The sequence below is a fragment of the Streptomyces sp. NPDC018031 genome (assembly GCF_044327625.1).
GTDB lineage: Bacteria > Actinomycetota > Actinomycetes > Streptomycetales > Streptomycetaceae > Streptomyces.
In genome coordinates, this window is record NZ_JBIRFT010000001.1 from 1,334,919 (window position 1) to 1,390,743 (window position 55,825).

Genomic DNA, 55,825 nt, shown 5'->3' on the forward strand with positions numbered 1-55,825 from the left:
CCACGTTCCTGCGCGGCCTGTTCAAGCCCAGCCCGGCCAAGCGGGCCCATGTCGGCGGGGTGCCCGAGATCTACGCCGCGACCGCCAACGGCGGGCCCGCCATCGTGGCGGTCGTGGACGGCCGGGTCGTCGGCATCACGTGCCTGGACGTCACCACGGAGGGCATCGTCGCGATCCGCAGCCAGGTCAACCCCGACAAGCTCGTCCGCGCCACCGGGCGGTGGGCCGCCGAGGACCACGGGGACGCCCTCCACACCCTCTGAGCGACCCCCTGAGCACCCCCTGAGCGCATGTGACGCGCATCACAATCGAATCCTGTCAGGAAACGTCGGGCTGCCCGGTTCAAGAGGCGAAACCGCGCACCACAGCGGCGGAACCCGCGCAGACAGGAGCAGGGCCATGCAGCACCGCATCGTCGTCCTCGGAGCCGGCTACACCGGAGCCGTCGCCGCCGGCCGCCTCGCCAAGCGGCTGCACCGCGAGGACGTCACCATCACCCTCGTCAACCCCGAGCCCGACTTCGTCGAGCGGGTCCGGCTGCACCAGCTCGCGGCCGGCCAGGACCTCAGGCCCCGGCCGTTCGCGGAGATGTTCGCGGGCACCGGCGTGGCACTGAAGCTCGCGAAGGTCACCGCCGTGGACGTGGAGCGCAAGACGGTGACGGTCACCGCCGCGAACAGCCCCGAGCGGGAGGAACTGGGGTACGACACCCTGGTCTACGCCCTCGGCAGCGGCTGGAACGACGGGGGCGTCCCCGGCACCGCCGAACACGCCCAGGAGATCTCCAGCCGCCCCGGCGCCCTCCGCCTCCGCGACCGCCTGGCCGCCCTGGAGGCCGGCCGGCCCGTGGTGGTGGTCGGCGGCGGCCTGACCGGCCTGGAGGCCGCGACCGAGATCGCCGAGTCCCGCCCGGACCTCGACGTCGCACTGGCCGCGCACGGCGCCCTCGGCGACTGGCTCTCCGAGAAGGGCCGCGCCCACCTGCGGAAGGTGGTGGACGGCCTCGGCATCACGGTCCACGAGCACACCGCGGTCAGCGCCGTGGCGGCGGACGGCGTGACGACCGCCGACGGCCGGACCCTTCCCGCCGGGGTCACGGTCTGGACCACCGGCTTCGCCGTCCACCCGATCGCCCGGGCCACCGCCCTGGAACTCACCGACGGCGGGCAGATCGTGGTCGACACCACGATGCGCTCGGTCTCCCACCCGGACGTCTACGCCGTGGGCGACGCGGCGATGGCGGTCGGCCCGGGCGGCAAGCCCCTCCGCATGTCCTGCGCCTCGGGCGTCCCCATGGCCTGGCAGGCCGCCGACGCCATCGCCGCACGCCTCGCCGGCACCAAGGTCCCCAGCGTCTCCATCCGCTACTTCCAGCAGTGCATCTCCCTCGGCCGCAAGGAGGGCCTGATCCAGTTCGTCACCGCCGACGACCGGGCGGTCGGCAAGGCGCTGACGGGCCGGACGGCCGCCCTCTACAAGGAACTGATCTGCAAGGGCGCGGCCTGGGGCGTCGCCAATCCGACAGCGGGCATGCCGTCCCGGCGCCGGCGTGTCGTACGGCGGGAGACCGCAGGCCACGTGCCGGCGGAGGCTGCGGCCTGACCCCGCGGCCCACCGTGCGCGACATCGCGGGCCTGCCGCGTTCGTGCGCGTACCCGGCGGCGGTGACCGGCCGACCGGAGCCCCGGCCCTTGGCGGGCCCCCGGTCTTGGCGGGCCCCGGTCTTGGCGGACGGGGCCGGACCCCTGCCGCCTGCCGGCCCCGGCGGACCCGGCCCCCGGCCGCCCGGTGCGCGCGCCGGCCGCAGTCGCCGCCTGACCTCGCCCCGACGGGGGTGCGGCGAGGTCAGGACGGCAACCCCCGGGCCGCCGGTCCGCCTCCCGCCGCGGGCCGCCGCACCAGCAGGCTGCCCAGCGGGGTGCGGCGGTGCGCCACCGCCCGCCCGGCGCGCACCGTGGTGATCAGGCCCGCGCCGCGGAGGGCGGCGGCGTGCGCGGAGGCGGTGGCGTTGCTGACTCCCAGCCGCCGGGCGAGCCCGCTGGTGGTGTGCTCCTCCGCGAGCAGGAGCAGCACCTCCAGGCGGGTCCGCCCGAGCACCCCGGCCAGCGCCTCCTCCGTGCCGTCGGCCGTCCCGGGGGCCGGCGGCAGCCCGGGACCGGCCGGGTAGGTCAGGAACAGCGGCCCGCCGGGCGGATCGGCGACCAGCGGCGGGCCCGTCCAGTGGAAGGTGGGCAGCAGCACCAGCCCCCGGCCGCGCAGCTCGATGTCCCGCGCCCCGGCCGCACCGGGCGCGCCGGCCGCCGCACCGAGATCCCACACGCCGCCCCGCAGCCGGGCCCCGGGGAGGAGCCCGTCGAGCGCGGCACCGGTGCCGTGTTCGGCGGCGAGCAGCGCGTGGCGGGTGAACTCCGCCTGGTGCAGGTCCTGGACCTGGTGCCACACCGGAGCCAGCACCGTCTCGAAGGCCGCGTGCTGGGCACGGCGGAGCAGCCGCCAGGCGCCCGCGTCACCCGCGTGCAGGCCGCGCAGCCACCGCGGGGCCGACGCCGGATGGTGCGCGTACACCCGCTCGATCTCGGAGCGCACCAGGTCCGGCGGGGTGGCCCGGACGGTGTCCAGACCCTCCGCCAGATCCTCGCTGAACACGTCGAGGAAGGCGGGGGCGCGCGCCCCGGGGGCCAGGTCCCCGAAGGGCTGCGCGGTGTCCGGCAGGGAGCGCAGCAGCCGGCGCCGCCAGCGCCCGAACAGCAGGGCCTCGCCCGGGTGGCACATCATGGTGAGCGCCGCGTTCAGCTCCTGCAGCGGCGCCGGGCGCGGCGCGAACCTGATCCGCGTGAAGTCCGCGGCGGTGAAGTGGATCCGCATCCTCTGGCTCCCCCCGTGGCGGTCCGGTCCGGTCGGTGGCGGCGCGCCGGCCGCACGGCCCGGGCCCGGACCCCAGCCCGCGCTTCCCCTCGCCGCCGGCGTGCCCGCGGGCCCCGCGGCGCCGGCCCGGGGTGCGCCGGCAGGCACCCGAGGGCGGCGGCCCGGCCGCGGCGACGAGCGGAGGAGGGCCCGCCCCCGGTCCCCCGGCCGGTCAGCCCGCCGCCACCCGCACCCCCAGCTGGGCCGCGAACACCGGAGCCAGCTCCAGCAGTTGACCCGGGCTGATCACCGCACCGGCCAGGCCCGTGGCGCCCCGGGCGATCTCCAGCGGCCCGGCCGACCGCAGGTCCACGTCCGTCATCCTCGCACCGCTGAAGTCCGCCCCGCGCAGCGCGCCGCCGAGGAACGCCACCCGCTCCAGCCGCGCCCCGCCGAAGTCGGGCTCGGCCAGCACGCAGTCCTCGAAGACCACGTCCCGCAGCTCCGCGCCGCGCAGATTGAGGTAGTCGATCTTGCCACCGCGGACCGTGACCCGTTCCAGCACCGCCCCGTGCAGCTGGACCCCGCCCAGCCGCGCGTCGTGGACCTCCACGTCGCGCAGCGTCGCGCCGGCCAGTTCGGTACCCACCCCGCGCACCTCGGCCAGCAGGCTGTCGATGAACCGCGCCCCGCCCAGCGCCGACTCGTCGAACACGCAGCGGCGCAGCGCGCAGTCGAGGAAGCGGGCCCCCGGCGCCCGCTGCCCGCCGAAGTCCGCGTCGGTGAACTCCACCCCGTCGTAGTCGCCCTCCGGCTCCAGCGACCCCCCGCCGAACCCCCGGAGGGCCGGCAGGGTGACCGCCGACCGCCGGGGCGCCCGCACCACCTCGCCGCGCTCGCCGCGCTCGCCGTCCGCCCCGCTCCGCCGCGCCATCACGCCCCCGGTCCGTCGTCCGCCGCCCTCGCCGTCACCTCCCCATGGTGAGCCACACCACTGACAACGGCCCGGTGTCACATCCGCGGCCGCCCGTTACGTCGTACCCGTGCCGGCGCCCGGACGGGAGCGCGCCGCCATTCCGCGCCACCGGTCGGCGCCCGGCATCGCCCACCCAGCACCACCAGCACGGATCAGCACCACCAGCACACACCCATGGAGAGGAAAGGGAACGGCAGATGCGGCACATCACCGTGATCGGCGGCGGGTTCGCCGGGCTCACCGCGGCCATCAGCTGCGCCGAGGCGGGCGCGGAGGTGACCCTGTACGAGGCCCACCACACGCTCGGCGGACGGGCGCGCACCGCCGACGGCGCGTACGCCACCAACGAGGGACCGCACGCCCTCTACAACGGCGGGCCGCACTGGCCCTGGCTGGCGGCCCGGGACCTGATCGGCCCACTGGCGCGGATCCCGCTGCGCGAAGGCGCCCGGTTCCGCTTCTACCAGGACGGCGCGCTGCGCCGCACGCCGCCGGCGGCCCTGCTCAGGCTGGCGCGCCACCGGGACGCACCGGTCGACGCGCCGTTCGCCGACTGGGCGGCCGCCCGGGTGGGTGAGGCGGGGATGCGAACGGCGGCGACCTATCTCGCGGTCGTCCTCTTCCACCACGACCCGGGGCAGCTCTCGGCGGCGTTCGTACAGGAGCGGCTGCGGCGCAATGTGAAGCTGCGGCCGGAGGCCCGTTACGTGCGGGGCGGCTGGGGCGCGTTCATCGGCCGGATGACCCGCTACGCCCGCACCCTGGGCGTCCGCGTCGAGACCGCGACCCGGGTGGACTCGCTCGACGCACTGCCGGCCGGCCACGGCCCGGTCATCGTGGCGACCTCGCTGGCCGCCGCCCGGAAGCTGCTCGGCGACGACTCGCTGGTCTGGGACAGCGGGCGGACGGTGCTGCTGGACCTGGCCCTGCGGTCCCGGCGGGGCGACCCGTTCATCGTCTCCGGCCTCGACGTACCGGCCTGGGTGGAACGGTTCACCGCGCAGGACCGCGGTCTCGCCCCGGCCGGCGAGGAACTCGTGCAGGCCCAGCTGCCGGTCGCCCCCGACGAGGGCAAGGCCGACGGCCTCGAGCGGGCCGAGCGGCTGCTGGACGTGGCGTTCCCGGACTGGCGGGACCGTACGCTGTTCCGCCGGGCGGCGCTGGCCGGCGGCCGCACCGGGGCGCTGGACCGGCCCGGCACGACCTGGCGGGACCGGCCGGCGGTCCGCCGCGGGGACGGGCTGTATCTCGCCGGGGACCAGGTGGCGGCACCCGGGGTGCTGTGCGAGGTGTCGTTCACCAGTGCGCTGGAGGCGAGCGCCCTGGCCCTGGGTGACGGCCGTCACGTCGGCTCGGAACGATCACCCCTTGACCTCAACCATAGTTGAAGTCCGAGAGTGGGGGGCATGACGACGACGGCAGTACGGCAGCAGCCCGCCCCCGGCGCCACCGGCCGGCGGCGCCCCGGCCCGCCGGCGATCGGTGTCTTCCTCCCCACCCCGGGCCCGGAACCCGGCGGGCGGGCCGCCGAGATCAAGGCGGCCGCCCGCCGCGCCGAACAGCTGGGGTTCGAATCGGTGTGGACCGGGGACCACCTGATCGGCCGGACCCAGGTGGTCGACGGCGGGCTGGCGCTGGCCACCGCCGCCGCCGTCACCGACACCATCCGGATCGGCTTCGGCGTGCTGCACCTGCCGCTGCTGCCGGTCGCCCAGGCCGCCCGTGGGGGTCACCCGAGCAGTTGCTGACCCTGGCGGACGCCGGAGCGGACCGGATCGTGCTCAGCACCGGTGCCGACGACTGGCGGCGCCAGTACGAACTCCTCGCCGCCGCCCGGGCGCTGCTCTGAGCCGCGCCCCCGGCCCCGGTCTCCCCCATCCCCGACCTCGCCCTTCCCCCACTTCCCCCTCCCCGCCTCGGCCTTCCCTGACCACTCCGTTCCGCCGTCCCGAACACCAGGAGCAGCCATGCACGCCATCCGACTCCACGCCTTCGGCCCCGCCGAGAACCTCGGCTACGAGCAGGTCGACACCCCCGAGCCGGCCCCCGGCCAGGTACGGATCGCGGTCGCCGCCGCCGGGGTCCACCTGCTCGACACGGTGCTGCGCCTCGGCGACACCAACGGCCCCTACCCGCCCCCGGAGTTGCCGACCATCCCCGGGCGGGAGGTGGCCGGCACCGTCGACGCGCTCGGCGCGGGGGTCGACGCCCGGTGGCTCGGCCGCCGCGTCGTCGCCCACCTGGGCATGGCCCCCGGCGGCTACGCGGAACACGCCGTCGTCGCCGCCGAGAGACTCCACGAACTCCCCGACGGCGTGCGCGAGGACCACGCGGTGGCGATGATCGGGACCGGGCGCACCACCATGGCCATGCTCCGCTTCTCCGGCCTGTCCGCGGACGACGTGGTCGTGGTGACCGCCGCCGCCGGGGGCATCGGCTCACTGCTGGTGCAGCACGCCAAGAACGTCGGCGCGACCGTGCTCGCCCTGGCCGGCGGCCCGGCCAAGACCGCCCGCACCCGGGAGCTGGGCGCCGACCACGCCGTCGACTACAACGCCGACGGATGGGTCGACCAGGCGCGGGCCGCGCTGGGCGGCGCCCGGGCCACCGTCGTGCTGGACTCGGTGGGCGGTGAACTCGCCCGCGGGGCCGTCGACCTGCTCGCCCCGGGCGGCCGCCACCTCGTGCTCAGCTGGTCCTCCGGCACCCCCCTGGAACTCACCGAGGACGAGCAGGCGGCCCGGGGCATCGTCTCCAGGCCCGTGCTGGGCGGCGCCGAGTGGCGGGCGGTGGTCGGCGACCCGGAGCAGCTCCGGGCGCTGGAGGACGAGGCGCTGGCGGCGGTGGCCACCGGCCGCCTGGTACCGGCGGTCCAGTCCTTCCCGCTGGCGGACGCGGCGGCGGCGCACCGGGCGCTGGAGAGCCGCGGCACCATGGGGAAGGTCGTGCTCGTCCCGTGACGGCGGCACCGCGGGGGGCCGGGCCGACCCGGCCCCCCGCGGTGCCCAGCCCGGCGGCCGGATCGGCGGCGGCCGGTCAGACCTCGCCGGCGTCGTGCACCAGCAGCGCGATCTGCACCCGGTTGTTGAGGTCGAGCTTGGTCAGGATGCGGGAGACATACGTCTTGACCGTCGGCAGCCCCATGTACAGGGCCGCCGCGATCTCCGCGTTCGACTTCCCCTGGCCCACCGCGACGGCCACCTCGCGCTCCCGGCCGGCGAGCGCCGCGAGCTGCCCGCGCGCCCGGGCCGCCCGCCGGTGCTCGCCGCCGCCGGACACCTGGTCGATGAGCTGCCGGGTGACGGTCGGGGAGAGCACCGGCTCGCCCGCGGCCACCCGCCGCACCGCCTCGACGATCTGCTGCGGCGGGGTGTGCTTCAGCACGAAGCCGGCGGCGCCCGCGCGCAGCGCGCGCAGCACGTGCTCATCGGTGTTGAAGGTGGTCAGCACGACGACCTCGGGCGCCGACGGACGGCCGCGCAGCGCCTCGGTGGCCGCGAGGCCGTCCACCGTGGGCATCCGGATGTCCATCAGCACCACGTCCGGCGAGCAGGCCGCGACCATCGGCTCCACCTCCGCCCCGTCCGCCGCCTCGCCGACCACCTCCAGGTCGGGCGCGCCGCCGAGCATCAGCCGCAGTCCGGCGCGTACCAGCGGATCGTCGTCGACGAGGAGTACGCGGATGGCCGCGGGCTCGTTCACCAGGGGCGCCAAGGGTTCCTCGCAGGTAGGGCCGGGTCAGTCGGCCGGCCGGTCCGCCCGGAGGGCCCGGCCCGGCTCCGCGCCCCCTTCCGGGGCCGGGCCGGCACCCGGGGCCCGGGGCGGAACGCGGCCGGACATCACCACGGCATCGGGCTGTTCGGGTCGCGGGGTCCACGGTAGCCAGGCGGACAACCGGAAGTCACCGCCGCCGGTCCTGCCGTGCTCCAGCCGGCCCCCGGCGAGCTTCACCCGCTCGGCCAGCCCGGCCAGCCCCTGACCGGCGCCCGGTATGCCGCCGCCCGGCCGCCCGGCAGGCTCCGACGGGCCCCGTGGCGCCGCGTTGCGCACCTCCACCGCCAGGCCCTCCCCGGCGGCGCCGCTGACAGTGACGGTGACCCGTTCGTCCGGGGCGTGCTTGCGCGCGTTGGTCAGGCCCTCCTGCACGATGCGGTAGGCCGTGCGGCCGACCGCGCCCGGGGCGCCGGCGGTCCCGCCGACCCGCACGTCCAGCCCCACCCGCATCCCCGCGCCGCGCGACTCCGCGACCAGTCGCGGCAGTTCGTCCAGGGTGGGCTGCGGACGCTCCGGTGCGCCGACGCCACCGGCCGGCCGCAGCACCCCGATGACCTCCCGCAGGTCCTCCAGCGCCTGGTGCGCGCTCAGCCGGATCACCTCCGCGGCCCGCTGGATCTCGGCGGGCGGCGCCCCGGGGTGGTACTCCAGCGCGCCCGCGTGCACGCTCAGCAGCGACAGCCGGTGCGCGAGCACGTCGTGCATCTCCCGGGCGATCTCCTCCCGCACCTGCCGCTGCGCCTCCGCCTCCGCCCGCTCGGCCCGGTCCCGCAGCTCGGCGATGAGCCCGCGCCGGGAACGCAGGTACAGGCCCCAGCCGAACGACCCGGTGATCAGGGCGGCGTAGACGATCGCCGACACGGTGGCGGGCAGCCCGGGGTCGGGCCGCCGGATCAGGAACAGCGGGAGCGGGGAGACCGCCACCACCGCCACCCACCGGGTGGTGGCGGGCGGCCGGTGCGCCGCGACGGTGAACACCGCCACCATGGCCGCCCCGGTGACGAAGTGCGAGAAGCTGCCCGCCGGCAGCAGCACCACCGCCAGCGGTACCGGCCACCGCCGCCGGACGAAGAGCGCGGTACAGGCCGCGACCCCGATCAGCTGGTCGACGAAGAAGGCGTTCTCCGACATCTCCCGGCCCGCCAGCGCCTCCTCCGCGGTGAGCACCGAGAAGGTGACCGCGAAGAGGAAGAAGCCGACGTCCGCGAACCGGGCACGAACGGTGTGGCGCGTCATGATGCGCAAGGTACGCGGCGCCGGGCCGGTCCGGGCGGCCCGGCGCACGGGCCGATACCTCGGTACGACGGCGGGCCGGGCGGACGGCTACTTTGGTCGACAACCCACGTTCCTACGGCCGGTGCCCGCCCCGGCCGGCGCTGCCTAGCGTGGCGGCATGAAGAGTCTGCACGGTTTCCTCTGCTTCATGCTGGTCGCCGGAGGCGCCAGCGGTCTGCTGCACGAACGGTTCGGCTGGATCCGCCTCTTCGGGTTCCTCCGCTACCTCAGCCCGGACGGCTACGAGGTCTACACCTACCTCGTGCTCATCGTGCTCGGCGTCGCCGTGGCGGGCGCCGGCCGCGCGATCAGGCGCTGAGCCGTCCCGGCCGGCCGCCCCGGGCACCCCCGCCGTCCGCCGCCAGGGCCTGGTGCGCGGCCCAGGCGTCCAGCAGCGGCGGAGCCACCGAGTTCCGCCGGCGGGCGGCGGCGCGGGTGACCGCGTACCGCACCTCGGCCGCGCCGGCCGCCGGGAACAGCGACCACAGCAGCGCGATCGCGCCGGTGACGAACGGTGCCGCGGCGCTGGTGCCGCTGAGCGTCACGGCGGCCCCGTCGGCGCCCAGGCTGGTGATGCCGTCCCCCGGCGCGCCCATCCCGTTCCGCCCGATCGCCGCGCCCAGATTCGTCAGCCCCAGCGGCCGGCCGTCCCGGCCGCACGCGGCCACCGGGATCGTCCACGGGTGCCGGGTGAGGGTCGAGGTGCCGAGGGTGCCCTGGTTGCCGGCGGCCACCACGATGATCACCCCCCGGGCCGCGGCGTGGTCCAGGGCCTGCGCCAGTCCGCGGTGGGCGGAACTGGTCGGCTGGGCACGGGCCAGGCTCAGGTTGAGCACCCGGGCCCCGGCGTCCACCACCTCGACGACGGCGGCGGCCAGTTCCTCGGGTTCGGCGGCCGGGGGACCCGGCGCGGTGCCGCCGGGTCCGTCCCGGGCGGTGCCGCGGCAGGCCGAGAACAGCGGACGGGCCAGCAGCGTGCAGTGCGGGCAGATGCCCGGCGCCGCCGAGCCGCGCCGGGCGCTGAGGATGCCCGCGACGAACGTCCCGTGCCGGCAGGCCGGGTCGTCCGGGCCGCAGCCGGACCCCCGGTCCCCCGGGCGCAGGTGCCGCACCGGGTGGCCGGCGAGGTCCGGATGGTCCACCGCCACGCCGCCGTCGATCAGCCCGACCACGATCTCGGCGCGGCCCGGCGTGCGCCGCATCAGCGGCGCGAGCCGCACCAGGTCCAGTGGGTCCATCGGGTCAGCCGCGGCTCTGCAGCATCATGTCGCCCGCGCAGAACTCCCGGATGCACGTGCTGAAACAGGCCCGGGGGTTCCAGGAGCGCCGGCACTTGTTCCGGCACACCGGACCGAGCTCTTCCTCACAGGTGAACTGCTGCGGGACGACCCGGCCCGCGGCCGGATCCGTTCCCGCACGTGGCGACGGGCCGGCGCTCGCGGTCCCGCCCCGGTCGGTTGCTGTCGTCACCGTCACATCGGCGGTGAATCCGGGAATCCGCATCCCCGCTCACCTCTTCGTCTCTTCGGCTGTTCGGCTGTTCGGCTGTTCGGCTGTTCGGCTCGCCGCGGTCTCCGGCGCGTGCCGTGCCGCACCGGGGCCGCGGTCAGCAGTACGGGTAGGGCGCATCGCACAGCGCCAGGCACTTCGTCATGCAGCTCTCGCGGCACCCTGCCGGGTCGCTCGACGTACTGCAGGCGAAACCGCATTCCGCGCGGCACTCCATCTGGCAGTACGACTTCAACTGCTGGAGCACCAGCGGTGCGCCGTTCACCGCGGCCGCGCGCCGGCCGCCCCCGTCATACGCTCCGGTACGGTGCACGGTGCACGCCGCGGTAAATCCGGGAAGTGCCATGTCGGATCACCTCCGTTCTCCCTCTCGGTTTCCTTGCCTCCGTCTCCGTCCATGGCTCCGTCCATGGCTCCGTCTCCGTCCATGACTCCGGCTCCGGCTTCCTGTCCCGGGCCGGCCGGCACCGGTCACCGGTCGTAATAGGGCGACCAGCGGGTCACCATGAACGGGAACTCCTCCGTGACGTCGACCCGGACGAACGACTTCTCGGTCACGTCCGAACTGCGGCCGGTGTACGAGAAGACGACGTCCAGGACCTTGCGGGTGCCGCTCAACCGGGAGACGCCCACGTCCACGGCGGTGAGTGCGTTCCCCTCGGCATAGGCGCTGACCGTGTTCCGGTAGATGTCCGGGTTGCGCACCGCCAGGTAGTTGAGGGCGCGATGCTCGTCGGCGGTGCCGGCGTTGTCGCCCACCTGCATGATCCGCTCCAGCAGTTTCGCGGACGCCTTCTCGAACCCCTTGGCGGGTATCTTCTCCGGCCGCTTCACGGCCTTGACGAGTTCCGATCCGGAGAAGGAGTAGATGGTGTCGAACGCGACCACCGGAACGGCGAGTCCGTTGCACACCTCGGGGGGCGCGACGGGCCCGCGCAACCCGATGACCACGTCGATGTCGAGCGGGCTGCTCACCGGGCGGATCGCGTCGACGAGCAGGCCGAAGTCCACCGGATCACGCGGGCGCAGCAGATAGGTGTCGAGCCCCTGGACGGTCAGCACGTAGCACATCTGCCGTGCCAGATAGCGGTTCTGCGGGGCCGACAGCACCCGGTGGAGGGTCTCGTCGTCGGTCAGCTCCGTCACCTCGTCCCGGGCCACGACCTGTGTGAACTCCTTCTCCACCGCGAGGCTCGGGAACCGGGCCTCGATACGGCCCAGCGCGTACACATAGGACGGGGCCGCCGGTTCCGCCTGGCCCGCGTCGCCCGGCGGGCCCCCCGCGCCCTGCTCGGCCAGGCAGTCGCATCCGGCGGACTGGGGGAAGGAGGCGTCGGCCGTGGCCACTTCCGGCGGGCGGTCCGTCCCGGTCCGCGGCTCGGCCGCGGGCTCGTCCGGCGGCGCGCCCGCCGGACGCACCTGAGGTACCTCTGTCTGCTCCGGCTCCATGGGAATCTCCTCACCCGGACTCGGACCCGGGCCCCGGACCGGGCGGCGGTTCCGCTCGCCGGCCCGGTTCAGCCGCGGCCACCGCGGCGCGAGAACGCCACCCAGCGGTTGAGGGCCGCGGCGCGCCGCTCGCAGCCGCCGCACGGCCGCCGGAGTCCCGCCGCGTACGTCACACGCTTGACGGCGTCGCCGAGTCCGATGTCCGAATCTCCGTCATCGCCGCCGATGAACCCCGGAATGCGCACCCGGGCGGAACGCTCCGGGCGGGTGCTCCGGCGGTCCTCGGCCGGCTCGCTCCTGGCGTCGCGGTCCTCGCCGCTCGCCCCGGCCTGTCCCATCGCCATCACTTCTCCGGCTCATCGGGAAAGGTGCCACTTCCATCGTCCACGACGATGACCGGGCCCGCATCCCGGTGCCCCGGTGGCCGCGCGGCCACCGGGGCACCGTCCGGCGGACGCGGCGGTCAGGCGACGATGCGCAGGCCCCGGTCGGAGTTGTTCAGCCGGCGACCACCGGTCTCGGTGCAGGTCACGATGTCCTCGATGCGGACCCCGAAACGCCCCGGCAGGTAGATGCCGGGTTCGACGGAGAAGCACATCCCGGGCACCAGCGGCAGGTGCTCGCCCTCGACCAGGTACGGCGGCTCGTGCGTGGTGACGCCGATGCCGTGACCGGTGCGGTGGATGAAGTACTCGCCGTACCCGGCCTCGGTGATCACCGCGCGGGCGACCCGGTCGATGTCCTGGCAGGCGGCCCCGGGCCGGACCGCGTCGAACGCGGCCTGCTGGGCGTCGCGCACCACCGAGTGCACCTTGCGCTCCTCCGGCGTGGGGTCCCCGACGTGCACGGTACGGGTGGTGTCGGAGCCGTAGCCGTCCATGAGCCCGCCGAAGTCGAGGACGACCATGTCGCCGTCCTCGATGATCCGGTCCGCCGCCTCGTGGTGCGGGTTGGCCCCGTTGGGGCCCGAGCCGACGATGGTGAAGTCCACCTGGCTGTGCCCGTTCTCCAGGAGCAGGGCGTGCAGGTCGGCCGCGATCTCCCGCTCCCGGCGGCCCGCGAAGCGCACCTCGGTGATCTTCTCGAAGCAGGCGTCGGCGGCGGCTCCGGCGGCGGCCAGCCGCTCCACCTCGAAGGCGTCCTTGACGGCGCGCAGCATGGGCAGGGCCTCGCTCAGCGCGCTGTAGGTGGTGTCCGGAAGGGTGCGCTGGAGACCCAGCAGATGCATCGCCCAGGCGTTGTCGGAGACCCCGAACCGGCCGCCCGGCGGCAGCAGCTCGGCGAGCGTCAGATACGGGTCGCTGCCGTCCGGCCAGCCGCTGACCTCGGTCGCCGCGGTGCCCAGCGCGGCCTGGGCGTCGGGCCGTTCCAGGATGGGCACCAGCAGCCTGGGCGTGCTGCCGGGGACCAGGACCAAAGCGGTCAGCCGCTCGGTCGTCGCGGGCTGGTAGCCGCAGAGATGGACCAGGTCGGGACCGGGGGTGACGACGAGTCCGGCCAGTCCGGCGTCCACCGCGGCCCTGCTCGCCCTGGCCATGCGCTCGGCGTAGTCCACGTGGGTCATGCGGCAAGCATCGCTCAGCGCCGCCCCGGCCGCGACAGGAACGGCGCATTCCGGCGCCCCTCGGCGGGTTGCCGCCGCACCCGCCCGGGGCAGTCGCCGGTCAGCGCTGGATGCCGCCGCTGAGCCGTACCGCCGCGTCGATCACCACGCTGCCGTACAGCCGCCCCGGGGTGCTCGTCAGACTCGTCACCGGGCCGGATATGGACAGGGCCGCCATCACCCGGCCGCCCGGCCCGCGCACCGGCGCCGCCACCGCGGCGATGCCGTGCTCCCGCCCGCCGATGCTCTGCGCCCAGCCCTGCCGGCGCACCCCGGAGAGGGTGGCGGCGGTGAACTGCGCCCCGCGCAGGCCGTCGTGCAGGTCCTCCGGGCGTTCCCAGGCGAGCAGCACCTGGGAGACCGGTCCGGCGTTCAGCGGTAAGGCGGCACCGACCGGGACCCGGTCCCGCAGCCCCGGGTTGCCGGTGACGGCGGCCTCGGCCACGCAGACCCGCATGTTGCCGCGCCGCCGGTACAGCCGGGCGCTGGCGCCGGTGAGTTCGCGCAGGTCGCTGAGGACCGGATCGGCGGAGAGCACCAGATGGTCCCGGCACGCCTCCATGGCCATCATGCCCAGCCGTGGCCCCAGGATGAACCGGCCCTGCGCGTCGCGCGCGAGCAGCCGCAGCCGCTCCAGGGCGAGGACCAGCCGGTGCACGGTCGGGCGCTTCAGACCGGTGTCCGAAACCAGCCGCGACAGCGTGGCCGGGCCCCCTTCCAGAACACCCAGCAGGAGAGACGCCTTGTCGAGAACACCGACCCCGCTCAGCGCTGACTGTTCGGGAGTGGAGGTAGTCATGGATGTGTCTCCTCGTCGGACGGGCGGAGGCCCGGAGCGGCCGGCAAGGTCCGCCGAACCTCCGCTTCCGGCGGCTCACTCGGGGGGATGAGCACAGCCGGAGGAATTGGTCATCCATTCCTGGAGTGGATTCGAATTCCTACGCTCATGTCTATCCGCGCCGCCGACACAGCCGCAACGACGGCTACAGGAAGCTGCCAGCCACACACCACGGGCCGACGCCTTCCGGCCTTCCCGGAATCTCGATGGAATCGGCATGTAAGTCACCGTCGCGGTTGCGGCGGCTCCTGTGGCGGCGTGATGGGCAGCAGACCCAACTCGGCCGCCCGGACGCCGGCCTGGAATCGGGAGTTGGCGCCGAGCAGCGCCATGATCTCCGCCACGTACCGGCGATAGGTGCGGACCGACACCGACAGTTCACGGGCGGCGACCTCGTCGGTCACCCCCAGGCGCAGCCACTCCAGGATGGGCCGCACCATGTCGGTGCGGGCCCCGTCGCCGAACTCGATGCGCTCGGTCACCTGGAGGGCGTTCCGCCAGATCCCCTCGAAGAGGGTCTGCAGGGTTTCGATGACACCCGGGTCGCGGATGGCCGAGGCCCGCCGGCCGACCGCCGAGTCGGCGCAGACCAGCGCGGTCCGGCCGTCCACGATGAGTGCCGCCAGCAGCGGGATACGGGCGGCCCGCACCTCCAGCGGCCGGCCGTCCCCGGAATGGCGCTGCACGAATTGCCAGTCCAGGGAGTTCTGGGCACACAGCATCCGGGTTTTGACGTCGACGCCGTCCGTGCCCAGCCATTCGTCCAGTGCCGAATAGATCACCCGGGCATGGGCGGCCTCCGCGGCGAGCACCACGTCGACGCTTTCCGTGGCCTCGTCCACGAATTCTCGTGCGGCGGCGAGTATTTCCGCGTCATCCGACGCGATCGCGGCGACCCAGGAATTTCGGGACTGACGGTCCCGGTGTTTGACCACGGTGGATTCGATGAGCGCGCGGACCGCCAGGAGTTCCTGCGCGATGTCATCCTCTACGTGGGCATGATCCGTTTCGGTTTCGGTTTCGTCTTCGTGATGCGCCCGTTCGGCACCCGCCCCGGACAGCGCGGGATCGCTCAACCTTCTCACCCCGTGACTTGTATGCGCCGGTCAACTGGACTCCGCGACGATCGAACCCCCGTCGTCGCCGAACTCAGTCACACGGCGACAGGAGCCCCAGTTCGACGGCGCGCACGCCGGCCTGGAAACGGGAGTTCGCCCCGACGTCGCGCATGATCGCCGCCACGTGGCGGCGGTAGGTGCGCAGACTGACCTGGATCTCCTTGGCGGCGACGTCGTCGGTGTGACCGGCCCGCAGCCGCTCCAGGATGAGCCGGACCGAGTCGGTCCGGAGCCGCTCGACCAGCCGGGCGTGCTCGGCGAGCGGGATCGCGCTCCCCCAGGCACCGGCGAACATCAGGTCCAGCGCCCGCACCGAGGCCGGGTCCTCGATGACGGAGAGGTAGTGCCCGTTGCGGTCGGGCCCGGTGCGGCCGAACGCCTGCCGCCCGTCCACGATGATCATGCCGTGCAGGTCGACCTCGCTGACCCTGATGTCGTAGCTCTGCGCCCCCCTGCGCGTGGTGTTGAGCAGCCCGAGCGGCGTCACGACCTCCGGCGAGCACAGGGCCCGCACCGTGATGCCCGCCGCGCGCAGCGCCGCCAGCTTGCCCAGCAGCGGGGCGAACGGCTTCGACCGCTCGTAGGTGCCGGGCATGATCACGCTGACGCTGTGCCGCGCCCCCTTCATCAGCTGGGTGAGCTCCCGACGTACCGCCGGCCCGTCGGAGGCCAGGACCATCGGGGCCCGTCGGCCCGGTGTGCTCCGGTGCATGGACACGGCGGACTCGATCAGCTCACACACCTGCATGAGCGCGTGCTCCATCCCGTCCGAACCCTCAGTTGCCTTCGACAGCTCTGCCATGACTCCCCCATGCAGTGCGCGTCGTCATGATCGCGCACCTGTCGATATACCGCCGAACAGTCAAGATGGACCGGATCCGCCACCGGATGCGGCAGAGCAAATCCATTAATTGAACCTGCAATGACACGAGCGTCCGCCTCGACACTCATGTCCACCTGCGCTCCACCGGCGCTTAACGCGCGAGTAAGAACTCGGTGGGGCCGGTCGTGCATTGCGATCGAAACTCTCGCAAGCACCTGACGCGCGAGATTAGTTCGCTGGCTGCAACCCAGTCAACGTACAACCTCAGGTAAAGATCAAGTAAAACACCCCTTGCGTGCAACGTGTCCTATTAACAGGCCCCACGGCGTCCGCGGGATTGTCAGCAAGTTGCACTCCCCGGCCGAAACTCGCGGCACGTGACCACCCTCCGCATGCACAACGCCCCCCGGAAGCGACACTCGGCTATCGAACCGGTCCCGGGTGGCCGCTTGTTGACAGCTGCGTGTCCGCTCTCCGGCTACTTAACCGATGGTGCCGTCCAGGTCTCGTCAGCGTGTCCGAACCGTGTCACCAAACAGCCACCGGGAACGCGCGGCCCACCCGGCCTACCTGAGCACCCGTCACCCGGTCAAGCCGCCCCGGACCGGCGCCGTCCGGCCCCCGCACGCGCCGTCCGCGGCCCACCCGTCCACATACTGAACGCTTCCTGCGGCCTCCGGGAGGGCCTTCGGCGGGGGGTCGCGGAGCACCCGGCAGGCCCGCCCCGCCCCACCCCACCTGCCGCTGGCCCGTCCGTCAGGAAGCGCCCGGCACGGCCGCGCACCCGGCCCCGGAACACCACCACCGCCCCCGCCGGGCCGCGCCCCCCCACCACCCCCGCGCCCGGCCCTCGAACCCCGGTCCCCTCCCCGCCACGGCCCGGCGGACGCCGCGGCTCCTGCCACACCACGGCCCGGCGGACGCCGCGGCCCCCGCCGCCGCCACGACGGCGGGCAGGCGGGCACGGCGTGCTCTACGGGCAGCGCGGGCACGCGGGCACGCGGACGCCATGGGCGTCGCCCCGGTCCGGCCGGCGCCCCTGGCCCCCACCGGGCCGAGCCCGGCGCCGGTATGAGCGCGGAGCCCGGCCGCTTCCGGCGTCCGGTCGGGACCGGCCGGCGCGGAGTCCCGGGTGCGGGGTGGGGCCCGGGCAGCGCGACGCCGAGAACGGGCCCGGCGCCGGTACGGCCCACGGGAGCCGGCGCGGGTCCAGGACCAGGACGGGAGTGCCGGGGTGGGGCGGGGTTCCGGGGCCGGGCGCGGCGCCGGTACGAGGCCCGGGGCCGGGTGGAAGCCGGGGCCGAGCGGAAGGCCGAGCGGGCGTGGAGCCGGGGGCTGGGCGGAAGACCGAGCCGGCACGAGGCCCGGGGCCGGGGCGGAGCCGATGCGGGGAGGGGTTCGAGGGCCGGGCACGGCACCGGCGCGAGGGCGGGCGCCAGGCCGGGGCGGGACCGGACCCGGGGGCCGGAGCGGGAAGCCGGGGTCGGGGCCCCGGGCTCGGCCCCGGTACCCGGAGGCACACGGTACGGGCCCGGACCGGGCCGCCTTGGGCATAAGAAAACCGCAGGTCACCAAGGGTGTCCTGCGGTTCCCGCGGAGCCGACTGTCGGGTTCGAACCGACGACCTTCGCTTTACAAGAGCGGTGCTCTACCAGCTGAGCTAAGTCGGCGAGTCACCAGCAGTGTACCCACCGGCCGGGCATGCCCTGGTCGAAAACTTCACCGGTGTCCGGCTGCTGACATCCGTGCCCGGCCCAGGTAGCGTCACGGCAGGTCCACGCGGTGGGCCGACCTCACTCCTTTACTCGGATCGTCCGGCACGTTCCTGCCGGTGAAGGGATTCATCACCATGGCCACGGTCACGTACGACAAGGCTTCCCGGGTCTACCCGGGCAGCACCAAGCCCGCCGTCGACCAGCTCGACATCGCGATCGAGGACGGCGAGTTCCTCGTCCTCGTCGGCCCCTCCGGCTGCGGCAAGTCCACCTCGCTGCGGATGCTCGCCGGCCTGGAGGACGTCGACGGCGGCGCGATCCGCATCGGCGACCGGGACGTCACGCACCTGCCGCCCAAGGACCGGGACATCGCCATGGTGTTCCAGAACTACGCGCTGTACCCGCACATGACCGTCGCGCAGAACATGGGGTTCGCGCTCAAGATCGCGGGCGTGAACAAGACCGAGATCCGGCAGAAGGTCGAGGAGGCCGCCCGGATCCTCGACCTCACCGAGTACCTGGACCGCAAGCCCAAGGCGCTCTCCGGCGGTCAGCGCCAGCGGGTCGCGATGGGCCGGGCCATCGTGCGTGAGCCCCAGGTCTTCCTGATGGACGAGCCGCTGTCGAACCTCGACGCCAAGCTCCGGGTGCAGACCCGTACCCAGATCGCCGGACTGCAGCGCCGGCTGGGGATCACCACCGTCTACGTCACCCACGACCAGGTCGAGGCCATGACCATGGGCGACCGGGTGGCGGTCCTCAAGGACGGCCTGTTGCAGCAGGTCGACTCGCCGCGCAACATGTACGACCGTCCGGCGAACCTCTTCGTCGCGGGCTTCATCGGCTCCCCGGCCATGAACCTGGTCGAGGTGCCGATCACCGACGGCGGCGTGAAGTTCGGCAACAGCGTGGTGCCGGTGTCCCGCGAGGCGCTGGGCGCCGCCGCCGACAACGGCGACACCACGGTCACCGTCGGCATCCGCCCCGAGCACTTCGACGTGGTGGAGCAGAACGGCGAGGTGGCGCAGACCCTCTCCAAGCAGAGCAAGGACGCCCCGGCCGGCCTCGCCGTCACCGTCAACGTGGTCGAGGAACTGGGCGCGGACGGCTACGTGTACGGCCACGCCGAGGTCGGCGGGACGACCAAGGACCTGGTGGTCCGGGTCAACGGCCGCCAGGTGCCCGCCAAGGGCGCGGTGCTGCACGTGGTCCCGCGCCCCGGCGAGACCCACGTCTTCTCCACCTCCTCCGGTGAGCGGCTCAGCGACTGATCCGGTACCGGACGGCGTCCGGCGGCGCCGCCCACCGCTTCGAGCGGGGGCGGCGCCGTCGCCTTGCCGGGTGCCAGGGCACCGCCGCGACCCTCGCACGCTGTCGACAAATGGCCGGACATAAAGGGCTTTTCGATTCTCGACGTCAACTCGGGCGTCGGTAAATCACCAATTCGATCCCTCATCAGGGTGACTAAATGTCGCCAAATCATCACTCCTCGCTACGATCGCGGGCGTAATCGCAGTCCCTCCCCGAACTTCCGCGAGGAACCCCGTGAACACCGCTACGCGCCGCATCGGCCGAACTCTCGCGCTCGTCCTCCCCGTCGTCCTGGTGCTCTCCGGGACGCTCGCCGTGACCCGCGTGCCGTGGGCCGACCCCCGCTCGGAGTCGCAGGTCCTCACCGCGTCCTCGGACCGGGTCTCCACCCAGGCCGCCCGGAAGGCCCCCCACCAGGTGCTGCGCGACCGGCTGATCGCCGAGCTCCAGGAGAAGGACCCCGGCGTCGCGCTCACCCACCTCCAGGTGGCGACCGACCGCCGTCCGTCGCTGGCCGAGCACTGCGCCTCCATCGCCCGGGCGCTCGGCCGGGCCGCGGTCGCCAAGTACGGCGCCCAGCACGCCCAGCGGTACTCCCGGCCGGTCTGCGACACCTCGTTCGCGTCCGGGGTGACGCACGCCCGCGGCTGAGCCGCCCCGGGCCCGCCCCGCGCACCAGCCGGCCGCCCACCGGCCCCGGGCGCCCCGCCCACCGGACCCGGCGCACGGACCCGGCGCCCCGCCCGCCGGCCCGTGGCCCGGTAGCCGCGGGCGGTCGGCAGGCGGGCCCGGACCGCGGCCGTGCCGGGTCGGCCGGGACCGCGGCGCCGGGGCCGCCGGCCGCACCGCATAGGGTGCCGCCCATGACAGGTGACGCCCGTACCGCCACTCAGCCGCCAGCGCAGCCCGCACGGCCCGGACAGCCCGGCCGGCCCACCCAGGCCGTCGTCCTCGCCGGAGGCCAGGGCTCGCGGCTGCGCCCGTACACCGACGACCGGCCCAAGCCGATGGTCGAGATCCCCGGCACCGGAACGCCGATCATCGGGCACCAACTGGCCTGGCTGGCCGCCGAGGGCGTCACCGACGTCGTCATCTCCTGCGGTCACCTCGCCGACGTCCTGCGGGACTGGCTCGACTCGGCGGACCTCCCGCTGCGGGTCAGCACGGTGGTCGAGACCGAGCCGCTGGGCCGTGGCGGCGGCCTGAAGTACGCGGCCGCCTCGCTCCCCCACCCCGATCAGCCCTGGTACGCCACGAACGGCGACATCTGGACCCGCTTCTCGCTCCGCGACATGGCGGACTTCCACCATGAGCGCGACGCCGCGGCCACCCTCGCCCTGGCCCGGCCGCGGATCCCCTGGGGCGCGGTGGAGACCGACGAGTTCGGTCATGTGCTGGACTTCATCGAGTCCCCGCCGTCGCCGTATCTGATCAACGCGGGTGTCTACGTCTTCTCCGCGGACTTCACGGCCCTGCTGCCGGACCGGGGCGACCACGAGCGCACCACCTTCCCCCGGCTGGCCCGGGAGCGCCGGCTGGCCGGCTTCCCGCTGCCGCACGGCGCGTACTGGCGGGCCATCGACACCGCCAAGGACCTCACCGAGGCCGCCAAGGAGCTCGCCGGCCACCGGGCGGCCCACAGCTGAACCACGCGCCCGGACAGCGGCGGCCGCGGGCGCGTCCCGACGGACGTGGCGAGCGCCGACGCGTCCCGGCGGACGGTGGCGGAGCCGCCGAACGGCGGCGACCCGGCACGTCCCGACGGGCAGTGGCGGGGCCCGGCGGACGCCCGGCGCGCGCCGACGGACGGTAGCGGGCGCCGGCGCGTCCCAGCGGACGGTGGCGGAGCCGCCGAACGGCGGCGGGCCACGACGAACAGTGGCGGAGCCGCCCAACCGTGGCGGAGCCGCCGAACCGTGGCGGGGGGCCGGTCAGGCCGGGGCGCCGACCGCCCGCTCCAGCAGCCCGGCCGTCTCGTCGAGCGCCGCGGCCAGCGCCTCGGGCCCGGGTCGCAGGGCACCGAGGATCCGGTCCACGTCCCGCAGCCCGGCCCGGGTCAGCAGCGTCTTCTCGTTGGTCACCCACTCGCCGCGGGCCGCCAGCACCGCGTGGGCCGTCTGGCAGGCGGCCGTGGCGATGGCTCCGGCGCAGTCGGTCAGCCCGCCGCGCCCGGCGTGCGCGGCGCGGGCGTAGCCGAGGGTCAGCCGGGCGTCCCCCCACCACTGCTCGGCGGCGCTGCGGCGCAGCGCCTCGGGGTAGGCCGGGCGCGGCAGTTCACCCCGCAGCACCCGGTTGACGGCCAGCTCGGCGACGACCAGGTAGGTCGGCACGCCCGCCAGGTGGAACAGCAGCCGCTCGACCCGGTACCGGCCCGCGCGCGCCTCGGCGAGGTGGTGCTCCACCTCGTCCAGGTCGCGGTAGTGCACATCGACGCGCCGGCCCTCGACCTGGAGCCACGCGCCGCCGTTGAACACCCCGCCGCCCCAGGCGCCGATCCCGGAGATCTCACCGGGCCAGCCCAGGCCGCGCAGGCTCTCCGGGGAGAACGCGCCGCGGTAGTAGACGGCGAAGTCCCAGTCGCTGTCCGGCCGGTGCGTCCCGGCGGCCCGGGACCCGCCCAGTGCCACCGCCCGTACCCCCGGCAGCGAGCCGAGCCCGTCCGCCACCCGCTCCGGGAATTCCTCGTCGGCGCTGTCGGTCCGCATGGCACGAGCCTAGAGGCCGGGCGGCGGGGCACGGCACGCCCCGGCCATCCGCTCCCGGCGGGTGACGGTGCGGGCTCAGCCGAGCAGGCCGCCGAGCGCGCCGCCGCTCCCGCTGCCGGTCGAGGCGCCCCCGGAGGAGGCGGTTCCGGCTCCCTCGCCGGTGACACCGGCGGTGCCGCCGGTGGCCGCGCCGGCGCCGCCGGACGCGGAGGGGCCCGCGGTGGCCTCCGGCAGGGCGGGCCGGGGCGGCGGCTGCCGCCGGGTGCCCTGGGTGGCGCCCTGCGTCCGGCTGGGCAGGGTGCCGGGGTCCGCGGTGCTGCCCGCGGTGGCCGATTCCCGCACCGCGCCGGGTGAGGCGGGCGTGGTCGGTGCCGTCGGGCGGGCCGAGCGGGCGCCCGGCGCGGCCGGCCCGCCCGGGCGCCCGCTCCCCGTGGTGGGACGCTCGGTGCCGCCGCCGGAGGTGCGGGGCAGCGGGGAGCCGGGCAGGTGGTTGGAGGGCAGCTCCTCGTGGCCGGGTGAGTTGACGGTCTGCGAGGACCGCACCGCGCCGCCCAGCATCGAGCCGAACAGCAGCGTGACCCCGGCCACCACGGCCGCCAAGGTGGCGCCCCGGCGCAGCACCCTGCGCCGCAGGTCCCACAGTCCGACCCGGGGGCCCAGCCGCCGCCACGCCTCGCCCGCCAGCCGGGCGTCCATCGAGTACACCGGCGCGCCCGCGATGATCAGCGGGCTCCAGGCGGCGAGGTAGATGATGTCGGGCGCGTCGTAGGCCGGCACGGTGCGCCAGCTGACGGTCACGATCAGCGCGGCCGACAGCAGCGCGCCGATCGCCGCGGCGACCCGCTGCCACAGCCCCATGACGGTCAGCACGCCGACCACGACCTGGAGGAACGCCACGGTCAGCCCGGCGCCCACCGGGTGCCCGAGGGCGAAGTCGCGCAGCGGTTCGGCGACCGGCCAGGGGTCGAGCGACTGGAGCCAGGTGACCATCGAGCCGCGCTCGCCGCCGTCGAAGTAGACCGGGTCGGAGAGTTTCCCCATCCCGGCGTAGACGGAGATCAGGCCGAGGAAGATGCGCATCGGCAGCAGCACGATGCCCAGGTTCATCCGGCGGCCGGGGTAGTAGGCGTGGCGCACCCCGGCCGGGGCCGGGGCGCCGCGCCGCGGCCGGCGGCCGGTCCCCTGCTCGGCGTCGGCGCGGTCGTGGGCCGCGGCCACGCCCGGCCGCTCGGCGGAACGGTCACCGCCGCGGGGCGCGTCCGGCCGGCCGCCGGGGCCGGGTCCGCCGTCCCACGCCCCGCCCGGCCCGTACCCGCCGTACGGCTGCCCGGCCCGGCCGGATCCGCCGCGCGCCGCCGGCAGCCGGCCGGGCGGGGGGTGCCCGGCCGCCCGGTCCGGTCCCGGGCGGGGGGCGATGACGGTGGTCGGCGGGTCGTCGAGGGTCACCCGGGGCAGCACCTGGGTGGTCCCGGTCTCGTCGTCCGGCCCGGGGCCGGCGCCCCAGGTACGGCCCGACTGCCGCACCGCCTGCAGGAGTTGGGCGGCGGGGTCGCCGCCCGGGACGGTGCGCCCACTCCACACCACGGGGGCCCGGCGGCGCCGGGCCCCCGGTACGGCGTCCAGCCGCACCGCGTCCGCCACCACGCGGCTCGGGACCGGGCGGGCGAGCTGCACACGGAAGCTCGCGTGACTGACGACGACCTGCGCCGGATCACACGGCACCTTGGCCATGGTCAGCAGCGGCTCGTCGTCGAATCCCGGTGAGCGTCCCCCGGTAGGCGTGCGGGGTGTTTGGGTGTCCACACTCCTCTAACCGAGTGACGCGCGCATAGGACACTGCCTGGACGGCCTTTGGCTGTCGGAGGCCCGTCAAGTCAAGATCATCGGTGGTGCGGCGGAGCGCCCGGCGCCGTCCGGGACCGGGCCGGGTCCGCCCGGCCGGACGGGGACCGCGGCCGGGGCGCCGCCGGGGCCTCCGGCGGACCGCACCCGCGCTCCGGGCGCCCGGTGGCGCCGGCCGCCGGACCGGCTCAGGCCCGGCGGCGGGCCGCCTCGTACAGCACCACGCCCGCCGCGACACCCGCGTTCAGCGACTCCGCGCCGCCCGGCATCGGGATCCGCACCCGCACGTCGCAGGTCTCGCCGACGAGCCGGGACAGGCCCTTGCCCTCGCTGCCCACGACGATGACCACCGGCCCGTCCAGCGCGTCCAGTTCGTGCAGCTCCGTCTCGCCGTCGGCGGCCAGCCCCACCACCGTCAGCCCGGCCTTCTGGTACGTCTCCAGGGCCCGGGTGAGGTTGGTGGCCCGGGCCACCGGGGTGCGGGCCGCGGTGCCCGCCGAGGTCTTCCACGCACCGGCCGTCATACCGGCCGCGCGCCGCTCCGGCACGACCACGCCGTGGCCGCCGAACGCGGACACCGAACGGACCACGGCGCCCAGGTTGCGCGGGTCGGTGACCCCGTCCAGCGCGACGATCAGCGGGTCCTGCCCCTCGTCGGCGGCGCCGTCCAGCAGGTCCTCGGGGTGCGCGTAGTCGTACGGCGGGACCTGGAGCACCAGGCCCTGGTGGTTGAGCCCGTTGGTCATCCGGTCCAGCTCCGGGCGCGGCGCCTCCATGAGGTTGATGCCGCCGCGCTCGGCGCACAGCTGCAGCGCCTCGCGCACCCGCTCGTCGTTGTCGATGAACTGCTGGACGTACAGGGTGTTGGCCGGGACCCCCTCGCGCAGCGCCTCCACCACCGGGTTACGGCCGACCACCAGCTCGTTGGTGCCCTTGGGGCCGCCGCGGCGGGGTGCCGGGCGGCGCGCCGAGGCCCGGGCCTTGGCGTTCGCGGCGCGCTGCTTGACGTGCCCCTTGCGCATCTCGGCGGGCGGCGTCGGGCCCTTGCCCTCCAGCGCGCGGCGGCGCTTGCCGCCGCTGCCGACGGTGGCGCCCTTCTTGTTGCTGGTACGACGGTTCCTGCGCTGGCTGTTGCCGGCCATGAATGTCACCCGATTTCTTCACTGCTCAGCACTGCTCAGCAAAACGAACGTATGTCATCAGTGTGCCGCCCGGTGGGGCCGGGCGGCACAGGGGTCGTGCGCGGCGGGGTCAGCGGGAACCGAGTTCCCAGCGCGGACCGGACGGGGTGTCCTCGATGACCAGCCCGGACTGCTGGAGCTGGTCGCGGATGGCGTCCGCGGTGCCGTAGTCCTTGCGGGCGCGGGCCGCCTGCCGCTGCTCCAGCACCAGCTGGACCAGCGAGTCGACCACGCCGTGCAGGTCCTCGCCGCGGTCGCCGCCGGCCGACCACTGCTCGTCGAGCGGGTCCAGGCCCAGCACCCCGAGCATGGCGCGCACCTCGGCGAGCCGGGCCACCGCCGACTCCTTGTCGTCGGCGGTGAGGGCGGAGTTGCCCTGCCGCACGGTGGTGTGCACGATCGCCAGCGCCTGCGGGACGCCGAGGTCGTCGTCCATCGCCTCGGCGAACGCCGGCGGCACCTCGGAGGCCGGCTCGACGGTCTTCCCCGCCTTCTCGGTGACCCGCTGCACGAAGCCCTCGATGCGCGCGAACGCCGACTCCGCCTCCCGCAGGGCCTCCTCGCTGTACTCGATGGTCGACCGGTAGTGCGGGGTGCCCAGGTAGTAGCGGAGCACGATGGGCCGCCACTTCTTGACCATCTCGGAGACCAGCACCGAGTTGCCGAGCGACTTCGACATCTTCTCGCCGCTCATGGTGACCCAGTGGTTGTGCACCCAGAACGCCGCGAAGTCGTCGCCGAACGCCTTGGCCTGGGCGATCTCGTTCTCGTGGTGCGGGAAGATCAGGTCGATGCCGCCGCCGTGGATGTCGAAGGCGCGCCCGAGGTACTTGTGCGCCATCGCCGAGCACTCCAGGTGCCAGCCGGGGCGCCCGCGGCCCCACGGGGTCTCCCAGCTGGGCTCGCCGGGCTTGGTCGCCTTCCACATGGCGAAGTCGCGCGGGTCGCGCTTGCCGGTGTCGACGTCCCCCGCCTCCTGGAGGTTGTCCAGCGACTGGTTGGACAGCGCCAGGTACTCCGGGAAGGAGCGCACGTCGAAGTAGACGTTCCCGTCGGCCGCGTACGCGTGGCCCCGCTCGATGAGGCCGCGCATCATCTCGATCATCTCGGGGACGTGCCCGGTGGCGCGCGGTTCGTAGGTGGGGCGCAGGCAGCCCAGCGCGTCGTACGCGGCGTTGAACGCGCGCTCGTTCTCGTAGCCGATCGCCCACCAGGGCCGGCCCTGCTCGGCGGACTTGTAGATGATCTTGTCGTCGATGTCGGTGACGTTGCGGACGAACGTCACCGAGTAGCCGCGGTAGTCGAACCAGCGGCGCATGATGTCGAAGTTCAGCCCCGACCTGATGTGCCCGATGTGCGGGGCGGCCTGCACGGTCGCGCCACACAGGTAGATCGAGACACAGCCCGGATTGAGCGGGGTGAATTCACGGATCTGCCGGGCGCTGGTGTCGTACAGGCGAATAGTCACGCATCAAGGGTAGACGGAACCCGGCGGTGTCCGGCGACCGAACGGCCGTCGGACACCGAAGCGTGACGAAGTCCCGGCCGCCGGGCCGGGAGCGGGCTCCGCGCTACAGGCTGCCGACCACCTTCCTCGGCGTCACCCGGACCACGATGCGCTCGGCGTCCTGGGCGGCGGCGGGGTTGAAGTCAGGGTAGTCCTTGCCGGTGTACTTGTGCGACAACTCGTTGATCAACTCCTGGCCGCCCTCGGTGCCGTACGTGGCGGTGCCGCGGATCTCGGCGTAGGTGTACGGCGAGTCGGCCGGCTGCACCAGCACGGTCACCCGCGGGTCCCGGGCCATGTTCCGCTGCTTGCGCCGCCCCATCGTGGTGGAGATCAGCACGTCGTCACCGTCCCGCTTGGTCCACACCGGGGACAGCTGGGGGCTGCCGTCGGGCTGGACGGTGGCCAGGATGACGAAGACGGGGGAGTCGAGGAGCTCCTTGAGCTTGTCGGAGAGTGTGGCGGCCATGGGTCCTCCCGGACGGGGGTCGTGGTGCGGATACGAGACCCCCCTCGGTTGGTCCGTACCACGCGGGCCGCCCCGGTTATGCCTCCATGCCGCCGGGTGGGTGCCGTACCGGGCATCCGGGGGCGCGGCGGGCGGCCGCGCGCCCCGGTGGCGGAGCGCCGCTCAGCCGGCCGTGCGGTACACCAGGGCGGTGGCGACGGCGGTGACGCCCTCGGCCCGGCCGGGGAAGCCGAGCCCGTCGGTGGTGGCCCCGGAGAGTGAGACCGGCGCGCCGATGGTGGCGGACAGCAGCCGCTGGGCCTCCTCGCGGCGCTTGCCGATCTTCGGCCGGGAGCCGATGACCTGGACCGCCACGTTGCCGATCCCGAAGCCCGCCGCGCGCACGATCCGGGCCGCCTCGGTGAGCAGGGTCACCCCGGAGGCGCCGGCCCACTGCGGGCGGCCGGTGCCGAAGTGGGCGCCGAGGTCCCCGAGTCCGGCCGCGGAGAACAGCGCGTTGCACGCGGCGTGCGCGACCACGTCGGCGTCGGAGTGCCCGGCCAGCCCGTGTCCGGCGTTCTCCGGGTCGTCCCAGAGCAGGCCCGCGCACCACAGGTCGCGGCCTTCCTCGAAGGCGTGGGTGTCGGTGCCGATCCCGACCAGCGGGAGCACCGGGCCGTCAGAAGCCATCGGTGGCCCTCCGGCGGGCGAGGACCGCCTCGGCCAGCACCAGGTCCAGCGGCCGGGTCACCTTGAACGCCTCCTCGTGGCCGGGGACGACCACCACCTCGACGCCCAGCCGCTCCACCAGGCCGGCGTCGTCGGTGGCCCCGTCGCCCGGCAGGGTGATCTTCTCGTGCGCCGTCAGCAGCGTGTCGCGGTCGAAGCCCTGCGGGGTCTGCACCGCCCGCAGCAGGGCGCGTTCGGGGGTGGCGACGACCGGCTCCGGCTCACCGGCCCGGTCGCCGGTGCGCGGCTCGACCTGCTTGACGGTGTCGGCCACCGGCAGCGCGGGGACCACGGCGGGCGCCCCGTCACGGACCGCCGCGATCACCGTGTCGACCGTGTCGACCGGGACCAGCGGGCGGGCCGCGTCGTGCACCAGCACGATGCCGACGTCGTCCGGCAGGGCGGCGAGCCCGAGCCGCACCGACTCCTGGCGGGTGGCGCCGCCGGGCACCACCACCAGGTCGGTGGAGCCGGGCAGCGGGTGCTCGTCGAGCAGCCTGCGGACCTCGACGGCGCCGTCCGGCGGGGCGACCACGACCACCAGCGAGACGGCACGGGATCCGGCCATCGCGCGGACCGCGTGCACCAGCATCGGGACGCCGCTCAGGCTCCGCAGCGCCTTGGGGGCTCCGGGGCCCAGTCGGACGCCGCGACCCGCCGCGGGGATGACCACGGCGGTACGGGAAGGCCGCCCGGGGCGCTCCGCGCTCTCCGGGGCGGACATTGCGTTCGCGTTCAGGTTTGTTTCCTCGGCCGAAATGGGTATGGCTGGGGTGCCCCCCGCTCCTGGAGCCGGGGGGAGTGCCGGGCGCGACGCCTTGACCGGACCCTTCCGTGACCCTGGTCTGGGGGCACCTCCCAGCGGTGGCTGGGAGACAGCTGCCCGGGCCCGGCACGCCATCGCCACACGATGAGGTGTGGGAGCCGTCGTGGACGCGACGGCCGGCGACGGCGCCGCCTGACGTCGGCGGCGCGTCCGTCGGCGGACGCGTCCACCGCGTCGAGCGTGATGCGATGCACAGATGCCGCAGCGCCCGGCGACGACCGGAACGGATCTCGGATCCGGATCAGGTCACGCGGGCACCGCGGCATTCGTACGTCTCAGGACGCGAGGACCTCGTCGAGCAGGGCCTCGGCCTTGTCCTCGTTCGTGCTCTCGGCGAGAGCCAGCTCGCTCACCAGGATCTGCCGTGCCTTGGCCAGCATGCGCTTCTCACCTGCGGAGAGGCCCCGCTCGCGCTCACGGCGCCACAGGTCGCGGACGACCTCGGCGACCTTGATCACGTCGCCGGAGGCGAGCTTCTCGAGATTTGCCTTGTAGCGACGGGACCAGTTCGTCGGCTCTTCCGCGTAGGGTGCACGCAGCACCTCGAAGACCCGGTCCAGCCCGTCCTGGCCGACCACATCGCGGACGCCGACGAACTCCGCATTGTCCGCCGGCACACGAACCGTGAGGTCGCCCTGAGCGACCTTCAGCACCAAGTAGGTCTTGTCCACGCCTTTGATCTGGCGAGTTTCGATGGCCTCGATCAGCGCGGCCCCGTGATGGGGATAGACCACGGTGTCGCCAACCTTGAACGTCATGTGACAGGTACCCCTTCCGTGGCTATCCAGGGTAACACGGCAACGCTGCGTTCTGAATGGCGTTTTCGCAGGTCAGGGCATATCTCGGGGCTTGACAACAGCGGCCGTGACGTGCTGCGAGGGGGGTGCGGAACGGGGTATTCGCAGGTCGGAGGTACTGTCCGGGCGAAGTGAAACGGGCACGTTACAGCCCTCGGGACCGCCACGCGAGTGGCCGTACGTCCCGGTTTGCCGGAGTCCTTCGACCGCACTTCCGGTACTCCGTTCGGACCCGCGGGGCCGGCTCCGGGGCGATTCACGAATTGATCACGCCACAGATGATCAACATCGTGATCAATTCCCCCGGAGGTTCCATGCATTCCTTACCGATAATCCGCCGGGCGGACACCAGGTCGATATTCCGACGTGCCGGAGATCGTCCTGAGGCGGGTCGGGTGCGGCCCGCTGACGGCGGCTCGGTAACCTAAGCCCGCTGATCCAACCTTTACTTCGTCCTAGGAGATGCCGCCGCCGTGAGCAGCGACCTTCGACGCGGCGCCCTTGCCGCCACCGCCCTCGTGCTCTCGATCGCCCCGCTCTCCGCCTGCGCGGCCGGGAACGATCCGCAGACGCTGGAGATCAAGCCGGACAACGCCGCGACCTCGGTCGGTACGGTCAAGATCCAGAACGTCAACGTCGTGACCCAGCCGGAGCTCAACGCCAAGGGCCCGGCCGTGGTCACCGGACGGATCTTCAACACCGGCCGGTCGGCGCAGACGCTGGAGAGCATCACCGTCGGCGACACCACCGCCAAGCTGCGGCCCGCCAAGGGCAGCTCCGGCAAGCTGGTGATCCCGGCCGGCGGCGCGCTCACCCTGGGCGGCGAGGGGAACCCCGCCGCCGTGGTCGAGAACGGCCGGGAGGCCGCCCGCGACGGCGACGCGCAGAAGGTCACCTTCGACCTCAGCTCCACCGGGGAGGTCACCCTCCAGGCGTTCGTCGTCCCGGCGACCGGCTACTTCGACCAGTGGGGCCCCGAGACGCCGCCGGCCCCGGCCGAGCCGGCCAAGCCCACCGGGTCCGCGAAGCCGACCGGCGAGGAGGGCGAGGAGGGCGAGCACGGCGCCCCCGCCGGCACCACCAAGCCGGGCGGGCACGCCGGCGACGACCAGGGCGCCGAGCACGGCACCACCGAGCCGGGCGGCGCGACGAACTCGCAGGGCATCGCGTCGGGTGAGCCGGACCCGAACGGCCAGGCCGGGCACTGAGACGCCGAAGGGCGGCTCCGGAACCCTCCGGAGCCGCCCTTCACGTTTCACCGCGGCCGGCGCCTTGCACGGTCGGCCGCGGGCGTCCGTCACGGCTCGAACTTGTAGCCCAGGCCACGGACGGTGACCAGGTAGCGCGGCGCGCCCGGGTCCGGCTCGATCTTCGCGCGCAGCCGCTTGACGTGGACGTCCAGCGTCTTGGTGTCGCCGACGTAGTCCGCGCCCCAGACGCGGTCGATGAGCTGCATCCGGGTCAGCACCCGGCCGGCGTTCCGCAGCAGCATCTCCAGCAGGTCGAACTCCTTCAGCGGCAGGTCCACCTTGCCGCCGCCGACCGTCACCACGTGCCGGTCGACGTCCATCCGGACCGGGCCGGCCTCCAGCGCGGCCGGGGTGACCTCCTCCGGCTCGCCGCGGCGGCGCAGCACCGCGCGGATCCGGGCCACCAGCTCGCGCGAGGAGAAGGGCTTGGTCACGTAGTCGTCGGCTCCTATCTCCAGGCCGACGACCTTGTCGATCTCGCTGTCCTTGGCGGTCACCATGATGACCGGGACATTGGAACGGCCGCGGAGCTGGCGACAGACCTCGGTACCGGGCAGCCCCGGCAGCATCAGGTCGAGGAGCACCAGGTCGGCGCCGTTCCGCTCGAACTCGTCCAGCCCCTCGGGCCCCGTTGTCGCGATCGCGACCTCGAAGCCCTCCTTGCGGAGCATGTACGACAACGCGTCGCTGAACGACTCTTCGTCCTCGACGACGAGCACTCGGGTCACGGAAGGACCTCCGGGGAAAGTGGATCGTTGGTGAAGGTCTCGTACGCCCGGTCCGGGTCCTCGCCGTCGAGTTCCTCGGGGCCGAGCAGTGAGCGGTCGCCACGGCGGCGCTCGCGCTCCGCCTCGGCTTCGGCGCGGTCCCGGACACTGCCGGCCTCCGGGAGCCGCAAGGTGAAGGTGGAGCCTTGGCCTTCGGCGCTCCACACCGTGACCTCCCCGCCGTGGGAGGCGGCCACGTGCTTGACGATGGCGAGGCCGAGGCCGGTCCCGCCGGTCTGCCGCGAGCGGGCGGGGTCGACGCGGTAGAACCGCTCGAAGATCCGCTCGCGGTCCTTCTCGGAGATGCCGATCCCCTGGTCGGTGACGGCTATCTCGATGAGGTCGCCGCCGGGCGCGCTGACGCGGCGGGCGGCGATCCCGACCCGGGTGCGGGCGGGGCTGTAGTTGACCGCGTTCTCCACCAGGTTGCCCAGGGCCGCCGCGAGCTGGCCGCGGTTGCCCCACACATGCAGGTCGAAGGTGGTGCCGGCGGGCCGGTCGGTGTCCCCGTCGGGCGCGGTGCCCGCGGGCGCGCCCACGTTGGTGGCCATCGTGATCTGCTTGGTGCCCGCCTGGTGCCGGCAGCGGTCGATGGCCTCCGCCACCAGTTCGTCCACCCGGACCGGCTCGGCGTCCTCCAGCGGGTCGTCGTTCTGCACCCGGGAGAGGTCGATCAGCTCCTGCACCAGGTTGGTCAGCCGGGTCGCCTCGATCTGCATCCGGCCGGCGAAGCGGTTGACCGCCTCCGGGTCGTCCGCGGCGTCCATGACGGCTTCGGAGAGCAGGGACAGCGCCCCGACCGGCGTCTTCAGCTCATGGCTGACGTTCGCCACGAAGTCGCGGCGCACCGCCTCGATGCGACGGGCCTCGGTGAGGTCCTCGACCAGCAGCAGCACCAGCCGGGAGCCGAGCGGGGCGACCCGGGCGGAGACCGCCAGCGCGTCGCCGCGGCCGGTGCCGCGGCGCGGGAGGTCGAGTTCGATCTGGCGTATCTCGCCGTCCCGGCGGGTGTCCCGCGCCATCGCCAGCATGGGTTCCACCGCGAGCCGCCCACCGCGCACCAGCCCGAGGGCGTAGGCGGCGGAGCTCGCCTTGACCACGGCGTCCGCTTCGTCGAGCACCACGGCCGAGGAGCGCAGCACCGACAGCACGGTGTCCACGCCGGGCGGCAGCGCCGCTTCGGTGTGCAGTGAGGACCGCGTGGGCCTGGCCTGGTCGCGTTCGCTCCAGCGGAACGCCAGCATGGCGATGACACCGGTGCACAGACCGGCGATCGCTGCCAGTGCGGCGACCGCCGCGTCCACGTTCATGCATCCAGGTTATGCACGGATTGAGACAGCTCCACAGTCGCTCTCGGGATCGCTCGAACAGACGTTGCCGAGAGTTCACCGGAGAGTCGTGGCTGGTTCACTCGGTACCACCGGTACCCGGCCGCCGCCGCCCGGTGCGACCAGTCGCATGGCGCGGATGTGACGACTGCCTCAGTTCCGCTTATATGGAAAACATAGGTTGCTTAGAGTTCATCGAGGGGACCCTCTGGGTTCACATGAGATGTCGAAACCGGACGTGTTCTGACCGGACCTTGGGGGCGTGGGGGATGCCTCCCCCACTCCTTCCCCCCACCGACGTGCCTCAACGCCGGAACACGCGGGACACGACACGCCACCACCCGAAGAACCGCAAGCGAGAGAAGGTCACTGATGCGGGACGCTTACCACGAGGAGCTGGACTCGATAGGCGAGGGCCTGGTCGAGATGGCCCGGCTCGTCGGCTCCGCGATCGGCCGCGCCACCACCGCGATGCTCGACGCCGACCTCAAGCTCGCCGAGAGCGTGATCGCCGCCGACGAGAAGGTCGACGATCTCCAGCGCGACCTGGAGCAGCGCGCCATCACCCTGCTGGCCCGGCAGCAGCCGGTCGCCACCGATCTGCGGATCGTGGTCACCAGCCTGCGGATGAGCGCCGACCTGGAGCGCTCCGGTGACCTCGCCCAGCACGTCGCCAAGCTCGCCCGGCTCCGCTTCCCCGCCTCGGCCGTGCCGCGCGACCTGCACGCCACCATCCTGGAGATGGGCCAGCTCGCCCAGCGGCTGATGGCCAAGGCCGCCGAGGTCATCATCACCAAGGACGTCGACCTGGCGCTCCAGCTGGAGCAGGACGACGACGCGATGGACCTGCTGCACCGGGCGCTGTTCCAGCACCTGATGGACGACCGCTGGAAGCACGGCATCGAGACCGCCGTGGACGTGACCCTGCTCGGCCGCTACTACGAGCGCTTCGCCGACCACGCGGTCTCGGTCGCCAAGCGCGTCGTCTACCTGGTCACCGGCGAGCACGCGGACGAGATCGTCTCCGTGGAACCGGTGGAAGGCGCCTGACCGCACCCGCGAGCGGCGGGCCCCCGGCCGCCCCGCGGCACGCCCCCGGGGGCGTGCCAGGTGCCTCCGCGCGCCGTTGATGCGCCGCCACGGCGCGCGGTGCAATGGACGCCGGGTCCCACCGGCCCTCCACCGCTCCGGCCCGCCCGACGGCGGCCCGCCGGTGACCCTGCCGGAGTGGGGACCCGGACCGTCCACCGACCGAGGCGCTCGTCGAGGAGGCACCTGATGACCGAAACCTCCAGCACTCCCAGCCCGGCCCCGCACCCCGCCCCGTCCGCGCTCAGCGGCTGTTCCTGCGGCTCCGGATGCAGCTGCGGCTGCCAGTCCGGCGGCTCGTGCTCCTGTGGGGGCGGCTGCGGAAGCTGAACCGCGCGCCCTCGCGTGCGGAGGGCCCCCGCCCCGGGACCGTCGGATCCGGGGCGGGGGCCCTGCCACGCACCCGGCCCGTACGCACCGCGCCCCGGCGCGCGGCGGAGCCCGGGCGTGCGCCCGGCGTGAGGCAGTGGCCCGGCCGGAGCGCGCCCCGGCGCGCGGAGCCCCCACCCGGCGCCTGCGGTGCTCGACGAGCCCGCCCGCAGCGGGCCCCGGCGCGTGGACCTGCGGCATCCCGGGCGCGGTGCAGCGGCGCACGGCCCGGGAGCGGCCCGGCACCCGTTTCGGGGCAGCGGCCGGGGACTGCCCCGGCACAGCGGCAAGCCCCCGTCTGCGGGGGCACCGCGGGCGGGGGGCTTGCTCGGCTCGGTCTACTTCTTCTTGCCCTGGGTCTGGCAGGCCCGATTTTTGGCCCCGGTCAGAGGGGTGGCCACCCCAACTGACCAGCAGTCGGGTGGTCGTTAGTGGTCGTTGTCTGTCGTCGTTGGTCGTCCTCGGAGGGCCCAGAGTGGGCCCGGAGGCGCCGCCCTGGGTCTCATTGACGAAGAGGAGCAGCGGCCGCGGCCGGCCTGCGAGCGCAGTTGTCATGCGCAGGCAGGTCCGGCACCAGCGCCTCTGCGTCAATAGTTGCGGTCCACAGCAAGGTCACGCTTGTCGTTGGTCTCTCCCTGGATAGTTAGGAAGACTGCCGGCGGCTCGTCGTCTTCGCTCCGAGCCGTCTCTTCCAGAAGCGTTAGCAATCGCTCTGCCGCGTTCAGCTCGAACCACTCGCTAGTACCTGTGGCGACGGTCAACCACCTATCAGCAGTGGACAGACCAGGAACGAAAACCTCTAGGACGAACTGTCCATCCGCATCGTCGTCAGCCTCGCGCACGCGGGCGCTCACGATGTCCTCGCCCCGAACCCATGTGCTGACTGACGAGCCTCGCGTGTCCAACCAGACACGCGGCCTCTGGGCCAAGAATGCGCCCCGTAGCACTGCGTACGTCACGGCAGCGAGGCCCTCTCCAACCGCGTCTGTCAACTGGCCTTCGCCCGTCCGGTTCTCGGCCCGCTCGGCCTGCGCTGCAGCCTTTTGCTCCCATGCCGACACGAATCGTCCCCTCCGTTGTTTGCCTGCCGGTCCTGCTCTCCCCACCGACACAACCGACACACCTGCCGGGGACGGCGATTCCCCAGAGACCCGACACCACAGCGGTTTTCAAGACCGGTTTCTCTGTATCGCTGGGAGAGCTCTGAGCTGGGGTTTCGGTGATCCACTCAGGTTCATGCGCACCCTATTGGCCGCAGGTTGGCCAGGAGGAGCGAGACGACGAGGCACTTGAGGTGACACCCGGAGGAACCGGAACGTCTCCGACAGGCTGGTGCAGTCGCGCCTCCCTGGCCATGCTCAGCCTGTGTAGGTCCTGAGCCCAGCCCCTCGACGCTCCAGTCGCTCGACACGCTCAGTTATCGCCATGAGCACCGCTTCGAATTGCTCCGAGGAATCGGCCTCCCGTAGCAACTCTGCATATAGGACTCCACTCTCAAGGTCGTCTGGGTCTTGTTGCCATCGAGTGGCCAATAGTTCCAGCGCCTCCCCACCTTTGCCCAATGCCATCAACACTTGGGCGAGAGCACGGTCCCTGCTTGCGGAAGGCTTCGAGACGGATCTAAGAATAACCTCCGCCTCGGAGAAATCACCTTGCAGCGCCAACACATTCCCTGCAAGAAGCTGAAGGTGCGAGTTATTCCGGATCACCCTAAGCGCCTCGCGGGCCACGAAGCCGGCTCGCGTCAAATCAGAGCGATCCACCAGGGATTCAATGTAACTCTCGACATGATTAAATACCGTTGGATCTAGAGAGTAGGCAACTTCATAGTAAACGTGCGCCTCGTCATCCATATCAGCAGACGCGAGGTAAGATCCGGTATACCACGCATAAATCGCATTATTGGGGTCTAGTCGAAGTGCAACTTTTTCATGTCGGGCGCACTCGACAAACTCCTCCAGCGGGTCGAATGCAGAGGCAACCGAGTGGGCGGCTGACGCGGAACTCATGCTAATACCCCTCAAGCGCGGCATATTTTCTGCGATCTTGTCGTGCCGCTTACTCTCTTCGAGAAGTGACAGATAATCACCCACGAGGGTGGATGTCCACCGCCCATTTATCCGACTTTCGAGGAAAGCTAGAGCCGCATCAGTTCCGTTACTCTCCTTGATTTTGCGCGCTTGCTCCGAGGATAGGTAATCTTGGACACTCACTCCGTAGGAATCTACACGCTCCATCCTGAAGCGATAGTCAGTCACGGCACCGGCAGACGATGCCGACTCCACAGCTATTCCACGAGCTTCCGCTCGTACTTCCTTCCACAGGCTGTGGAAATTTTCCGGGTCCCCACCAAGCGCCTCGATGATCAGCTCTAGCGCTCCCCAACGGGGAATTCTCTTGCCTGACAAAGCCTGGTGCACCGTGCTGTGACTGACGACGCCTCCCGTACGTGAAGCCACGAGACGCATGGAGGGCTCTCCTGCGTGCAGATGCAGGTCTCGGAGCCTCTCAGCCAGCGCACTAACCTTGCTCTCCCCAGCGCTTGCCACGTTCCCCCCTGATGTCCGTATCGCGGTGTAAAAATATACACCTTCCCCGGGTCGCGCAGTAGTGGTTTGTATGCGTTCACCTTTCTTTGTTGCAATGCGTATTCGTTACTTTTCCGGCCCCCAGGATGGACGTATGACATCCGAAAAGCACCAGCACTCCGACCCGCAAGTTCATCCCGGCCAGAGGAATCGGAAATTGCTTGACCGACTGCAAACAGCCTCAGTCCTTATGTCCCTACTGACGCTCGGCCTCAACTTTGGGGATAGGGTCCTTGCAATCCTGATGGGGTGAGGACAAATAGGTTGCCCCCTCTCCTCGGCTTCGCACCGCTGAGAGGGGGCAAGGTCTTGGCGATGCTAGAGCCTACCCACTCACATATCGCGGCGGCTCCCATTCCTGCCGTTGGCCACTCACTAACACCCGGTCGAAGGGGCTGAGCCGCCAGAGTTGCGCTCGAAAGGATGCGGAACGAGTCGGCTTGTGAAGCCACCGTCGCGCAGGCGGTCGTACGCTGTAGTCACGTCTCCGGGGATCGGTTGCTCAATCATGAAGCCGGGATGGATCATGAGACGCTGCTGCGCACCGACCAGCATGTCGACCACAAGGCGCGCATCTCCAATAGAGTCGACGTATTCAGTCAGGGTCATCGGTGCAGAGGTGCTGAGCCACTGGACTTCGGGCCACAGTTTGCATGCGGTTCCGAAAGCCCGTCGTTCCTCGTACGGCTTGCTGACCAGGAGGACGGATGAAACGGCCACCTGGTGTTTTTTCGAGAAGTGCGCGAGAGAAGCTGATGTTTTCCCCCGTGTTCCGGGCCCGCGGCTCAACAAGGATCGCGTCGGCCGGCACTCCCAACTCCATCGCGCGCCCGTGGTAGTGCTCCGCCTCTCCACGCGGCATACGGTCAGGCGTGGTGCGGCTGGTAGCTCCGGTAAAGACGATGAGCGGCATCATGCCCCGGTGGTAAAGATCAGCGGTTGTGTCCGCGACCCCGAGGTCATGACTGCCGAGTCCGATCGCGACAGAGCATGGGCGCAGTTCATGACCCATCTGCTGGAAGTCCCATAGCCGCTGAGCGTCGGCCCATGCCTGTGCTGAGATCACTGGCTCTCCCCCTCCACTTTCGCTGAGTCGGGAACTTTGAAGTCGTACGTCCATGCGAAGCGTGTCGCTGCGTGCACGCCGATCGCGAACTCCACCACGGTGCCGTCGGCCGTGTACGTCGTCCGATCCAGCTCCACTACCCATTCACCCGGTGCTAGCTGGAGGAGCTGGACTTCGTCTGCCGTGGGGATGCGCGCGAACAACGTCTCCTGCATGTGGTCAATGTCGTACCCGGCGTCATACAGGACACGGAAGCCACCGCCCCGGCCGGCGGGCCCCGGCGTCGGGTCGACGATGCGTGTCCCCTCCACGTGCTCAGGACGGTAGTAGCTCGTCAGCGTGTGCGTCGGCTGGGAGCCCTCCTTGACTACGCGCGCACGTGCGTAGACCTCCGAGCCTTCCGGCAATCCGTGCGCCTGAGCGACGGCGGCCGACGCCGTCACACGACTAACGGTCTGAGTCTGTTCGTTCCGCTTGTACGTACGTCCGGACGCCACGCGGTCGCGGCCGTGGCCGCAGGGTGGGTCACGGCGCTGGACAACCTCTCCCACATGACCCCGGACCTGTCCGACGCCATGTCCTGCATCGTCACCGGAGCCGAGAGCGTCAAGCGCGCCCTGTTCACCGACGGAGACGTCTTCCGCGCCCGCTACCGCCGCCCCCTGCTCCTGACCGGCATCGACGTCGGCGTCATCCGCCCCGACCTCGCCGAACGCCTCCTCCCGCTCCGCCTGGAACGCCCGAAGGTGCGGCGCACCGAAGCGGAGCTGTGGACGGAGTATGCGGAAGCTCTGCCCGTCATGCTCGGCTCCCTGCTGGACCTGACCGTCAAGGTCCGCGCCGCCACCGCTGAGACACCGACCGACCTGCGGATGGCGGACTTCGCCCACCTGTGCGCGCAGCTCGACGCGGCGATGGGTCTCGGGGCGCTGGCGGCCTACCGGGCCGGGCTGGACGACCTCAACGACGACGTCATCGAGGGCGACCTGCTCGCGCAGACCGTGCTCCAGTACGCGGCCGGCATGCAACCCGGGGCACAGGAGCGGATGAGGTCCGCGGAGTGGCTGCACCTCCTCACCCGGCTCTACAGCGGCGAGGACTGCCGCCCGCTGCCCAAGGGGTGGCCGACCACCGGCAAGGTCCTCTCCGACCGGCTTAAGCGCCTTCAGCCCACCCTCGCTGCCGCGGCCTGGTCGTGGACTGGGGACGCACCCGCGAGGCCCGCTACATCGAGCTCACCGAACCCGCGCCGGCACCCGGGGCGCAACAGGAGAGCGCGTTCTGAACGCGAGGTCACCGCACAACAGCAAGAAGAGCACCCGGTCCGACGCGGCGATGGGTGCTCTTCTTGCTGTTCGGTGCGCAGCACTGCCCGAGGACGTGCCGCGAAGCGGCTCCTTCTTCGCGCTATGAGCCGCGACAACAACAGACACCACCCCCCCTTCTTTCCTAAGTAGGGGAACGCTGCGTCACCTGCGTCACACACGACGGAAAACGGCCCCTGACCAGCCGGAAAGAGCGTGATGCAGAGCCGATCCGTCTGCGTCATCTTGCGTCACGCCACCGTGACGCAGGTGTGACGGGGCGGTGACGCACCCCTGCCGTGCTGTGTCACGGATTCCCCCAGGTCAGGACCCTGGATGACGCACGTGACGCTGTGACGCAGAAATCCCAACCTCGGACAGACGAGCCCTCCGGGCTCGCGCGCCCGCGATCGCAGAAGACCTCACCCCACCCCGCGACGGACATGAGGAGTCACCGAACCCATGGCCACCGAAGAGCCGACCGACCTGATTGGCGTCCTGCTCGCTCTCCTGCGCGGCGGCGTTCCGGACCGCTACCTGACCCCCGAGGACCTGGTCACCATGTTCAGCCTCCCGAGCGTCGAAACCGTCTACCAGTGGCGCCGCAAGCGCATCGGCCCGCCCGGCTTCCGCGTCGGCCGCTACCTCCGCTTCAAGTCGTTCGCCGACGGACAGAAGCGCCTCGCCGAGCAGTGACTGACCAAGAGGCGGCGGACGTGGCTCGCGGCGACTACATCGGCCGGAACGCGTCCCGGACGTCCTTTCAGGAGTTCGCGGAAGGGTGGTTGGCGGGCCAGAGCGGCGACCCGAACACGCGAGCGTCGATGCAATCTCAGCTCAGCCTGCACGCCTTTCCGCGCATCGGGTCACGCGCGCTGGGATCGTTCCAGCCGAGCCACATCCGCGAGTTCGTGACCCAACTCGAAGCCTCCGGCATGTCTGGCGCCTACGCCCGCGTGATTTCCTCCAACGTCCGCGCTGTCCTTTCCGCGGCAGTAGAGGACGGCTACCTGCGCCGGAACCCGTGCAACTCGCGCACGGTGACGCTCCCCGAGATGGGCACCCGCCGTGTCGTCCCCTGGCAGCCTGACCGCGTTTTCGCCGTACGTGACGCCATGGTCGAGCGCTTCCGGACCATGGTCGACATGGGCGCCGGTTGCGGACTGCGACAGGGCGAGATCCTGGGACTGTGCGTCGATGAGCTGGACTTCAACAGCGGCACGCTGCACGTCGTGCAGCAACTTAAGCTGAGCCTAAGCAAGCCGGTGTTCGCGCCCCCCAAGGGCGGCAAGCTCCGGGGCGTGCCTTTGCCCGAGCCCGTAGCGGAGGCGCTGAAAGAGCACATGAAGCGCTTCCCGCCAGTCGAAGTCACCCTGACGTGGATGCGCGCGAGCGGTCAGCCCGTGACCAAGCGACTCACCTTCAGCGGGCCGCGCGGCGGGCACGTCTGGCGTACGTCGCTGAACGAGGACCACTGGAAGCCCGCCCTCGCGAAAGCGGGCGTCATCCCGAAGGCCAAGAGCCGCGAGCATGAGGCTGCTCGCGAGCACGGCATGCACGCGCTCCGGCACTTCTACGCGTCCGTTCTCTTGGACGCCGGCGAGAGCATCAAGGCCGTCAGCGAGTACCTCGGACACTCCGACCCAGGGCTGACGCTGAAGGTGTACGCGCACCTCATGCCGAGCAGCCGGGACCGGGCCCGGAACGCCATCGGCCGCGCGCTCCGGCCGCACGATCCGCGGCACTGAGGGCCCCCAGTGGGCCCAGGCCATGAAAACGCCCCTGACTCGCGCCGTGTGCGCAGGTCAGGGGCATGATCACAAACTCTACTTCTTCTTGCCCTGGTTCTTGACGGCCTCGATGGCGGCCTTGGCGGCCTCCGGGTCGAGGTAGGTGCCGCCGGGGTTGACCGGGTTGAAGTCCGCGTCGAGCTCGTAGGCGAGCGGGATGCCGGTCGGGATGTTCAGGCCCGCGATGTCCTGGTCGGAGATCCCGTCCAGGTGCTTGACCAGGGCGCGCAGCGAGTTGCCGTGCGCGGCGACCAGGACCGTCCGGCCGGCCAGCAGGTCCGGGATGATCCCGTCGTACCAGTACGGCAGCATCCGGTGCACGACGTCCTTGAGGCACTCGGTGCGCGGGCGCAGCTCACTGGGGATGGTCGCGTACCGCGGGTCGTCGCTCTGCGACCACTCGGTGCCGTCCTCGAGCGGCGGCGGCGGGGTGTCGTAGGAGCGGCGCCACAGCATGAACTGCTCCTCGCCGAACTCGGCGAGGGTCTGCGCCTTGTCCTTGCCCTGGAGCGCACCGTAGTGGCGCTCGTTGAGGCGCCAGGAGCGGTGCACCGGGATCCAGTGGCGGTCGGCGGACTCCAGGGCCAGCTGCGCGGTGCGGATGGCGCGCTTCTGGAGGGAGGTGTGGACCACGTCGGGGAGCAGGCCGGCGTCCTTCAGCAGCTCACCGCCGCGGACCGCCTCCTTCTCGCCCTTCTCGTTGAGGTTGACGTCCACCCAGCCGGTGAACAGGTTCTTCGCGTTCCACTCGCTCTCGCCGTGGCGGAGGAGGATCAGCTTGTACGGTGCGTCGGCCATGCCACTGAGCGTAGAGGACGGCCGGGTGCGGCCCGTGCCCCGGGACCGGCATCGTCCACGGCACGGCCGCGCCAGTTCGGGCGGCGCCCGGCGCCGGGCGGACGGGGCCGCCGGGGGCGGCGCGGTGCGGGCCGGGCTCCCGTGGCCGAGGCGGTACGGGCGGGGTCGGCGGGGCGGCGCGGGGCGGGTCGTCGCCGCAGGCCCGGGGCGGTGCGGCGGTCCCTCACCGCAGCCGGGGGCGGCGCGCGGTGGAGGCCGTCGCCGCAGGCCCGGGGCCACGTTTGACGTGTCCCGTCAATTGAGTGGCGGCCCGCGAACCCCCGGGCGTAATGTACGGCTGCCGCGTTCACCACTTACACGCTCACTGCCGCACGGGCTGCCGCAGCCACTCACACCTCGGGGGAACACCTATGTCCGTTGCCGCCATGAGACGGGCCGCACGCGAGAGTGTCTCGGGGCTCCCCCGGGAGTTCTGGTGGCTGTGGACCAGCACCCTGGTCAACCGGCTCGGGTCGTTCGTGGCCACGTTCATGGCGCTGTACCTGAGCATGGAGCGCGGCTACTCCGCCACCTACGTCGGACTGGTCGCGGCGCTCCACGGGCTGGGCGGCGTGATCTCCTCGCTCGGCGCGGGGGTGATGACCGACCGCATGGGGCGGCGTCCGACGATGCTGATCGCCCAGTCGTCGACGGCGGTGTCGGTGGCCGTGCTGGGCTTCATGGAACATCCGGTGGCCATCGCCGGCGTCGCGTTCCTCGTCGGCATGGCGTCCAACGCCTCCCGCCCGGCCGTCCAGGCGATGATGGCCGACATCGTCCGCCCCGAGGACCGGGTCCGGGCGTTCTCCCTCAACTACTGGGCGATCAACCTCGGCTTCGCGGTCTCCTCGGCGGCCGCGGGCTTCATCGCCGAGTACAGCTACCTCGCCGGGTTCCTCGGCGAGGCCACGCTGACCATGGCGTGTGCGGTGCTGGTCTTCGTGAAGATCCCCGAGTCCCGCCCGGAACGCACCACCTCCGCGGCCGGGAAGGACGCCGGGGCCGTCACCGAGGACGGCGTCGGCCTCGGCACGGTGCTGCGGGACAGCCGCTTCATGGGCGTCGTCGGGCTGTCCTTCCTGATCTCGTTCATCTTCCAGCAGGGCTTCGTGGGGCTGCCCGTGGCAATGGGCGAGGCGGGCTTCTCCAGCAGCGACTACGGCCTGGTGGCAGCGGTCAACGGGGTGCTGATCGTGGCCCTGCAGATCCCGGTGACCCGGTTCATCGAGCACCGCGACCCGCGGCGGCTGCTGGTCGCCTCGGCCCTGCTGGCCGGGTACGGCTTCGGGCTCACCGCCTTCGCCGGATCGCTGGCGGTGTACGCGCTGACCGTGTTCGTGTGGACCCTCGGCGAGATCATCAACTCCCCCACCCAGATGAGCCTGGTGGTACGGCTCTCCCCGGCGCACAGCCGGGGCCGGTACCAGGGCGTCTACACCATGTCCTGGTCGGTGGCGGCGCTGGCCGCCCCGCTGATGGCTGGCGGCATCATCGACGAGCTGGGCGCCGAGTGGCTCTGGGCCACCTGCGCGGTGCTGGGCACGGTGGCGGCGGCCGGCTACTGGCTGCTGATGCGGAGCCTGCCGGCGACCGAGGGGGCGCAGGCCGGCGGCACCGTCACGGAGGGCCCGGGAACCGGCCCCGAGGACGGGCGGACGGCCCCGGACCTGGACCCGGGGGGCCGGGAGCGGGGCACGGCGCACCCGGAAGCCGACCCGGTGCCGGACGCGGTGGCGAACCCGATGGCGAACCCGGCGGCCGTGACGCCGGACGCGGTGGCCGTAATGCCGGAGGCGGTGGCAGGGGTGCCGGACGCGGTGGCGAAGGCGGAAGCCGCCCCGGCCCCGTGAGCGGCGGCCCGGGCCGGCACTCACGGGGCGGCCCGGGCCGTGGGCGCGGACTCCGGCCGCGGGCGCGCGGACCCGGGCCGTGGGCGCGGCCTCGGACTGTGGGCGCGGACTCGGGCTATGGGCGCGGACTCCGGCCGCGGGCGCGCGGCCTCGGGCCGTGGGCACGGACTCGGGCTATGGGCGCGGAACCGACGGGTGAACGCCGCTCCGGCCCGGGCGCTCGCGGCCGCGGTCCCGGGATCACGGTCCCGGGGCGGTCCGGGCCCGATCCTGGGATCCCGGCGGGGGGCCGTCCGGTCCCGGAGCGGTCCGGGGCCGGCGCGGTCCGGGGCCGGCGCGGTCCGGGGCCGGCGCGGTCCGGGGCCGGTCAGCGGGGCAGATGGCCGGTCAGCCGGGCAGGTCGCCGAAGGGCTGGGCAGGTGGCCGGTCAGCCGGACAGGTCGCCGGCCGGTCCGACAGGCGGCAGGTCAGTCGGGCGGGTCGCCGGCCGGCCGGGCAGGTGGCCGGTCAGTCGGGCAGGTCGCCGGTCAGCCGGGTGAAGGCGGCGAGGTTCCGGGTGGACTCCCCGCGCGAGGTGCGCCAGGCGTACTCCTTGCGGATGGCGGTGGCGAACCCCATCTCCAGCAGGGTGTTGAAGCTGCCGTCCGCGTTCTCCAGCACCGTGCCCAGCAGCCGGTCCACCTCCTCCGGGGTGACGGCCGCCAGCGGAAGCCGGCCGACGAGGTAGATGTCGCCGAGCTGGTCGATGGCGTAACTCATCCCGTACAGCCGGGTGTTGCGCTCCAGCAGCCAGCGGTGCACCGCCTCGTGGTTCTCGTCCGGGTGCCGGATCACGAAGGCGTTGACGGACAGCGAGTGCCGGCCGACCCGCAGCGAGCAGGTGGTGGACAGCTTGCGGGTGCCCGGCAGCGTCACCACGTAGCTGCCCTCGGACGGGCTCTCCCACTCCAGCTCGGCGTCGCGGAGGGTCCGCTCGATGACCGCGCCGGCGTCGCGGCCGGCGGTTCCGGCCGTGGCCGGGCCGGCGGCCGGGGCCGCGGGGGCGGAGGAGTGTGCGGCTGAGTCTGCGTCACCCATGGGCATGGACCGATCGTAGGCGACGGCGTTCCTGCATCGCGGCTTGGTACACCTCCGCCGTGGCGGCCGCGGCGGTGTCCCAGCCGAAGGACTGGGCGTGCCGGGCCGCGGCGGCACCCATCCGGGTCACCAGGTCACCGTCACCCGGTCGGCCGGTTCCGGCGGCCGCGCCGCGGTCGGCCGCGGGGGCGAAGCGGCGGAGCGCGCGGGCGTAGTCGGCCGGGTCGTGGCCCTGTACGAGGAAGCCGGTCTCGCCGTCCCGGACGGCCACCGGCAGCCCGCCGACCGCGGCCGCGACCACCGGCGTGCCGCACGCCTGGGCCTCGATCGCGACCAGCCCGAAGGACTCGCTGTAGGAGGGCATGACCAGCACCGACGCCGCCCGGTACCAGTCCGCCAGCTGCTCCTGCCCGACCGGCGGGCGGAACAGCACCACATCCGCGATGCCCAGGCGGGCGGCGAGCTTCTGGAGCCGTTCCGGCTTGGCCAGCCCGCTGCCGCTGGGGCCGCCGACCACCGGGACCACGACGCGGGAGCGGAGCGCCGGCTCCGCGTCGAGCATGATCGCGACGGCGTGCAGCAGGATGTCCGGGGCCTTCAGGGGCTGGATCCGGCCGGCGAAGAGCGGGATCAGCGCGTCCTGCGGCAGACCGAGCCGGGCCCGGGCGGCTGCTCTGCCATCCGCCGCGGCCACGGTGCCGGCGGCGCCGGGCGCGCCGTCGGGCCGGAACCGGTCGAGGTTCACGCCGGGGTGCACGACGGCGACCTTGTCCGGCTCCGCGTCGTAGTGCCGGACCAGCTCCGCGGCCTCTTCGGCGGTGTTGGCGATCAGCCGGTCGGCTGCGCGCACTATCTGGGTCTCGCCGATGACGCGGGCGGCGGGCTCCGGTGTGTCGCCCGCGGCGAGCGCGGCGTTCTTGACCTTCGCCATGGTGTGCATGGCGTGTACCAGCGGCACCCCCCAGCGCTCGGCCGCGAGCCAGCCGACGTGGCCGGAGAGCCAGTAGTGGGAGTGCACCAGGTCGTAGTGGCCGGGCCGGTGCCCCGCCCAGGCCCGCATCACACCGTGCGTGAAGGCGCACAGCTGGGCGGGCAGCTCCTCCTTGGCCAGCCCCTCGTACGGGCCGGCGTCGACGTGCCGGACCAGCACGCCGGGGGCGAGTTCGACGACCGGCGGCAGGCCGCCGGTGGTGGCCCGGGTGAAGATCTCCACCTCGATGCCGACGTCGGCGAGGCGTCTGGCCAGCTCGACGATGTAGACGTTCATGCCGCCGGCGTCGCCGGTGCCGGGCTGGTGGAGCGGTGAGGTGTGCACGCTGAGCATCGCGATGCGGCGGGGCTGCGCGAACCGGCCCGGCCGCAGGCTCTGCGGTAGTCCGTGCCGGCGGTGCCGCTGGTGCGGTGGGGCGGCTCCCGCCCCGGAGGTACGGCCTCGCAGGTTACCGAGCCGGGATAGATACTGGCTCACCGTACGGTCCTCCTTGCCGGGTCAAGCGCGCTTCTGCCGGGCGTACGTCTGCTCCACCCCTCAACACCGAAACCGGGTGTTCACATTTCCCCTTTTGCCAAAGCGTGACGTTGCGGCCGGGTGGAGGGCGCTCCGGGGTGCGAGACCCGGCGGGCGCGGCCGGCAGCGCGGAGCGGACGCGGTCCGCAGCGCGGAGCGGAGCACGGACCGGACGCGAGGGCATGGCGCCGGGGGCGCGGCCCTCGCCCGGGGCCGGGGCGCGGTACGGGTCCGGTACGGCCCGCCTCCTCGCCTGGGCGCCCACCAGGGCCGCCCGCGGTGGGCTACCTGCCCGGGTGCCCGGGAAGGGGCCCGGCCCCGGGGTGGAGGAGGCTCCAGTGCGCGGCGGCCCGGCGGGCGCGGCCCGCAACCCGCCACCGGAGCGCGGCGCGGAGCACTGAGCTGAGACGGTCCGGGGCGCGGTCCCTGGCGCGGCGGCACTACGCCCGGCGGCCCGCCCGCGGCCCTGTGCGGAGGACGGGCCGGGGGTGCGGCGGCACGACATCCGGGAGCACGGACCGGACGCGAGGGCATGGCGTGGGGGGTGCGGCGGCACGACGTCCGGGAGCACGGCGCGGCGCCCGGGGCCGGGCCGGGGCGCGGCACGGGTCCGGTACGGCCCGGCTCCTCGCCTGGGCGCCCACCGGGGCCGCCCGCGGTGGGCGGCCCGGTGGGCTACCCGCCCGGGTGCCCGGGCAGGGGCCCGCGGCGGCGGTCAGGCGCCGCTGCGGGCGGGGCTCCGTCGTGCCGCCCGGCTCCGGCCCGGGGCCGGGGTGCCGGTGCCGGCGGTGGTTCCGGCGCGGTCGGCGGACCGCTCCCGGTGGGCGCTCGGGCTCACCCCGCGGACGCGTTTGAACGCCGAGCTGAAGCCGAAGGCGTCCGCGTACCCGACCTGCCGGGCGACCGACGCCACCGTGGCGGCGGGCTCCGCCAGCAGGTCCGCGGCGAGCGCCATCCGCCACTCGGTGAGGTAGGCCAGCGGCGACTCGCCGACCAGGTCGTGGAACCGCTTGGCCAGCGTCGTACGGGAGACCCCGGCCTCGACGGCGAGCGAGGCCAGCGTCCACGGCCGGTCCGGGGCCTGGTGCATGGCCCGCAGCACGTGGCCCACCACCTCGTCGCCGAGCGCCAGGTACCAGCCGGGCGGGTCCGCCTCCGGCCGGTCGAACCAGTCCCGCAGGGTGCACACGAGCAGCCAGTCCAGCAGCCGGTCGAGCACGATCTGGCTGCCGGGCCGACCGGGCCCCGGGCACGTCCGCCCGTCGTCCCGGCCGGCCGCCCCGGGGCCGGCCGCCGCGCGCCGGCCAGCGGCGCCGCCGGTCAGCTGGGCCTCCAGGTAGTCGCGCATCGCCGTGCAGTCCTCGGTCTCCGGCACCACCAGCACCCGGGGCAGGACCCGCAGCAGCCGCCGCGGCACCTCCCCGGGCACGTGGTAGGCGCCCGCCATCAGCACGGTGCGTCCGACCGCGTGCCCGGCCAGCTCCCCGGCGACGTCCCGCCGGGCCCCCTCGCCCGGCCAGGCGTCGCCGCAGTTGACCTCGTGCAGCGGCGGCGCGGTGGCCGCCAGCGTCTCGGGCCGGTCCGTGAAGACGAACGGCTCCGGGCCGGTGACGACGGCCGCCTCACCGAGCCGGAGGCGGTGCGCCCGGCTGCCGTCGCCGCCCGCGCCGCCCGCCGTCCCCTCCGTCTCGTCCGTCTCGTCCGTCCCGTCCGTCACGATCCAGCCCTCGCCGCGGAGCGGTACGCACAGCGTCAGCGACGCCCCGTCGGTGAACCGCAGCGCCCACGGCGGTGACAGCACCGACCGGCCGAACACGGCGCCGTCGGCGCGGACTCCTCGCAGCAGATCGTCGAACGGGTCCATGGCGTCAGCCTAAGTGCCGTGCGGGAACCGGCGGTCGCGGCGTACGCGCCGGATCCGGTGGCCGCGTACGGATGGACATCCACCGCGGACGCGCGCCCATGTGCCCGGCCGCGGCCGGGCAGTTGACTGAACGGCATGACGACGGACACCACCACCCAGACCACCGCCACCACGACCCGGCAGGAGGACACCGGCCGCGAGATCCTGGTCCTGGCCGCGACCGGCAAGACCGGCCGCAGGCTGGTGCCCCGGCTGCGCCTCGCGGGCGCCACGGTGCGGGCGGCATCCCGCTCCGGCGCGGTGCGCTTCGACTGGACCGATCCGGCCACCTGGGGCCCGGCGCTGGCCGGTGCCTCCGCGGTGTACCTGGTCGCTCCCGACGACCCGGCCCCGGTGGCCGGGTTCGTGCGGCTGGCCACGGAGTCCGGGGTGTCGCGCTTCGTGGTGCTGTCGGGGCGCGGCCTGGACCACAGCGGTCCGGACTTCGGCCAGGGCATGGCCGCCGCCGAGCGCGCGGCCCGGGACTCGGGCGCCGAGTGGGCGGTCATCCGCGCCAACAACTTCAACCAGAACTTCGACGAGGACCTGTGGCTGAAGCCGCTGCGGGACGGCCGGCTGGCGCTGCCGATCGGCGCCGTCACCGAGGCGTTCGTCGACGCCGACGACGTGGCGGACGTCGCCGCCGCGCTGCTCACCACCGACGAGGCCCGGCTGCTGGGCGAGGTGTACGAGGTGTCCGGGCCGCGCGGCATCACCTTCGGCGAGGCGGTCACCACGATGGCGCGCGCCGCGGGCCGGTCCATCGACTACGTGGAGCTGACCCCGGAGGAGTACCGGGCGGAGCTGCTCGCCGAGGGCTACCCGGAGGTGGCGGCGGACGCGCTCGGCACCCTCTTCGCCCTGCACCGCGAGGGCCACACCGCCGAGCCGGCCGACGGGGTCCGGCAGGTGCTGGGCCGGGCGCCGGTGGACTTCGACACCTATGTGGCCAGGGCCGCGGCGACCGGCGTCTGGAACTGACCGGCCGCCGCGGCGGCGGCACCCGGAGCGATGCCCCCGGGGCCCGCGGACCCCGAAGCGATACCCCGGGCCCGCGGGCCCGCCAGTACCGCTGGGGCCGGCCTGCCCGCCAGTACCGCCGGAGCGGCCGGCCGGTACCGCCGGGGCGGCCGGCCGGTTCCGGGGCGCGCGGCGGCCGGGCCCGGCGACCCGTCCCAACCCCGGCGGTGCCGCCGCTCCCGCGATGCCGCCCCGGGGCCCGCGCGGGGGCCCGCAGCGCGGTGATCGCAAAATGAGTGGTCGGCGCGGCGCGCCCGGACCATCCTCGTGCCGTGGAAGAACCGAAGTACCGCATCCGCGCCCGCCACACGGCGGACACGGTCACCGTCTACCAGGCGTATCCGCCGGCCCTCGGCCTGCCCGCGGCGCGCGACGGCCGCTTCCCGGCCGCGTGGAAGCGGGACCGGATGACGTGGATCAAGCCGTCGTTCCTGTGGATGATGTACCGCTGCGGCTGGGCCGCCAAGGAGGGCCAGGAGACCGTCCTGGCGATCGAGATCACCCGGGACGGCTTCGCCTGGGCGCTGCGCCACGCCTGCCTGTCCCACTACGTGGCGGGCCTGCACGCCGACCAGGCCGCCTGGCAGCGGAAGCTGAAGCGCTCCCCGACCCGGGTCCAGTGGGACCCCGAGCGCGATCTGCGCCTCGCGCCGCTGCCCTACCGCTCGCTCCAGCTGGGCCTCTCCGGCGAGGCCGCGCGCCGGTACGCCGACGAGTGGACGGTCTCCATCACCGATGTGACACCGCTCACCCGGGAGATCCACGCCCTGGTCCGCGGCGGCGACCCGGACGCCGCCCGCCGGCTGCTGCCCCCGGAGCCGCCGTACCCGGTCGAGGACGGGCTGCTGGACCGCCTCCGCGCCTGACACCGGGCCCGGGGCCCCCGCGCGCCGGACACCGGGCCCGGGGGCGCGGGCTGCCCCGGGCCGTCCGCGGCCGGGCGCCCGGGCGGCGCACGCGCCCGGCCCCGGGCCCGCCCGGCGGCAGCTCGCCGGCCCGAGCGCTTACAGTCGAGCGCATGGCCGCCGCACGTATCCCTTCGCCGACCCGACCCGTCGGCTCGGCGACCCGCGGCACCACCAACCCCAACCGGCTGCGCCGCATGGACCGGTGGATCGCGGCGCAGCACCACCGCTCCCTGCTGCGCGCCCCGGCCCCGGTCGCGGTCGACCTCGGGTACGGCGCCGCGCCCTGGACCGCCGTCGAGCTGCTGCACCGGCTGCGGACCGCGGCGCCGCGGGTCAGCGTGGTGGGCATCGAGATCGACCCGGCCCGGGTCGCCGCCGCGAAGCCGTACGAGCGGGACGGGCTGGTCTTCGCGCACGGCGGGTTCGAGGTGCCACTGCCGCCCGGCACCGGTCCGCGCCCCGCGCTGATCCGGGCGGCCAATGTGCTGCGGCAGTACGACGAGGACGAGGTGGCGGCCGTGTGGCGGCGGCTGTGCGACCGGCTGGCGCCCGGCGGGCTGCTGGTCGAGGGCACCTGTGACGAGATCGGCCGCCGGCACGTCTGGGTGGCGCTCACCCCGGCCGGGCCGGCCACGGTCACCTTCGCCGCCCGCCTCGGTTCCCTGGACCGCCCCTCCGACCTGGCCGAACGGCTGCCGAAGGCGCTCATCCACCGCAATGTGCCGGGCGAGCCGGTGCACGCCTTCCTCCGCGACTTCGACCGGGCGTGGGCGGCCGCGGCCCCCTACGCCGCGCTCAGCGCCCGGCAGCGCTGGGTCAGGGCGTGCGCGAGCCTGCGCGCCGACTGGCCGCTGACGGACGGCCCGCGCCGGTGGCGGCAGGGCGAGGTCACGGTCCGCTGGGACGCGCTGGCGCCGCGCGGCCGCTGACCGCGCGGCCGCTGACCACCCGGGCCACGGCGGCCCCCGTCCACACCGGCCCCCGTCCACGCCGGCGCCCGCCCCCACCGGCCCGGTCACACCGGCGCCCGCCCCCACCGGCCGGCCCCCGTCCCCACCGACCCCGCCCACACCAGCGCCCGCCCCCACCGGCCCCGGTCCACACCGGTACCCAGCCGCACCAACACCTGTCCACGCCGGTGGACGTCCGCACCGGCGCCCGTCCACGCCGGGCGGCCGGTCCCAAGCCGGCCACCCCGCGTGGGGCCGCGGCCCCGCGCGGACGGCGTCCGGGCCGCCCGCCTCAGACGGCCGCGCCGGCCTGCGCGGCGCCTACCGCCGCCAGCTCGCGCAGCGCTCGTTCGGTGCGCGAGCCGGGCCGCGCGGTGTAGGTGCACAGCAGTTGGCCCTCGTCGGACGGCAGCGCCAGCACCTGATAGGTGATCTCCAATTCGCCGACCAGCGGGTTCCGGATGCGTTTGGTGCCGTGGGTGCGCTCGGTGACGGCCTGCGCCTCCCAGTGCCGCCGGAAGTCCTCGCTGTGCTCCTGGAGTTCGCGGATGCGACGGCCGGTCAGGTCGGGGCGGCGCCCGGCCTCGGCGCGCAGGCTCGCCACCGTCTCCCCGGCGAGCCGCTCCCAGTCCGGGTGCAGCGTCCTGGCGTCCGGGTGGAGGAAGACCAGGCGGGCGGCGTTGCGTTCCGGCTCCGGGACCGCGGCCAGGTCGAACGCGACCATGCCGCCGAGCCGGTTCCACGCCAGGACGTCCAGTCCCGGGCCGTAGACGAAGGCCGGCACGGTGCTGTCGAGGGCGTCCAGCAGCTGCCGCACCCCCGGCCGTATCCGGGGCCGGACCGGCGCCGGGTGCGCGGACCGGCGCCGTGGCTGGGCCACGTTCCGCAGGTAGGTGTGCTCGGCGGGGGTCAGCCGCAGCGCCCGCGCGACGGAGTCCAGGACCTCGTCGGAGATGGCGTTCGCCCGGCCCTGTTCGATACGGGTGTAGTAGTCGACGCTGATTCCGGCGAGTTGGGCGACCTCTTCGCGGCGCAGCCCGCGGACGCGTCGCCGGACCACCCCGTCGGGCAGTCCCACGGTCGCCGGGTCGAGCGCGGCGCGGCGGGTCTTGAGGAACGCGTTGATGTCCGATCGGGAGACGCCCATCGGTCCATTATCGGCCGGTGGCCCCTCCGGAGCCGGTCCCGGACAGCTCCGGGCGGTCCCGGACGGCCTGGGGCGGTCCCGGACGGCTCCGGACGGTCCCGCACGGCTCCGGACGGTCCCGCACGGCTCCGGGCGGCTCCGGGCGGTCCCGGACGGTCCCGGTGCCGTCCGGCCCGCGGGTCCTCCCCGGCCGCGCCGGCCCCGGGTACGCCGACAAGGTGGTTCCGGCAGTCCCAGGTTGGAGCGGGCCTGTCACCCCGGTCGCCGGGGCGCGAGGCTGGACCGCGAAGGCGGCGGGCGGCAGCCGCTCCCGCGGCCCGGCATCCCGTACCGAACCACCTCAGGAAGACGGCAACCATGCAGCGCAGAATCCTCGGCGGCACCGGCATCTCGGTCAGCGAATACGCGCTCGGCGCGATGATGTTCGGGGCCTGGGCCAACGCCGACCACGACGAGGGCGTACGGATCATCCACCGCGCCCTGGACGCCGGGATCAACTTCGTGGACACCGCGGACGTCTACTCCGCGGGCGAGTCGGAGGAGATCGTCGGGAAGGCGCTCAAGGGCCGCCGCGACGACGTGGTCCTGGCGACGAAGGTGCACGGCTCGATGGGCGACGACGCCAACCACAGCGGGAACTCCCGGCGGTGGATCACCCGGGCGGTCGAGAACAGCCTGCGCCGTCTCGGCACCGACTACATCGACCTGTACCAGGTCCACCGCCCGGACCCCGACACGGACATCGACGAGACGCTGTCCGTCCTGTCCGACCTGGTGCGCGCCGGAAAGGTGCGGGCGGTCGGCAGTTCCACCTTCCCGGCCGAGCAGATCGTCGAGGCGCAGTGGGTGGCCGAGCGGCGCGGCCATGTGCGGTTCCGCACCGAGCAGCCGCCGTACTCCATCCTGGCCCGCGGGGTGGAGGCGGCGGTGCTGCCGACCGCGCGGAAGTACGGGATGGGCGTGCTGACCTGGGGGCCGCTGTCCGCGGGCTGGCTCTCCGGCCGCTACACCAAGGCGTCCGACATCGACCTGACGGGCGGTCGGCACGCGATGGAGCAGCAGAAGTTCGACCCGGCGCTGCCGGGCAACGCGCGCAAGCTGGAGGCGGTGGGCAAGCTGGCGGAGCTGGCCTCGGAGGCCGGGCTGTCGCTGCCCCACCTGGCGACCGCGTTCGTACGGTCGCACCCGGCGGTCACCTCCGTGATCATCGGTCCGCGCACCCACGAGCAGCTGGAGGACCTGCTCGCCGGGGCGGACACGGTGCTGAGCGAGGACGTGCTGGACCGGATCGACGAGATCGTGCCGCCGGGCACCGACCTGAACCGCGCGGACAGCTACTACGTGCCGCCCGCGCTCGCCGACGCCTCGCTGCGCCGCCGCCGGTGACCGACCTGCCGGACGCCGGGGCCGGTTGGTGCGGGAACGGCCGGACGCCGGGGCCGGTGCCGGTGCCGGTCGGTGCGGGAACGGCCGGATGCCGGGGCCGGTGCCGGTCGGTGCGGGTGAACGGCCGGACGCCGGAGCCGGGTGGCGGGAGCGGTCACCGGCCCGGCGAGGGCCGGGTGACCGAGGGTCCGGCCGGCCCGGCCCCGGCCCCCCGTGACCGTTCCCGGGCCGCGGTCCGGCGCCCGTCAGGGCTGGTGGAGGACGGACAGCAGCGCGTCGACGAGTCCCCGGTCGTGGTCGTGGGTGAGGACCTCGCGGGCGGTGGCGGGCGGCAGCCACAGCATCCGGTCGACCTCCCGGTTGGGCACGAAGGTGTCCTCCGGGTCGGCCTCGGCCGCCCAGTAGCGGACCTCCTTGGGGCGGCCCCGCACCGGGTAGCGGACGGTGGGCAGCGGGGCGCCCGGCACACAGCCGATGCCGGTCTCCTCCAGCACCTCGCGCACGGCGCCGCGCAGCGCGTCCTCGCCCCGCTTGAGCTTGCCCTTCGGGTGCGACCAGTCGTCGTAGCGCGGCCGGTGGACCAGCGCGATCTCCAGCCGTCCCTCGTGCGGGGAGCGGCGCCACAGGACGCACCCGGCGGCCCGGACCGGCGCGGGTGCGCCGCCGCCCGCCGCGGGCCCGCTCCCGGCGCCCCCGGCCGGGTCCCCCGGGCCCGGGCCGGTGCCCTTGCCGGGTCCGCGGTCCGCGCCGGGGCTCCCGGGGCGGGTGCCCGGGGCCGCGCCGGGGCTCCCGGAGCGGCGGGCGCCCGTTCCGGTGCTCCCGGGGCGGGGGCCGGGCGCGCCGTGCCCGCCGCCCTGGGTCCCGTCGTCTCCCGTCCGGACCCGGGGGCCGCCCGCCGGACGGCCGGAGCGGCCGTCGCGGCGGTGGTCGGTTCCGCGCCCGGTGTCCCGGGGTCCCGTATCGGCCACTCGTCACCCACCTCCTTATGCCGGGTGCCCCGGCCCGGCCGCCCGATGCCGTGCCCCGCGGCGGCCGGCCGGACCGCCCGGGGACCCCGGGCCGCGGCCGGCGGCCCGGGTCAGGGCGTGCCTGCCGCCGACCGCTGCCAGACGCGGCCGAACGCGAACCGGGCCGCCTCGACCTCGTGCCGCTGGTCGGCGTGGAGCACGCCGAGCGCGTAGGCGGTGGCCGGGGCGATCCGCGGGGTCCGGGCGGCGGTGGCGGCGGCGGTGGCCGCCTCGGCCGCGTCCCGGTGCCGTTCCAGGGCCTGCGCGGCGGCCAGCAGGCGCACCGACAGCGACGGCTCGACCTCCAGCAGCCCGGTGGCCGCCGCCCGCTGCCCCTCGTCCAGCACCTCCAGCGCGTACCGCCGCATCCGCACCAGCCGGCGGACCTGGTGCCAGGGCGCGTCCTGCTGGTCGCTGGCGGGCGGGGCGTCGGCGGCCGGGGTCGCCGCCAGGCCGTGGACCAGCGCCTCGGCGTTGTACGGGTGGCCGGCCCGGCCCAGTGGCAGCGCCTCCACGGCCTCCACCAGCCGCCGGTGCGCCAGGTCCGCGAGCGGCGGCAGCACCTGCTCGGCCGGGTGCTCGGCGGCCGACGGGTCCAGCGGCACCTCGGAGGCGAGCAGCGCGACCGCGTCGGCGACCGCGTGGAAGCGGGAGGAGCCCAGGGCCTGGAGCGCGGCGGTGTGCGCCCGGGTCCGGGCGAGCGTGAGCTGGCGTTCCAGCAGCGCGCCGGCCCGGGCGGCGCCCACGGTGAGCGCTCCGGCCCGCTGCTCCTGGCGCCGCGGGGCGCGGGGCTCCCGGCCGCCGGTGCGGTCCCCGGGCGCGGCACCACCGAGCGTGCCGTCGCCGGCGGCGGGGGCACCGTTCAGGGGGCCGCCGCCGTCGGTCGGGTACGGGCCGTCGGCCCGGTCCGCCTGCGGCCGGCCGGAGCGCCGGCCGGCCGGTGCGGCGCCGCCGCGCCGGGCGGGCGTCTCGGCCGGTCCGGCCCGGTCGGGGAGGGCGCCGGGCAGCCCGGCACCGGTGGCCTGGTCCGGGGCTTCGTCGGCGGTGAGGGAGAGCGCTCGGCGGCTGCCCCGGCCACCGGCGCGGGCGCCGGGCACCTGGCTCCGGCCCGGTGCGGCACCGGACTCCGCGGGCCGTCCGTTCCCGGCGGCCGAGCCGCCGGCCGCGGGCGCGACCGGGTCGCCGGGCCGGCCGGTACGGCCCCGGGCGTCCACGCGGGCCGGGCCGGGCGCGCGCCCGGCCGTCGGCACGTCGGCCGGGGTGCCGGGTTCGGCGGCCTGGCCCGCGATGTCCGCGGTGACGCCGCGCCGGACTGTCCGCGCGGCGCTGGTGACCGGCCGCGCCGCGGTCCCGCCGGGCGCGCCGCCGGCGCCCGGTGCCGCCGCGGTGGCGGGCCCGGTCGCCGGGGCGCT

At 73.8% G+C, this 55,825-nt stretch carries 49 protein-coding genes, 1 tRNA gene and 4 pseudogenes (1 of these 54 running past the window's edge); 19 read left to right on the forward strand and 35 right to left on the reverse strand.

Features of this window, described 5'->3' with window-relative positions; genetic code table 11:
- Both sigJ and ACH4B3_RS05690 read left to right on the forward strand, forming a co-directional pair.
- A protein-coding gene (gene sigJ / locus ACH4B3_RS05685; RefSeq protein WP_398461403.1) for an RNA polymerase sigma factor SigJ crosses the window boundary here: on the forward strand, positions 1-263 show its final stretch. It extends 679 nt beyond the left edge of the window; the window shows 263 of its 942 coding nt (coding positions 680-942); its start codon lies beyond the left edge, outside the window; it ends in the stop codon at positions 261-263.
- Between the two features lie 136 nt (positions 264-399).
- The gene (locus tag ACH4B3_RS05690) at positions 400-1,602 is read left to right on the forward strand and encodes an NAD(P)/FAD-dependent oxidoreductase (protein ID WP_398461404.1); all 1,203 of its coding nucleotides are present in this window, start codon (positions 400-402) and stop codon (positions 1,600-1,602) included.
- A gap of 243 nt (positions 1,603-1,845) precedes the next feature.
- On the opposite strand, the gene ACH4B3_RS05695 is transcribed toward ACH4B3_RS05690, so the two are convergent.
- Entirely contained in the window at positions 1,846-2,865 is a 1,020-nt protein-coding gene (locus ACH4B3_RS05695; RefSeq protein WP_398461405.1) for a helix-turn-helix domain-containing protein, read from the reverse strand.
- Positions 2,866-3,076: 211 nt separating this feature from the next.
- Complete coding sequence (locus ACH4B3_RS05700; RefSeq protein WP_398461406.1) at positions 3,077-3,778, reverse strand: pentapeptide repeat-containing protein; 702 nt, start codon at positions 3,776-3,778, stop codon at positions 3,077-3,079.
- Between the two features lie 239 nt (positions 3,779-4,017).
- Here ACH4B3_RS05700 and ACH4B3_RS05705 point away from each other — a divergent pair, with 239 nt between their 5' ends.
- The 3 genes from ACH4B3_RS05705 (at position 4,018) to ACH4B3_RS05715 (ending at position 6,780) form a co-directional block, all read left to right on the forward strand.
- Positions 4,018-5,208, forward strand: a complete 1,191-nt coding sequence (locus ACH4B3_RS05705; RefSeq protein WP_398461407.1) for a phytoene desaturase family protein — start codon at positions 4,018-4,020, stop codon at positions 5,206-5,208.
- Positions 5,209-5,226: 18 nt separating this feature from the next.
- Entirely contained in the window at positions 5,227-5,568 is a 342-nt protein-coding gene (locus ACH4B3_RS05710) for an LLM class flavin-dependent oxidoreductase (RefSeq protein ID WP_398461408.1), read from the forward strand.
- 219 nt (positions 5,569-5,787) lie between these two features.
- Positions 5,788-6,780, forward strand: coding sequence for a zinc-binding dehydrogenase (locus ACH4B3_RS05715; protein ID WP_398461409.1), 993 nt, complete (start codon positions 5,788-5,790; stop codon positions 6,778-6,780).
- 76 nt (positions 6,781-6,856) lie between these two features.
- Here the strand turns inward: ACH4B3_RS05715 and ACH4B3_RS05720 are convergent, their stop codons facing one another.
- Together ACH4B3_RS05720 and ACH4B3_RS05725 are read right to left on the reverse strand one after the other, a co-directional pair.
- Entirely contained in the window at positions 6,857-7,534 is a 678-nt protein-coding gene (locus ACH4B3_RS05720) for a response regulator (protein ID WP_398461410.1), read from the reverse strand.
- A 24-nt stretch (positions 7,535-7,558) separates the two neighbouring features.
- The gene (locus tag ACH4B3_RS05725) at positions 7,559-8,830 is read right to left on the reverse strand and encodes a sensor histidine kinase (protein ID WP_398461411.1); all 1,272 of its coding nucleotides are present in this window, start codon (positions 8,828-8,830) and stop codon (positions 7,559-7,561) included.
- Positions 8,831-8,987: 157 nt separating this feature from the next.
- Between ACH4B3_RS05725 and ACH4B3_RS05730 the strand changes: the two genes are divergently transcribed.
- Positions 8,988-9,188 carry a hypothetical protein gene (locus ACH4B3_RS05730; protein ID WP_398461412.1) on the forward strand — a complete coding sequence of 67 codons (201 nt, stop codon included), beginning with the start codon at positions 8,988-8,990 and terminating at the stop codon, positions 9,186-9,188.
- On the opposite strand, the gene ACH4B3_RS05735 is transcribed toward ACH4B3_RS05730, so the two are convergent.
- The 10 genes from ACH4B3_RS05735 to ACH4B3_RS05780 form a co-directional block, all read right to left on the reverse strand.
- Complete coding sequence (locus tag ACH4B3_RS05735; RefSeq protein ID WP_398461413.1) at positions 9,178-10,107, reverse strand: S8 family peptidase; 930 nt, start codon at positions 10,105-10,107, stop codon at positions 9,178-9,180. The two genes, ACH4B3_RS05730 and ACH4B3_RS05735, sit on opposite strands and share 11 nt — an antisense overlap.
- A 4-nt stretch (positions 10,108-10,111) precedes the next feature.
- Positions 10,112-10,372 (reverse strand): hypothetical protein, encoded by a 261-nt coding sequence (locus ACH4B3_RS05740; protein ID WP_398461414.1) that lies wholly within the window; start codon positions 10,370-10,372, stop codon positions 10,112-10,114.
- A 103-nt stretch (positions 10,373-10,475) separates the two neighbouring features.
- The gene (locus tag ACH4B3_RS05745; protein ID WP_398461415.1) at positions 10,476-10,691 is read right to left on the reverse strand and encodes a hypothetical protein; all 216 of its coding nucleotides are present in this window, start codon (positions 10,689-10,691) and stop codon (positions 10,476-10,478) included.
- Between the two features lie 158 nt (positions 10,692-10,849).
- Positions 10,850-11,827, reverse strand: a complete 978-nt coding sequence (locus ACH4B3_RS05750; protein WP_398461416.1) for a hypothetical protein — start codon at positions 11,825-11,827, stop codon at positions 10,850-10,852.
- Between the two features lie 68 nt (positions 11,828-11,895).
- Complete coding sequence (locus ACH4B3_RS05755; protein ID WP_398461417.1) at positions 11,896-12,171, reverse strand: hypothetical protein; 276 nt, start codon at positions 12,169-12,171, stop codon at positions 11,896-11,898.
- A gap of 119 nt (positions 12,172-12,290) precedes the next feature.
- Positions 12,291-13,391, reverse strand: coding sequence for an aminopeptidase P family protein (locus ACH4B3_RS05760; protein ID WP_398461418.1), 1,101 nt, complete (start codon positions 13,389-13,391; stop codon positions 12,291-12,293).
- A 100-nt stretch (positions 13,392-13,491) separates the two neighbouring features.
- Positions 13,492-14,229, reverse strand: coding sequence for an IclR family transcriptional regulator (locus ACH4B3_RS05765; protein ID WP_398461419.1), 738 nt, complete (start codon positions 14,227-14,229; stop codon positions 13,492-13,494).
- 263 nt (positions 14,230-14,492) lie between these two features.
- On the reverse strand, positions 14,493-15,353 hold the full coding sequence (locus ACH4B3_RS05770; protein ID WP_398461420.1) for a LuxR family transcriptional regulator: 861 nt from the start codon (positions 15,351-15,353) through the stop codon (positions 14,493-14,495).
- A gap of 64 nt (positions 15,354-15,417) precedes the next feature.
- Complete coding sequence (locus tag ACH4B3_RS05775) at positions 15,418-16,188, reverse strand: LuxR family transcriptional regulator (protein ID WP_398461421.1); 771 nt, start codon at positions 16,186-16,188, stop codon at positions 15,418-15,420.
- Between the two features lie 1,618 nt (positions 16,189-17,806).
- Positions 17,807-17,879 (reverse strand) — tRNA-Thr (locus tag ACH4B3_RS05780).
- Positions 17,880-18,058: 179 nt separating this feature from the next.
- Here ACH4B3_RS05780 and ACH4B3_RS05785 point away from each other — a divergent pair.
- The 3 genes from ACH4B3_RS05785 to ACH4B3_RS05795 all read left to right on the forward strand — a co-directional run bounded on the left by ACH4B3_RS05785 (position 18,059) and on the right by ACH4B3_RS05795 (position 20,881).
- Positions 18,059-19,195 carry an ABC transporter ATP-binding protein gene (locus ACH4B3_RS05785; RefSeq protein ID WP_398461596.1) on the forward strand — a complete coding sequence of 379 codons (1,137 nt, stop codon included), beginning with the start codon at positions 18,059-18,061 and terminating at the stop codon, positions 19,193-19,195.
- Positions 19,196-19,469: 274 nt separating this feature from the next.
- Positions 19,470-19,886: a hypothetical protein gene (locus ACH4B3_RS05790; RefSeq protein WP_398461422.1), complete on the forward strand. Its 417-nt coding sequence runs from the start codon at positions 19,470-19,472 to the stop codon at positions 19,884-19,886.
- A gap of 212 nt (positions 19,887-20,098) precedes the next feature.
- Positions 20,099-20,881 (forward strand): NDP-sugar synthase, encoded by a 783-nt coding sequence (locus ACH4B3_RS05795; protein WP_398461423.1) that lies wholly within the window; start codon positions 20,099-20,101, stop codon positions 20,879-20,881.
- A gap of 285 nt (positions 20,882-21,166) precedes the next feature.
- Here ACH4B3_RS05795 and ACH4B3_RS05800 read toward each other — a convergent pair whose 3' ends face one another.
- The 8 genes from ACH4B3_RS05800 to ACH4B3_RS05835 form a co-directional block, all read right to left on the reverse strand.
- Positions 21,167-21,940, reverse strand: coding sequence for a nucleotidyltransferase domain-containing protein (locus ACH4B3_RS05800; RefSeq protein WP_398461424.1), 774 nt, complete (start codon positions 21,938-21,940; stop codon positions 21,167-21,169).
- 75 nt (positions 21,941-22,015) lie between these two features.
- Positions 22,016-23,743 (reverse strand): DoxX family membrane protein, encoded by a 1,728-nt coding sequence (locus tag ACH4B3_RS05805; protein WP_398461425.1) that lies wholly within the window; start codon positions 23,741-23,743, stop codon positions 22,016-22,018.
- A gap of 227 nt (positions 23,744-23,970) precedes the next feature.
- Positions 23,971-24,924, reverse strand: a complete 954-nt coding sequence (gene rlmB, locus ACH4B3_RS05810; RefSeq protein WP_398461426.1) for a 23S rRNA (guanosine(2251)-2'-O)-methyltransferase RlmB — start codon at positions 24,922-24,924, stop codon at positions 23,971-23,973.
- A gap of 109 nt (positions 24,925-25,033) precedes the next feature.
- Positions 25,034-26,431 (reverse strand): cysteine--tRNA ligase, encoded by a 1,398-nt coding sequence (gene cysS, locus ACH4B3_RS05815; RefSeq protein ID WP_398461427.1) that lies wholly within the window; start codon positions 26,429-26,431, stop codon positions 25,034-25,036.
- 103 nt (positions 26,432-26,534) lie between these two features.
- Entirely contained in the window at positions 26,535-26,939 is a 405-nt protein-coding gene (locus ACH4B3_RS05820; protein WP_398461428.1) for a PPOX class F420-dependent oxidoreductase, read from the reverse strand.
- A gap of 162 nt (positions 26,940-27,101) precedes the next feature.
- Entirely contained in the window at positions 27,102-27,608 is a 507-nt protein-coding gene (ispF, locus tag ACH4B3_RS05825; RefSeq protein ID WP_398461429.1) for a 2-C-methyl-D-erythritol 2,4-cyclodiphosphate synthase, read from the reverse strand.
- Complete coding sequence (ispD, locus tag ACH4B3_RS05830; protein WP_398461430.1) at positions 27,598-28,371, reverse strand: 2-C-methyl-D-erythritol 4-phosphate cytidylyltransferase; 774 nt, start codon at positions 28,369-28,371, stop codon at positions 27,598-27,600. The genes ispF and ispD overlap by 11 nt, the downstream gene beginning before the upstream one ends.
- A 377-nt stretch (positions 28,372-28,748) precedes the next feature.
- On the reverse strand, positions 28,749-29,231 hold the full coding sequence (locus ACH4B3_RS05835) for a CarD family transcriptional regulator (protein WP_009716930.1): 483 nt from the start codon (positions 29,229-29,231) through the stop codon (positions 28,749-28,751).
- A 512-nt stretch (positions 29,232-29,743) separates the two neighbouring features.
- Between ACH4B3_RS05835 and ACH4B3_RS05840 the strand changes: the two genes are divergently transcribed.
- Positions 29,744-30,478 (forward strand): DUF461 domain-containing protein, encoded by a 735-nt coding sequence (locus tag ACH4B3_RS05840; RefSeq protein WP_398461431.1) that lies wholly within the window; start codon positions 29,744-29,746, stop codon positions 30,476-30,478.
- A gap of 89 nt (positions 30,479-30,567) precedes the next feature.
- Here the strand turns inward: ACH4B3_RS05840 and ACH4B3_RS05845 are convergent, their stop codons facing one another.
- Both ACH4B3_RS05845 and ACH4B3_RS05850 read right to left on the reverse strand, forming a co-directional pair.
- Positions 30,568-31,248 (reverse strand): response regulator transcription factor, encoded by a 681-nt coding sequence (locus ACH4B3_RS05845; RefSeq protein WP_037960596.1) that lies wholly within the window; start codon positions 31,246-31,248, stop codon positions 30,568-30,570.
- Positions 31,245-32,597, reverse strand: a complete 1,353-nt coding sequence (locus tag ACH4B3_RS05850) for a sensor histidine kinase (protein WP_398461432.1) — start codon at positions 32,595-32,597, stop codon at positions 31,245-31,247. The genes ACH4B3_RS05845 and ACH4B3_RS05850 overlap by 4 nt, the downstream gene beginning before the upstream one ends.
- Positions 32,598-32,987: 390 nt before the next feature.
- Here ACH4B3_RS05850 and phoU point away from each other — a divergent pair, with 390 nt between their 5' ends.
- Positions 32,988-33,665 carry a phosphate signaling complex protein PhoU gene (gene phoU, locus ACH4B3_RS05855; RefSeq protein ID WP_398461433.1) on the forward strand — a complete coding sequence of 226 codons (678 nt, stop codon included), beginning with the start codon at positions 32,988-32,990 and terminating at the stop codon, positions 33,663-33,665.
- A 995-nt stretch (positions 33,666-34,660) separates the two neighbouring features.
- On the opposite strand, the gene ACH4B3_RS05860 is transcribed toward phoU, so the two are convergent.
- From ACH4B3_RS05860 to ACH4B3_RS05875, 4 genes and pseudogenes are all read right to left on the reverse strand, one after another.
- Entirely contained in the window at positions 34,661-35,134 is a 474-nt protein-coding gene (locus ACH4B3_RS05860) for a hypothetical protein (protein ID WP_398461434.1), read from the reverse strand.
- Positions 35,135-35,431: 297 nt separating this feature from the next.
- Entirely contained in the window at positions 35,432-36,541 is a 1,110-nt protein-coding gene (locus tag ACH4B3_RS05865) for a tetratricopeptide repeat protein (RefSeq protein WP_398461435.1), read from the reverse strand.
- Between the two features lie 495 nt (positions 36,542-37,036).
- Positions 37,037-37,727, reverse strand: a pseudogene (locus tag ACH4B3_RS05870) (YdcF family protein).
- Positions 37,724-38,230 (reverse strand): annotated as a pseudogene (locus tag ACH4B3_RS05875) (UTRA domain-containing protein); the annotation flags it as partial. The pseudogenes ACH4B3_RS05875 and ACH4B3_RS05870, both read right to left, overlap by 4 nt.
- On the opposite strand from ACH4B3_RS05875, the pseudogene ACH4B3_RS05880 reads away from it, so the two are divergent.
- The 3 genes and pseudogenes from ACH4B3_RS05880 to ACH4B3_RS05890 all read left to right on the forward strand — a co-directional run.
- A pseudogene (locus tag ACH4B3_RS05880) lies at positions 38,228-39,012 on the forward strand (ATP-binding protein); the annotation flags it as partial. The pseudogenes ACH4B3_RS05875 and ACH4B3_RS05880 sit on opposite strands and share 3 nt — an antisense overlap.
- A gap of 481 nt (positions 39,013-39,493) precedes the next feature.
- Positions 39,494-39,727 carry a DNA-binding protein gene (locus tag ACH4B3_RS05885; RefSeq protein WP_398461436.1) on the forward strand — a complete coding sequence of 78 codons (234 nt, stop codon included), beginning with the start codon at positions 39,494-39,496 and terminating at the stop codon, positions 39,725-39,727.
- Entirely contained in the window at positions 39,724-40,779 is a 1,056-nt protein-coding gene (locus ACH4B3_RS05890) for a tyrosine-type recombinase/integrase (RefSeq protein ID WP_398461437.1), read from the forward strand. Before ACH4B3_RS05885 ends, ACH4B3_RS05890 begins: the two co-directional genes overlap by 4 nt.
- Before the next feature lie 78 nt (positions 40,780-40,857).
- Here the strand turns inward: ACH4B3_RS05890 and ACH4B3_RS05895 are convergent, their stop codons facing one another.
- On the reverse strand, positions 40,858-41,619 hold the full coding sequence (locus tag ACH4B3_RS05895) for a phosphoglyceromutase (protein ID WP_398461438.1): 762 nt from the start codon (positions 41,617-41,619) through the stop codon (positions 40,858-40,860).
- A 410-nt stretch (positions 41,620-42,029) separates the two neighbouring features.
- Between ACH4B3_RS05895 and ACH4B3_RS05900 the strand changes: the two genes are divergently transcribed.
- Positions 42,030-43,508 carry an MDR family MFS transporter gene (locus ACH4B3_RS05900; protein WP_398461439.1) on the forward strand — a complete coding sequence of 493 codons (1,479 nt, stop codon included), beginning with the start codon at positions 42,030-42,032 and terminating at the stop codon, positions 43,506-43,508.
- A 507-nt stretch (positions 43,509-44,015) separates the two neighbouring features.
- On the opposite strand, the gene ACH4B3_RS05905 is transcribed toward ACH4B3_RS05900, so the two are convergent.
- The 3 genes from ACH4B3_RS05905 to ACH4B3_RS05915 all read right to left on the reverse strand — a co-directional run bounded on the left by ACH4B3_RS05905 (position 44,016) and on the right by ACH4B3_RS05915 (position 47,956).
- Positions 44,016-44,585: a YbjN domain-containing protein gene (locus ACH4B3_RS05905; RefSeq protein WP_398461440.1), complete on the reverse strand. Its 570-nt coding sequence runs from the start codon at positions 44,583-44,585 to the stop codon at positions 44,016-44,018.
- A complete protein-coding gene (gene mshA, locus ACH4B3_RS05910) occupies positions 44,578-46,053 on the reverse strand; it encodes a D-inositol-3-phosphate glycosyltransferase (RefSeq protein WP_398461441.1) in 1,476 nt (491 codons plus the stop codon). Before mshA ends, ACH4B3_RS05905 begins: the two co-directional genes overlap by 8 nt.
- Positions 46,054-46,807: 754 nt before the next feature.
- On the reverse strand, positions 46,808-47,956 hold the full coding sequence (locus ACH4B3_RS05915; RefSeq protein WP_398461442.1) for an AraC family transcriptional regulator: 1,149 nt from the start codon (positions 47,954-47,956) through the stop codon (positions 46,808-46,810).
- A 135-nt stretch (positions 47,957-48,091) separates the two neighbouring features.
- On the opposite strand from ACH4B3_RS05915, the gene ACH4B3_RS05920 reads away from it, so the two are divergent.
- The 3 genes from ACH4B3_RS05920 to ACH4B3_RS05930 all read left to right on the forward strand — a co-directional run bounded on the left by ACH4B3_RS05920 (position 48,092) and on the right by ACH4B3_RS05930 (position 50,852).
- Complete coding sequence (locus ACH4B3_RS05920) at positions 48,092-48,976, forward strand: NAD(P)H-binding protein (RefSeq protein ID WP_398461443.1); 885 nt, start codon at positions 48,092-48,094, stop codon at positions 48,974-48,976.
- A 311-nt stretch (positions 48,977-49,287) separates the two neighbouring features.
- The gene (locus ACH4B3_RS05925; protein WP_398461444.1) at positions 49,288-49,881 is read left to right on the forward strand and encodes a DUF4291 domain-containing protein; all 594 of its coding nucleotides are present in this window, start codon (positions 49,288-49,290) and stop codon (positions 49,879-49,881) included.
- A gap of 152 nt (positions 49,882-50,033) precedes the next feature.
- Positions 50,034-50,852, forward strand: a complete 819-nt coding sequence (locus tag ACH4B3_RS05930; protein WP_398461445.1) for a class I SAM-dependent methyltransferase — start codon at positions 50,034-50,036, stop codon at positions 50,850-50,852.
- A gap of 313 nt (positions 50,853-51,165) precedes the next feature.
- Here ACH4B3_RS05930 and ACH4B3_RS05935 read toward each other — a convergent pair whose 3' ends face one another.
- Complete coding sequence (locus ACH4B3_RS05935; protein ID WP_398461446.1) at positions 51,166-52,020, reverse strand: helix-turn-helix domain-containing protein; 855 nt, start codon at positions 52,018-52,020, stop codon at positions 51,166-51,168.
- A gap of 357 nt (positions 52,021-52,377) precedes the next feature.
- Here ACH4B3_RS05935 and ACH4B3_RS05940 point away from each other — a divergent pair, with 357 nt between their 5' ends.
- Positions 52,378-53,406: an aldo/keto reductase gene (locus ACH4B3_RS05940; protein WP_398461447.1), complete on the forward strand. Its 1,029-nt coding sequence runs from the start codon at positions 52,378-52,380 to the stop codon at positions 53,404-53,406.
- 245 nt (positions 53,407-53,651) lie between these two features.
- Here ACH4B3_RS05940 and ACH4B3_RS05945 read toward each other — a convergent pair.
- Together ACH4B3_RS05945 and ACH4B3_RS05950 are read right to left on the reverse strand one after the other, a co-directional pair.
- Positions 53,652-54,053: pseudogene (locus ACH4B3_RS05945) on the reverse strand (NUDIX hydrolase); the annotation flags it as partial.
- Positions 54,054-54,484: 431 nt separating this feature from the next.
- Positions 54,485-55,663, reverse strand: coding sequence for a hypothetical protein (locus ACH4B3_RS05950; RefSeq protein WP_398461597.1), 1,179 nt, complete (start codon positions 55,661-55,663; stop codon positions 54,485-54,487).
- Between the last annotated feature and the right edge of the window lie 162 nt (positions 55,664-55,825).

Bases quoted from the DNA above. Each gene is read 5' to 3' on its own strand.
- ispD (WP_398461430.1), bottom strand. From the start codon at position 28,371: ATGTCCGCCCCGGAGAGCGCGGAGCGCCCCGGGCGGCCTTCCCGTACC.
- ACH4B3_RS05915 (WP_398461442.1), bottom strand. From the start codon at position 47,956: ATGGACCCGTTCGACGATCTGCTGCGAGGAGTCCGCGCCGACGGCGCC.
- ACH4B3_RS05760 (WP_398461418.1), bottom strand. From the start codon at position 13,391: ATGACCCACGTGGACTACGCCGAGCGCATGGCCAGGGCGAGCAGGGCC.
- ispF (WP_398461429.1), bottom strand. From the start codon at position 27,608: ATGGCTTCTGACGGCCCGGTGCTCCCGCTGGTCGGGATCGGCACCGAC.
- ACH4B3_RS05935 (WP_398461446.1), bottom strand. From the start codon at position 52,020: ATGGGCGTCTCCCGATCGGACATCAACGCGTTCCTCAAGACCCGCCGC.
- ACH4B3_RS05695 (WP_398461405.1), bottom strand. From the start codon at position 2,865: ATGCGGATCCACTTCACCGCCGCGGACTTCACGCGGATCAGGTTCGCG.
- ACH4B3_RS05930 (WP_398461445.1), top strand. From the start codon at position 50,034: ATGGCCGCCGCACGTATCCCTTCGCCGACCCGACCCGTCGGCTCGGCG.
- ACH4B3_RS05725 (WP_398461411.1), bottom strand. From the start codon at position 8,830: ATGACGCGCCACACCGTTCGTGCCCGGTTCGCGGACGTCGGCTTCTTC.
- ACH4B3_RS05785 (WP_398461596.1), top strand. From the start codon at position 18,059: ATGGCCACGGTCACGTACGACAAGGCTTCCCGGGTCTACCCGGGCAGC.
- ACH4B3_RS05775 (WP_398461421.1), bottom strand. From the start codon at position 16,188: ATGGCAGAGCTGTCGAAGGCAACTGAGGGTTCGGACGGGATGGAGCAC.
- ACH4B3_RS05895 (WP_398461438.1), bottom strand. From the start codon at position 41,619: ATGGCCGACGCACCGTACAAGCTGATCCTCCTCCGCCACGGCGAGAGC.
- ACH4B3_RS05920 (WP_398461443.1), top strand. From the start codon at position 48,092: ATGACGACGGACACCACCACCCAGACCACCGCCACCACGACCCGGCAG.
- ACH4B3_RS05750 (WP_398461416.1), bottom strand. From the start codon at position 11,827: ATGGAGCCGGAGCAGACAGAGGTACCTCAGGTGCGTCCGGCGGGCGCG.
- ACH4B3_RS05710 (WP_398461408.1), top strand. From the start codon at position 5,227: ATGACGACGACGGCAGTACGGCAGCAGCCCGCCCCCGGCGCCACCGGC.
- ACH4B3_RS05850 (WP_398461432.1), bottom strand. From the start codon at position 32,597: ATGAACGTGGACGCGGCGGTCGCCGCACTGGCAGCGATCGCCGGTCTG.
- ACH4B3_RS05820 (WP_398461428.1), bottom strand. From the start codon at position 26,939: ATGGCCGCCACACTCTCCGACAAGCTCAAGGAGCTCCTCGACTCCCCC.
- ACH4B3_RS05835 (WP_009716930.1), bottom strand. From the start codon at position 29,231: ATGACGTTCAAGGTTGGCGACACCGTGGTCTATCCCCATCACGGGGCC.
- ACH4B3_RS05765 (WP_398461419.1), bottom strand. From the start codon at position 14,229: ATGACTACCTCCACTCCCGAACAGTCAGCGCTGAGCGGGGTCGGTGTT.
- ACH4B3_RS05800 (WP_398461424.1), bottom strand. From the start codon at position 21,940: ATGCGGACCGACAGCGCCGACGAGGAATTCCCGGAGCGGGTGGCGGAC.
- ACH4B3_RS05715 (WP_398461409.1), top strand. From the start codon at position 5,788: ATGCACGCCATCCGACTCCACGCCTTCGGCCCCGCCGAGAACCTCGGC.
- ACH4B3_RS05740 (WP_398461414.1), bottom strand. From the start codon at position 10,372: ATGCGGATTCCCGGATTCACCGCCGATGTGACGGTGACGACAGCAACC.
- phoU (WP_398461433.1), top strand. From the start codon at position 32,988: ATGCGGGACGCTTACCACGAGGAGCTGGACTCGATAGGCGAGGGCCTG.
- ACH4B3_RS05795 (WP_398461423.1), top strand. From the start codon at position 20,099: ATGACAGGTGACGCCCGTACCGCCACTCAGCCGCCAGCGCAGCCCGCA.
- ACH4B3_RS05940 (WP_398461447.1), top strand. From the start codon at position 52,378: ATGCAGCGCAGAATCCTCGGCGGCACCGGCATCTCGGTCAGCGAATAC.
- ACH4B3_RS05735 (WP_398461413.1), bottom strand. From the start codon at position 10,107: ATGGACCCACTGGACCTGGTGCGGCTCGCGCCGCTGATGCGGCGCACG.
- ACH4B3_RS05900 (WP_398461439.1), top strand. From the start codon at position 42,030: ATGTCCGTTGCCGCCATGAGACGGGCCGCACGCGAGAGTGTCTCGGGG.
- ACH4B3_RS05885 (WP_398461436.1), top strand. From the start codon at position 39,494: ATGGCCACCGAAGAGCCGACCGACCTGATTGGCGTCCTGCTCGCTCTC.
- ACH4B3_RS05730 (WP_398461412.1), top strand. From the start codon at position 8,988: ATGAAGAGTCTGCACGGTTTCCTCTGCTTCATGCTGGTCGCCGGAGGC.
- ACH4B3_RS05705 (WP_398461407.1), top strand. From the start codon at position 4,018: ATGCGGCACATCACCGTGATCGGCGGCGGGTTCGCCGGGCTCACCGCG.
- ACH4B3_RS05690 (WP_398461404.1), top strand. From the start codon at position 400: ATGCAGCACCGCATCGTCGTCCTCGGAGCCGGCTACACCGGAGCCGTC.
- ACH4B3_RS05865 (WP_398461435.1), bottom strand. From the start codon at position 36,541: ATGCGTCTCGTGGCTTCACGTACGGGAGGCGTCGTCAGTCACAGCACG.
- rlmB (WP_398461426.1), bottom strand. From the start codon at position 24,924: ATGGCCGGCAACAGCCAGCGCAGGAACCGTCGTACCAGCAACAAGAAG.
- ACH4B3_RS05755 (WP_398461417.1), bottom strand. From the start codon at position 12,171: ATGGCGATGGGACAGGCCGGGGCGAGCGGCGAGGACCGCGACGCCAGG.
- ACH4B3_RS05700 (WP_398461406.1), bottom strand. From the start codon at position 3,778: ATGGCGCGGCGGAGCGGGGCGGACGGCGAGCGCGGCGAGCGCGGCGAG.
- ACH4B3_RS05905 (WP_398461440.1), bottom strand. From the start codon at position 44,585: ATGGGTGACGCAGACTCAGCCGCACACTCCTCCGCCCCCGCGGCCCCG.